56 protein-coding genes (1 of these 56 cut by a window edge) are annotated in these 55,444 nt (G+C 63.6%); 27 read left to right on the forward strand and 29 right to left on the reverse strand.

The features are described 5' to 3' along the window. Positions 1 to 84: 84 nt before the first annotated feature. Positions 85 to 1,935 carry a caspase family protein gene (locus L6637_RS34625; protein WP_237866240.1) on the reverse strand — a complete coding sequence of 617 codons (1,851 nt, stop codon included), beginning with the start codon at positions 1,933 to 1,935 and terminating at the stop codon, positions 85 to 87. A 242-nt stretch (positions 1,936 to 2,177) separates the two neighbouring features. Further along, on the reverse strand, positions 2,178 to 2,858 hold the full coding sequence (locus L6637_RS34630; RefSeq protein WP_377803204.1) for a hypothetical protein: 681 nt from the start codon (positions 2,856 to 2,858) through the stop codon (positions 2,178 to 2,180). Between the two features lie 277 nt (positions 2,859 to 3,135). On the opposite strand from L6637_RS34630, the gene L6637_RS34635 reads away from it, so the two are divergent. The 3 genes from L6637_RS34635 (at position 3,136) to L6637_RS34645 (ending at position 5,886) form a co-directional block, all read left to right on the forward strand. Then, positions 3,136 to 3,465, forward strand: a complete 330-nt coding sequence (locus L6637_RS34635) for a DUF6949 family protein (RefSeq protein ID WP_237866242.1) — start codon at positions 3,136 to 3,138, stop codon at positions 3,463 to 3,465. Positions 3,466 to 3,547: 82 nt separating this feature from the next. Further along, on the forward strand, positions 3,548 to 4,078 hold the full coding sequence (locus L6637_RS34640; RefSeq protein WP_237866243.1) for a gamma carbonic anhydrase family protein: 531 nt from the start codon (positions 3,548 to 3,550) through the stop codon (positions 4,076 to 4,078). A gap of 113 nt (positions 4,079 to 4,191) precedes the next feature. Then, positions 4,192 to 5,886, forward strand: a complete 1,695-nt coding sequence (locus L6637_RS34645; RefSeq protein WP_237866244.1) for a PAS-domain containing protein — start codon at positions 4,192 to 4,194, stop codon at positions 5,884 to 5,886. 26 nt (positions 5,887 to 5,912) lie between these two features. Here the strand turns inward: L6637_RS34645 and L6637_RS34650 are convergent, their stop codons facing one another. Further along, positions 5,913 to 6,077 carry a hypothetical protein gene (locus tag L6637_RS34650; protein ID WP_237866245.1) on the reverse strand — a complete coding sequence of 55 codons (165 nt, stop codon included), beginning with the start codon at positions 6,075 to 6,077 and terminating at the stop codon, positions 5,913 to 5,915. Beyond that, positions 6,074 to 6,304 carry a hypothetical protein gene (locus tag L6637_RS34655; protein WP_237866246.1) on the reverse strand — a complete coding sequence of 77 codons (231 nt, stop codon included), beginning with the start codon at positions 6,302 to 6,304 and terminating at the stop codon, positions 6,074 to 6,076. The genes L6637_RS34650 and L6637_RS34655 overlap by 4 nt, the downstream gene beginning before the upstream one ends. A 95-nt stretch (positions 6,305 to 6,399) precedes the next feature. Between L6637_RS34655 and L6637_RS34660 the strand changes: the two genes are divergently transcribed. Both L6637_RS34660 and L6637_RS34665 read left to right on the forward strand, forming a co-directional pair. Then, positions 6,400 to 6,708 (forward strand): hypothetical protein, encoded by a 309-nt coding sequence (locus L6637_RS34660; RefSeq protein WP_237866247.1) that lies wholly within the window; start codon positions 6,400 to 6,402, stop codon positions 6,706 to 6,708. A gap of 103 nt (positions 6,709 to 6,811) precedes the next feature. Continuing rightward, entirely contained in the window at positions 6,812 to 7,165 is a 354-nt protein-coding gene (locus tag L6637_RS34665) for a hypothetical protein (protein ID WP_237866248.1), read from the forward strand. A 217-nt stretch (positions 7,166 to 7,382) separates the two neighbouring features. Here L6637_RS34665 and L6637_RS34670 read toward each other — a convergent pair whose 3' ends face one another. From L6637_RS34670 to L6637_RS34695, 6 genes are all read right to left on the reverse strand, one after another. Further along, positions 7,383 to 7,877, reverse strand: a complete 495-nt coding sequence (locus L6637_RS34670) for a hypothetical protein (RefSeq protein WP_237866249.1) — start codon at positions 7,875 to 7,877, stop codon at positions 7,383 to 7,385. A 468-nt stretch (positions 7,878 to 8,345) separates the two neighbouring features. Beyond that, the gene (locus tag L6637_RS34675; RefSeq protein WP_237866250.1) at positions 8,346 to 9,077 is read right to left on the reverse strand and encodes an aspartate/glutamate racemase family protein; all 732 of its coding nucleotides are present in this window, start codon (positions 9,075 to 9,077) and stop codon (positions 8,346 to 8,348) included. A 5-nt stretch (positions 9,078 to 9,082) separates the two neighbouring features. Continuing rightward, the gene (locus L6637_RS34680) at positions 9,083 to 9,961 is read right to left on the reverse strand and encodes an ABC transporter permease (RefSeq protein WP_237866251.1); all 879 of its coding nucleotides are present in this window, start codon (positions 9,959 to 9,961) and stop codon (positions 9,083 to 9,085) included. A 3-nt stretch (positions 9,962 to 9,964) separates the two neighbouring features. Then, the gene (locus L6637_RS34685; protein ID WP_237866321.1) at positions 9,965 to 10,924 is read right to left on the reverse strand and encodes an ABC transporter permease; all 960 of its coding nucleotides are present in this window, start codon (positions 10,922 to 10,924) and stop codon (positions 9,965 to 9,967) included. Next, on the reverse strand, positions 10,924 to 12,213 hold the full coding sequence (locus tag L6637_RS34690) for an ABC transporter substrate-binding protein (protein ID WP_237866252.1): 1,290 nt from the start codon (positions 12,211 to 12,213) through the stop codon (positions 10,924 to 10,926). The genes L6637_RS34685 and L6637_RS34690 overlap by 1 nt, the downstream gene beginning before the upstream one ends. A gap of 43 nt (positions 12,214 to 12,256) precedes the next feature. Next, the gene (locus L6637_RS34695) at positions 12,257 to 13,243 is read right to left on the reverse strand and encodes an ABC transporter ATP-binding protein (RefSeq protein WP_237866253.1); all 987 of its coding nucleotides are present in this window, start codon (positions 13,241 to 13,243) and stop codon (positions 12,257 to 12,259) included. Between the two features lie 265 nt (positions 13,244 to 13,508). Here L6637_RS34695 and L6637_RS34700 point away from each other — a divergent pair, with 265 nt between their 5' ends. Together L6637_RS34700 and L6637_RS34705 are read left to right on the forward strand one after the other, a co-directional pair. After that, positions 13,509 to 14,216, forward strand: a complete 708-nt coding sequence (locus tag L6637_RS34700; protein ID WP_237873488.1) for a GntR family transcriptional regulator — start codon at positions 13,509 to 13,511, stop codon at positions 14,214 to 14,216. A gap of 352 nt (positions 14,217 to 14,568) precedes the next feature. Further along, a complete protein-coding gene (locus tag L6637_RS34705; protein ID WP_237866255.1) occupies positions 14,569 to 15,909 on the forward strand; it encodes a metal-dependent hydrolase family protein in 1,341 nt (446 codons plus the stop codon). A gap of 77 nt (positions 15,910 to 15,986) precedes the next feature. On the opposite strand, the gene L6637_RS34710 is transcribed toward L6637_RS34705, so the two are convergent. Both L6637_RS34710 and L6637_RS34715 read right to left on the reverse strand, forming a co-directional pair. Further along, positions 15,987 to 16,400, reverse strand: coding sequence for a hypothetical protein (locus L6637_RS34710; RefSeq protein ID WP_237866256.1), 414 nt, complete (start codon positions 16,398 to 16,400; stop codon positions 15,987 to 15,989). 2 nt (positions 16,401 to 16,402) lie between these two features. Then, positions 16,403 to 16,891, reverse strand: coding sequence for a hypothetical protein (locus tag L6637_RS34715; protein ID WP_237866257.1), 489 nt, complete (start codon positions 16,889 to 16,891; stop codon positions 16,403 to 16,405). Positions 16,892 to 17,506: 615 nt separating this feature from the next. On the opposite strand from L6637_RS34715, the gene L6637_RS34720 reads away from it, so the two are divergent. Then, positions 17,507 to 19,669: a tetratricopeptide repeat protein gene (locus tag L6637_RS34720; RefSeq protein ID WP_237873490.1), complete on the forward strand. Its 2,163-nt coding sequence runs from the start codon at positions 17,507 to 17,509 to the stop codon at positions 19,667 to 19,669. Between the two features lie 136 nt (positions 19,670 to 19,805). Here the strand turns inward: L6637_RS34720 and L6637_RS34725 are convergent, their stop codons facing one another. From L6637_RS34725 to L6637_RS34735, 3 genes are all read right to left on the reverse strand, one after another. Then, positions 19,806 to 20,432 carry a transglutaminase-like cysteine peptidase gene (locus L6637_RS34725; protein ID WP_237866259.1) on the reverse strand — a complete coding sequence of 209 codons (627 nt, stop codon included), beginning with the start codon at positions 20,430 to 20,432 and terminating at the stop codon, positions 19,806 to 19,808. A gap of 330 nt (positions 20,433 to 20,762) precedes the next feature. Then, complete coding sequence (locus L6637_RS34730) at positions 20,763 to 21,374, reverse strand: PilZ domain-containing protein (RefSeq protein WP_237866260.1); 612 nt, start codon at positions 21,372 to 21,374, stop codon at positions 20,763 to 20,765. A 193-nt stretch (positions 21,375 to 21,567) separates the two neighbouring features. Further along, positions 21,568 to 22,809 (reverse strand): MFS transporter, encoded by a 1,242-nt coding sequence (locus tag L6637_RS34735; protein ID WP_271604696.1) that lies wholly within the window; start codon positions 22,807 to 22,809, stop codon positions 21,568 to 21,570. Between the two features lie 133 nt (positions 22,810 to 22,942). Between L6637_RS34735 and L6637_RS34740 the strand changes: the two genes are divergently transcribed. From L6637_RS34740 to L6637_RS34750, 3 genes are all read left to right on the forward strand, one after another. Beyond that, positions 22,943 to 24,094, forward strand: a complete 1,152-nt coding sequence (locus L6637_RS34740; RefSeq protein WP_237866261.1) for a zinc-binding dehydrogenase — start codon at positions 22,943 to 22,945, stop codon at positions 24,092 to 24,094. A 93-nt stretch (positions 24,095 to 24,187) separates the two neighbouring features. Beyond that, positions 24,188 to 24,604 (forward strand): VOC family protein, encoded by a 417-nt coding sequence (locus L6637_RS34745; RefSeq protein WP_237866262.1) that lies wholly within the window; start codon positions 24,188 to 24,190, stop codon positions 24,602 to 24,604. Between the two features lie 109 nt (positions 24,605 to 24,713). Beyond that, positions 24,714 to 25,226 carry a hypothetical protein gene (locus tag L6637_RS34750; protein WP_237866263.1) on the forward strand — a complete coding sequence of 171 codons (513 nt, stop codon included), beginning with the start codon at positions 24,714 to 24,716 and terminating at the stop codon, positions 25,224 to 25,226. Between the two features lie 11 nt (positions 25,227 to 25,237). Here L6637_RS34750 and L6637_RS34755 read toward each other — a convergent pair whose 3' ends face one another. Then, positions 25,238 to 25,552, reverse strand: coding sequence for a cupin domain-containing protein (locus L6637_RS34755; protein ID WP_237866264.1), 315 nt, complete (start codon positions 25,550 to 25,552; stop codon positions 25,238 to 25,240). 351 nt (positions 25,553 to 25,903) lie between these two features. Between L6637_RS34755 and L6637_RS34760 the strand changes: the two genes are divergently transcribed. Then, the gene (locus L6637_RS34760) at positions 25,904 to 27,904 is read left to right on the forward strand and encodes a DEAD/DEAH box helicase (protein ID WP_237866265.1); all 2,001 of its coding nucleotides are present in this window, start codon (positions 25,904 to 25,906) and stop codon (positions 27,902 to 27,904) included. A 19-nt stretch (positions 27,905 to 27,923) separates the two neighbouring features. Here L6637_RS34760 and L6637_RS34765 read toward each other — a convergent pair whose 3' ends face one another. Continuing rightward, entirely contained in the window at positions 27,924 to 28,427 is a 504-nt protein-coding gene (locus L6637_RS34765; RefSeq protein WP_237866266.1) for a GNAT family N-acetyltransferase, read from the reverse strand. Between the two features lie 143 nt (positions 28,428 to 28,570). On the opposite strand from L6637_RS34765, the gene L6637_RS34770 reads away from it, so the two are divergent. Continuing rightward, complete coding sequence (locus L6637_RS34770; RefSeq protein ID WP_237866267.1) at positions 28,571 to 28,960, forward strand: COG4315 family predicted lipoprotein; 390 nt, start codon at positions 28,571 to 28,573, stop codon at positions 28,958 to 28,960. Positions 28,961 to 28,972: 12 nt separating this feature from the next. On the opposite strand, the gene L6637_RS34775 is transcribed toward L6637_RS34770, so the two are convergent. Next, complete coding sequence (locus L6637_RS34775; protein WP_237866268.1) at positions 28,973 to 29,527, reverse strand: PAS domain-containing protein; 555 nt, start codon at positions 29,525 to 29,527, stop codon at positions 28,973 to 28,975. A gap of 452 nt (positions 29,528 to 29,979) precedes the next feature. Between L6637_RS34775 and L6637_RS34780 the strand changes: the two genes are divergently transcribed. Together L6637_RS34780 and L6637_RS34785 are read left to right on the forward strand one after the other, a co-directional pair. Next, the gene (locus tag L6637_RS34780) at positions 29,980 to 30,789 is read left to right on the forward strand and encodes a rhomboid family intramembrane serine protease (protein WP_237866269.1); all 810 of its coding nucleotides are present in this window, start codon (positions 29,980 to 29,982) and stop codon (positions 30,787 to 30,789) included. A 188-nt stretch (positions 30,790 to 30,977) separates the two neighbouring features. Next, positions 30,978 to 31,406 carry a CBS domain-containing protein gene (locus L6637_RS34785; RefSeq protein ID WP_237866270.1) on the forward strand — a complete coding sequence of 143 codons (429 nt, stop codon included), beginning with the start codon at positions 30,978 to 30,980 and terminating at the stop codon, positions 31,404 to 31,406. Between the two features lie 7 nt (positions 31,407 to 31,413). On the opposite strand, the gene L6637_RS34790 is transcribed toward L6637_RS34785, so the two are convergent. Further along, complete coding sequence (locus L6637_RS34790) at positions 31,414 to 32,445, reverse strand: patatin-like phospholipase family protein (protein WP_237866271.1); 1,032 nt, start codon at positions 32,443 to 32,445, stop codon at positions 31,414 to 31,416. Between the two features lie 235 nt (positions 32,446 to 32,680). On the opposite strand from L6637_RS34790, the gene L6637_RS34795 reads away from it, so the two are divergent. Beyond that, positions 32,681 to 33,754: a hypothetical protein gene (locus L6637_RS34795; protein WP_237866272.1), complete on the forward strand. Its 1,074-nt coding sequence runs from the start codon at positions 32,681 to 32,683 to the stop codon at positions 33,752 to 33,754. Between the two features lie 36 nt (positions 33,755 to 33,790). Here the strand turns inward: L6637_RS34795 and L6637_RS34800 are convergent, their stop codons facing one another. Further along, positions 33,791 to 34,993 carry an MFS transporter gene (locus tag L6637_RS34800; RefSeq protein ID WP_237866273.1) on the reverse strand — a complete coding sequence of 401 codons (1,203 nt, stop codon included), beginning with the start codon at positions 34,991 to 34,993 and terminating at the stop codon, positions 33,791 to 33,793. An 89-nt stretch (positions 34,994 to 35,082) separates the two neighbouring features. Between L6637_RS34800 and L6637_RS34805 the strand changes: the two genes are divergently transcribed. Further along, complete coding sequence (locus tag L6637_RS34805) at positions 35,083 to 35,763, forward strand: TetR/AcrR family transcriptional regulator (protein WP_237866274.1); 681 nt, start codon at positions 35,083 to 35,085, stop codon at positions 35,761 to 35,763. Between the two features lie 10 nt (positions 35,764 to 35,773). Further along, the gene (locus L6637_RS34810; protein WP_237866275.1) at positions 35,774 to 36,295 is read left to right on the forward strand and encodes a DUF2231 domain-containing protein; all 522 of its coding nucleotides are present in this window, start codon (positions 35,774 to 35,776) and stop codon (positions 36,293 to 36,295) included. Between the two features lie 79 nt (positions 36,296 to 36,374). Here L6637_RS34810 and L6637_RS34815 read toward each other — a convergent pair whose 3' ends face one another. Continuing rightward, positions 36,375 to 37,268 (reverse strand): LysR family transcriptional regulator, encoded by an 894-nt coding sequence (locus L6637_RS34815; protein ID WP_237866276.1) that lies wholly within the window; start codon positions 37,266 to 37,268, stop codon positions 36,375 to 36,377. A gap of 104 nt (positions 37,269 to 37,372) precedes the next feature. Between L6637_RS34815 and L6637_RS34820 the strand changes: the two genes are divergently transcribed. Further along, complete coding sequence (locus tag L6637_RS34820) at positions 37,373 to 38,356, forward strand: aldo/keto reductase (RefSeq protein WP_237866277.1); 984 nt, start codon at positions 37,373 to 37,375, stop codon at positions 38,354 to 38,356. A gap of 305 nt (positions 38,357 to 38,661) precedes the next feature. Further along, on the forward strand, positions 38,662 to 38,856 hold the full coding sequence (locus L6637_RS34825) for a hypothetical protein (protein WP_237866278.1): 195 nt from the start codon (positions 38,662 to 38,664) through the stop codon (positions 38,854 to 38,856). A gap of 16 nt (positions 38,857 to 38,872) precedes the next feature. Here L6637_RS34825 and L6637_RS34830 read toward each other — a convergent pair whose 3' ends face one another. Continuing rightward, on the reverse strand, positions 38,873 to 39,865 hold the full coding sequence (locus L6637_RS34830; protein WP_237866279.1) for a zinc-dependent alcohol dehydrogenase family protein: 993 nt from the start codon (positions 39,863 to 39,865) through the stop codon (positions 38,873 to 38,875). Positions 39,866 to 39,971: 106 nt separating this feature from the next. On the opposite strand from L6637_RS34830, the gene L6637_RS34835 reads away from it, so the two are divergent. Both L6637_RS34835 and L6637_RS34840 read left to right on the forward strand, forming a co-directional pair. Next, positions 39,972 to 40,832, forward strand: coding sequence for a LysR family transcriptional regulator (locus L6637_RS34835; protein ID WP_237866280.1), 861 nt, complete (start codon positions 39,972 to 39,974; stop codon positions 40,830 to 40,832). Between the two features lie 305 nt (positions 40,833 to 41,137). Beyond that, positions 41,138 to 43,600 (forward strand): putative bifunctional diguanylate cyclase/phosphodiesterase, encoded by a 2,463-nt coding sequence (locus L6637_RS34840; protein WP_237866281.1) that lies wholly within the window; start codon positions 41,138 to 41,140, stop codon positions 43,598 to 43,600. 58 nt (positions 43,601 to 43,658) lie between these two features. Here L6637_RS34840 and L6637_RS34845 read toward each other — a convergent pair whose 3' ends face one another. From L6637_RS34845 to thrS, 3 genes are all read right to left on the reverse strand, one after another. Beyond that, positions 43,659 to 44,915, reverse strand: a complete 1,257-nt coding sequence (locus tag L6637_RS34845) for a serine hydrolase domain-containing protein (protein ID WP_237866282.1) — start codon at positions 44,913 to 44,915, stop codon at positions 43,659 to 43,661. Positions 44,916 to 44,978: 63 nt separating this feature from the next. Further along, positions 44,979 to 45,542 carry a nitroreductase family protein gene (locus L6637_RS34850; protein WP_237866283.1) on the reverse strand — a complete coding sequence of 188 codons (564 nt, stop codon included), beginning with the start codon at positions 45,540 to 45,542 and terminating at the stop codon, positions 44,979 to 44,981. Positions 45,543 to 45,635: 93 nt separating this feature from the next. Continuing rightward, a complete protein-coding gene (gene thrS, locus L6637_RS34855; RefSeq protein WP_237866284.1) occupies positions 45,636 to 47,678 on the reverse strand; it encodes a threonine--tRNA ligase in 2,043 nt (680 codons plus the stop codon). Between the two features lie 186 nt (positions 47,679 to 47,864). Here thrS and L6637_RS34860 point away from each other — a divergent pair, with 186 nt between their 5' ends. After that, complete coding sequence (locus tag L6637_RS34860; RefSeq protein ID WP_237866285.1) at positions 47,865 to 49,037, forward strand: MFS transporter; 1,173 nt, start codon at positions 47,865 to 47,867, stop codon at positions 49,035 to 49,037. A gap of 90 nt (positions 49,038 to 49,127) precedes the next feature. Next, complete coding sequence (locus L6637_RS34865; RefSeq protein ID WP_237866286.1) at positions 49,128 to 49,520, forward strand: hypothetical protein; 393 nt, start codon at positions 49,128 to 49,130, stop codon at positions 49,518 to 49,520. 31 nt (positions 49,521 to 49,551) lie between these two features. Here L6637_RS34865 and L6637_RS34870 read toward each other — a convergent pair whose 3' ends face one another. Together L6637_RS34870 and L6637_RS34875 are read right to left on the reverse strand one after the other, a co-directional pair. Continuing rightward, a complete protein-coding gene (locus tag L6637_RS34870; RefSeq protein WP_237866287.1) occupies positions 49,552 to 49,878 on the reverse strand; it encodes a GrlR family regulatory protein in 327 nt (108 codons plus the stop codon). A gap of 164 nt (positions 49,879 to 50,042) precedes the next feature. Next, positions 50,043 to 51,347: an alpha/beta hydrolase gene (locus L6637_RS34875; protein WP_237866288.1), complete on the reverse strand. Its 1,305-nt coding sequence runs from the start codon at positions 51,345 to 51,347 to the stop codon at positions 50,043 to 50,045. Between the two features lie 367 nt (positions 51,348 to 51,714). On the opposite strand from L6637_RS34875, the gene L6637_RS34880 reads away from it, so the two are divergent. Then, a complete protein-coding gene (locus L6637_RS34880; RefSeq protein ID WP_237866289.1) occupies positions 51,715 to 53,079 on the forward strand; it encodes an APC family permease in 1,365 nt (454 codons plus the stop codon). Positions 53,080 to 53,093: 14 nt separating this feature from the next. After that, positions 53,094 to 54,296 carry a hypothetical protein gene (locus L6637_RS34885; RefSeq protein WP_237866290.1) on the forward strand — a complete coding sequence of 401 codons (1,203 nt, stop codon included), beginning with the start codon at positions 53,094 to 53,096 and terminating at the stop codon, positions 54,294 to 54,296. Here the strand turns inward: L6637_RS34885 and L6637_RS34890 are convergent, their stop codons facing one another. Further along, on the reverse strand, positions 54,297 to 54,509 hold the full coding sequence (locus L6637_RS34890) for a hypothetical protein (protein ID WP_237873491.1): 213 nt from the start codon (positions 54,507 to 54,509) through the stop codon (positions 54,297 to 54,299). A gap of 91 nt (positions 54,510 to 54,600) precedes the next feature. Beyond that, positions 54,601 to 54,939: a membrane protein insertion efficiency factor YidD gene (gene yidD, locus L6637_RS34895; protein ID WP_237866292.1), complete on the reverse strand. Its 339-nt coding sequence runs from the start codon at positions 54,937 to 54,939 to the stop codon at positions 54,601 to 54,603. Between the two features lie 230 nt (positions 54,940 to 55,169). On the opposite strand from yidD, the gene L6637_RS34900 reads away from it, so the two are divergent. Beyond that, on the forward strand, positions 55,170 to 55,444 hold the beginning of the coding sequence (locus L6637_RS34900) for a COG3904 family protein (RefSeq protein WP_237866293.1). Its footprint extends 628 nt past the window's final position; only the first 275 of its 903 coding nucleotides appear in the window; its start codon is at positions 55,170 to 55,172; its stop codon lies off the right edge, out of view.

The following is a 55,444-nucleotide window of genomic DNA, read 5'->3' on the forward strand; positions in this document are numbered from 1 at the left end:
CCGACCTTTTGGCGTCGAGATCTGGTTCTTCGCCAGAATACCGCGCGCCGTGGCGTCAGGCAGTAATTGCCTTTCAGCCGTGCCTCAATTGCACACTTCGTATTGTTTCCCTGAGTCCATTGAATTCCTCCCGCTAACAATGCGACAGCCGGGGGTTACCGGCCGACAGCCTGTCGTATTGCAAAGGATCTGACCAGACGCCTGCGGCTTCGAGGGCGCCGATTCGACCTTCTTCCTGTTGTCGTCTCGCGTCTTGGCATCCTCGCGGGTCGCAACCGGCTTCTTGTCCTGCACCTTCTCGCACTCGTTGTCGTCGTTGATGCGATAGCCGGCGCGGCACGCGATCTTGACGCAAGCGTCGCCATCGGCCTTGAAGCCGTGATCGCACACCAGCGGGCAGATCCGGCCCGGCTTGGCCTTGATGGCATCGAGCGCGTCGGAGCTTGCAAGTTTGGCGTCGAAGTTCGTCCGGGCATATTTGTTGAACTGCGTCAGCGAGCGCTGCGACGTCGCATTCCAGTCGCCGTCGGCCGCGGCGGCCAAGCAGCCGACACGACGGAGTTCGGACTGAACCAGCTTCGCGGTCTCCTGGGGAGAGAGGCTCGACGGTGAAGAGGTCGGGGCAACGGCGGCAACTTTCTGTTCGCCCTCCTGCGATTTCGCGTCCGCCGCCTGCTTCGCAGCCAGTTCGGCAGCCGCCTTGTCACTTGCCATCTTGTCGGCGAGCGCCTTCTCGGCAGCCTGCTTGTCGGCCAGCGCTTTGGCGACGGCGGCCTCGGCATCTTTCCTGCGCTGTTCGGCTGCCGCAGCCTTCGTTTCCTCGATCTGCTTGGCTTTCTCGGCCGCGATCCGGGCGTCCTCGGCGGCTTGGGCAGCCGCAGCGGCCTTCTCCTGTTCGACCTTCTTGGCGCGTTCGGTTGCCAATCGGGCCTTCTCGTCCTCGGCCTGCCTGGCCTTTTCCGCAGCTGCAGCGCGAGCTTCCTCGGCGACTATCTTGCTCAATTGACCCTTGGCAAGGTCGGTGTAGAAGCCGCTTGGGTAGCGGTTGATGAACGAGGACCAAACGTCCCGGGTGCCAATCTGGAGCGCCAGTTCGTAGTCGCGCCGGATTTCGCTGTCCGGGTTGGCCTGTGGACCGGCTGCTGCCGGCTTGGCCGGTACCAGCGAAACGTCATCTCCACCAAGCGACCCGTACACATACGGCTCCTGCTGGTAGCCGGTGGTCTTGAGCACGTCGTCGCGAACGAATCGAAAGGCCTTGCCCAAGTCGAGGCCCGGCGTCGGCAGGCGTTCCACCAAAGCGGTGGCAAAGGGGCTGTTCTTCGCATCACCGTCCGAGGCGGTCGAGCCGGCCTTCGCCGCGAAGGCGATCATGGTGTTCGGGCTGGTCGGCTCGACCTTGGCGAGGCCGCGGCCGATCGCGCGCGCGGCGATCGTGCGCTTCATCGTCTTGGCGAACGGGTTGTCGCGGCAGGCATCCAGGATGACGAGGCGCAGCTGCTTGGCTGGTTCGACTGCGAACAGGGCCCGGTCCAGCGACAGCGTTTCATCGAGGACGTCGCTGTCGGTCTCGAGCGTCGCGTCGGTGGGGATGAGGTAGTTGGTCCCGTCCAGCTCAATGCCGTGACCGGCATAGTAGATCACCGCGACGTCGGCCTCGCGCGCTTTGCCGCCAAACTCGCGCAGCGCCTTGCGCATCGCGGCGACGTCCAGGTCGAACTTGACATCGACCGAGTCAAAACCCGCTTTCTTGAACATGTCGCCAACCAGCGCGGCATCGTTCGCTGGGTTCTTCAGTCGCCCCACGTTCTTGTAGGCCGAGTTGCCTATGACGAGCGCTACGCGCTTTTCGGCGGCCAATGCAGAGCCGGCCGGCGCTAGCCAGGTCGCAAGCCAAGTCGCAACAATTGACAAAATGAACAGCCGAAGCCGCATTCCAGCCCCCGAACGCAATAGCGTCAGATTATCCGAAGAATGGCCGAATGCAATTTAAGGCCTGTGACATCAGTCACATTCCTTGCAGCCGGGTCGTTCAGGTCGATCACCCCACGTTGCCATTGTGATCCTGTTTTGCCCGACGGGTCAAGCCGGAATTCGAAAAATACGAAACCGCGCGGCTGGCCCCCCGGCTACTGTGCATGGGGTTGTTTTCGATTTTTTGTTGCGGTGGCCAGCGCTCAGCCCTTCGGCCCGCGCAGCTGCGCCGTCAGCCTGTCCATTGCACCGGCGACATCGCGCCATTGCGACAGCCAGCTCCGCGGAAAGCGGAAGGTGAGATCGGCGCCGTCGACGCGGCGCTCGGACAGGCACATGCCGGGCGTCGATGCATCGCGCGTGCAGCGCGCGGCGAGTGCGGGCGCGCTTGCGGAATACAGATCCTCGCTGCCATAGGGCGTGTCGCTGCGGAAGGCGCGCATCGTCAATCCGTCGTCCGGCGCTGTCGCGGCCTGCTCGAGATAGCGCGGATAGATTGTCGCCGTTCGCTGCTCGGGCGAGAGCGCATCGTGATGCGCCGCGATCGACAGGAAGATGCGGTCGATCGGCTGCATCGCCGTGTCGACGGTGTCGGCGGTGACATGCGTCGGCCCGCTCGGTGCGTCAAGCGAAGGATAGAGGAAGTCGAGATCGATGCGCTCCTGCGGTCCGGAGTGCCGCTGGATCTTCATCCGGATCGCGGAGATCGGCAGATTGAACAGCGTGCCGCCGACGCTGACGGGCAGCTTGTCCGGTGCATCAGCGCCGCCCGTGCTCCAGGTCGGCCACAGCAGATAGGCAACCAGGCCGACGGCGCTCACGGCGAAGGCACAGGTGAGCGCGAGCGGGATGAGATGGGTCCGCGCACGCGCCTTTGCGCTCATCTTGGCGTTCGTCCTGGAAGAGCGAGGGGAGGTTGCCGAAAACACCGTCATGACGTCGCGCAAATGGGTCCGGGGCCGGTCGGCCGATGGCCGACGAATCACCGGCGAATATGCCACGTGGCGGCGATTTCGCGGAGGGTTCCGGGTTGCCGGGAGGGCGGGGGGCTCTGCTTGGGCCGGGCGGCGGCGTTAACCTTCGCTTAAGGATAATGTAGCGTTAGCCGGCACTATTTGTCACAGGAAGGGTCCTCGCGTTGCGTATGGGCGGACTGTTCCGATGACACCTGAAGCTCTCAACACCTTCTTCTCGATCTGCATCGGCTTCGCGCTCGCGGGTGCGCTCGCGAATGGATACCAGGCGATGTCGCAACGGCCCGCAGGTTTCGGATTGCTGCAGGAGGGCGTGGCGCCGAAGACGTTTGCGGCCGTGCCGTTCCTGGTGTTCGCGGCGCCCTTCATCATCATGCGCAATACGCTGCGCGGCATGCGGCTCGAAAGCCGCCGCTTCGAGTTCGTGATGATGGCAACCGTCATCGCCTGCTTCTGGAGCATGATGAGCGGCACCTTCTTCCTGATGACGCTGCGCGCGACCGGCGTGATCGGCTGACGCCTTGCAGGGCTGTGCGGCAGCCCTTTGCTTCCGTGTCGTCGTTTCGCTATGGCTTGGGTTGACGTGACAGGAGACCTCCATGGCGATCTACGAGCTCGACGGGCAGGCGCCCGATCTTCCCACCGACGGCAACTACTTCATCGCGGAAACCGCGACCGTGATCGGCAAGGTGCGCCTGAAGCCGGGCGCGAGCGTCTGGTTCGGCGCGGTGCTGCGCGGCGACAACGAGTGGATCGAGATCGGCGAGGGCGCCAATGTGCAGGACGGCTCGACCTGCCACACCGACCTCGGCTTTCCGCTTGTCATCGGCAAGAACTGCACCGTCGGCCACAACGTCATTCTGCACGGCTGCACCGTCGAGGAGGGCGCGCTGATCGGCATGGGCTCCATCGTCATGAATGGCGCGAAGATCGGCCGCAACAGCATCGTTGGTGCCGGCTCGGTCATCACCGAGGGAAAAGAGTTTCCCGAACGATCGCTCATCATCGGCTCGCCCGCGCGCGTCATCCGCACGCTCGACGACGCCCAGGTGCAGAAGATGGGAAGCGCGGCTAGGTTCTATGTCGCCAACGGCCCCCGCTTCAAAAAGGGCCTCAAGCGGATCGGCTGATCCGCACTCCGGTTCCATTTGCTCCTGCCGTAAAAATACCGGCAGGTATTTTAATCCTCCGCTAGCGCAATCAGGCCTATCGTGACGCTCGTTCAACCAGGGAGAGCGGCGCCATGGACGCTGCAGCGTCACAGTCGGGTCTCGAGGCCGTCATCCGGCTTTTGAAGAAATTCGTTCGCTTCGCGCGCGGCGCCGACACGCTCAGCGTCGCGGAGAAGGTCTACAGCATCGCCGGCTGCCTCGCGATCGTCACCACCTTCCTGCTCGTGATGTCGGTTCAGACCGTCCGGTTGCAGACGACCTACCGCCACATGTATGCCACCTCGGCGGAAGCCGCGATCAGCATCGGACGCATCAACGCGCTGATCTATGCCATCGTGATGGAATCGCGCGGCATCTACATGTCCGGTGATCGCAGCACGATGAAGCCGTTTGCCGAAGGGCTCGAGCGTCGCAACCGTGAGCTCGCTGACGCCGTGAAGGGATTGGAGCGGACCGCCGGTGACGACGATGCCGATCAGTTGGCCAGCTTCCGCGAGCGCATCGCGCAGTTCATCGAATTCCGCCAGGAGCTGGTGCGGCGCGGGCTCGAGATCGGTCCGGCGGCCGCGCGCGAATGGGGCGACAATGACGCCAACCGGACGCTGCGGAGCAAGCTCAACGTCGACCTCGAGACGCTCGAAAGAATTTATCGCCAACGGGCCCAGGAAGCCGACGAGCTCGCCGACACCAACCGCTACGCGGCGGCCTATCTGTTCATGCTCGGGCTCGCCGCGCTCTATCTCGCCGGCCTCAACGTCGTCGTGATGCGAAGCTCGGTGGTCGGGGCGCTGGCCGAGATCACGCGGGCGACCGACCGGATCGCCGACGGGGACGTCAAGAGCGAGGTGCCGCATCTTGGCCGTCACGACGAGATCGGGCATCTTGCGCGCGCCGTGCAGCACTTCCGCGACGCCGTTGCGCGCATCTTCGAGCTCGAGGAGCTCGAGCTCGACACCGCGCAGGCGCGCGACGCGGCGATGACCGAGCGCGACAAGTTCAACGACAAGTACCAGGCCAAGAAGTGGCAGCTCTCCGCCGCGATCAACAGCATGCCGCAGGGCCTGATCATGCTCGATGGCAAGGCGACCGTGGTCGCCATGAACGCCAATTATCGACGGATCTATAATCTGCCGGAGACGATCCAGGCCGGCTCGACGCTCGAGGAAATCCTCCAGCACCGGGTCAAAAGCGGGTTGTTCAGCGGCGACGTCGCAAAATATGTCGGGGCCGTGCTCGATCGGATCGCCAAGCGCGAGCCAACCGCCTACGAGATCGCCTTGAACGACGGCCGCATCATCAAGATCTACGAACGGCCGATGGACGGCGGCGGCTGGGTGTCGGTTCAGGAGGACGTCACCGACCAGCGCCAGCGCGAGCGCATCCTCGAGCGGATGGAGCGCTTCCTCGCCACCATCATCGAGAATGTCGCCGAGGGCATCATCGCCAAGGACGCGCGCAATCTGCGCTACGTCTTCGTCAACAGGGCCGCCGAGAAGATGATCGGGATGTCGCGCGGCGAGATCATCGGCAAGACCGCGCGGGAATTGTTCTCCGCGGATGCCGCCGCATTGATCGAGAAACGCGACCAGCAGCTCCTGGCGCAGAAGCAGCAGCTGGAGCCGATCGTCGACACCATCGACAATCCCGCCCGCGGCCGCCGCGTGATCTCGGCCCGTCGGGTCCAGATCGGCGGCGCTGGCGAGGAATCCCACATGTTCGTGACCATGGTCGAGGACCGGACCGAACAGATGGTGGCCGCTGCATAGCGGCCCGCGCGGCGTACATCGACGCGTCAGCTTCCCTCGGATTCGCGCGCTTCGATTGCGCCCGCGACCTTCTCGTGGCCGGCGGCCCACAACGCGTGCTCATCACTGCCGTCCAGGTAAGGATTGGCTTCGGCGGGGATGTTCTCGCGCGCTGCGCACTCGCCCTCTGCAAAGGGATCGCGATCGGTCATCGTGCTCTTGCCTTTCTGGTCCGGGGGCGTGGGGGCGATTTGTCTGTCGCGCCTTCGACGCGCGCGCTCTCGCGCAGGGCGTCCCTGAGGTCGATGGGAATGCCGTGCTTCTTCAGGAGGTCGGCGAAGGCTTCATCCGCAAGCTCCTGAAAGGTCGCCATCCTGTCGCGTCCCAATTGCTTCAGCTTGTCGAACGTGTCCTCGTCGAATGCGATCAATTTGCGCATGATCGTGGTTGCCTTCCTGTTTCAAGCTGATGTGACGGGATTTGTTCCGGAACCTGTCTTTGCTGCAACGGTTGATCGGGCAGGGAGATTTTCCAATGGCCCAACCGTCTGCAAGCGCTTCGATCAAGATGTTGATCGTCATCATCGGCCTCGCTGCAATGCCCGTTGTATCGTTCGGACAGACGACCGGCGGTGCGACCGGATCGACCGGCGGCGTCGCCAATGCGCCGGCGCCGCCGCCCGGCACCAACAGTCTGGGCACGGCGCAATCCTCCGGCGCGAACACTGCGGCCGGCGTCACCACCGGGGCGGCCTCGGGCACGAACCCCGACGCCGATGCTGCGGTGAGTGCCGAGAACCGGCTGCTCGACAAGAAGATGAAGAGCATCTGCCGCGGCTGCTGACGCTCGCGCGGAAGTGAGCCGGTCCGCCTATCATCAACGGTCGAGGGACATTAGCTTGCCCCGGTTTTCAAGTGTGGAGTGTTTCCACGCGGAGGGTGAGTTGATGTTGCGCAAGATGATCGTGGCCGCACTGGCCATCGCGGCGGTTGGCCTCGCAGCGCCCCAGGCGGCGCAGGCGCGAGGCGGTTTCGGTGGCGGCCATTGGGGTGGTGGTGGCCATTGGGGCGGTGGCGGGTTTGGCCATGGCTGGCACGGCGGCGGCTTCTGGCCGGGTGTCGCGATCGGCGCCGGTATTGCAGGCGCCGGCTATTACGGCGCCTATGGCTACGGCTACCCGTACTATGGCGAATACTACGGCGTCGGTTACGAGGACTATGGCGCGCAGTGCTACCCCGTGCGGCAGCGCGTGATGACGCAATGGGGCTGGCGCGTCCGCCGTGTTCAGGTCTGTGAATAGCGGCTGCCAGTAGGGTGCGACTCGATCGAGGCACCGGGATACCGCAACATTAAAAAACAAGGCCGTTGACGCAGTATACCGTCAACGACCTTGCCAGCCCCGGATATTGAAATCGGCTCACGCCATCCGGTAGAGGGCAGCATGGCGCGGAATCATACGGACGAATGTGATCCATTTCACATCTGGCGAAAATAAAGGGCCGCGGCGCGGGATCCAATCAGCCGCGAGAGCGTTTGCGGGCGCTGGCATGAACGCGGTGACGTGCCGGTTTCCTTGGAGTAACCGAGGGTGTGTCGGCCTCGGTTGACCGGACGCTGGCAAAGGATTGCCGCAACCCGTCGATGGACTCGTTCAGACTGGCGACCTGATCCGACAGGCGCTTGGTGTCGGCCTGCTGCGAGGCGAGCAGCTTCTTCATGGTCTGAAGCTGGTCCTGCACGACCTGGAGCTGGTCGATCGATTCCTGCTGGGTCGCCTCCAATCCCTTGGTCTTCTCGACCAGTTGTTCGGAGGCCTGCGCCGCGCGCACCTGAAGCTGCCGCGAGGCGACCACACGGTCGGTCTCAGGCGCAGCACCAGTATAGGCGCGCCAGATCGCGATCGAGGTGACGCCGGCGATCAGGAGCAGCAGCGCGGCAGCCGTCAACGCTATCGGCTGGGCACCGAGACGAAGGAGGGGATTGGACGGTGTGTCCTCTGCGAGATCGATCATCGCTGACAAAGCCCAAATTGAAACTTGGAGAGTGGCGAAGAACGGCAGCACAAGAACGCAGAACAAGGCGGCCGGTGCGCCCCGAAAGTGTTACTGTTCGGCAACAATTGGGACGAAAAGGTGGCCGCTTGGGGAAAAAGCTAAGGTTCCGGCGGAGCTTCGGCGCCGCTTAGTGACGGGCTGCCGTCAACGAAGGCTGGATCGTCATGCGATAGGCGATGAACGCGGTGCCGTCGAAGGTTTCCACGACCTCGTCGCAAGCCGGACAGCGATACTCGCCCGAGTTGGCGGGCGGCGTGGCAAGCTCGAGCCGTCGAAAGCCGGCTCCGCACGCTAAACAGGTGACATCGTTCTTTTTCGTGCACGGCCCCGTAGAAATACTGGTGCGGGTCTTAGCACGGCTTGAGGCAAACTGGGGTCGCTTGTGACAGACACATCAAAGTTGATCGCGCCGTCAGGCGCGGAATGTCAGGGCTGAAACGGCGCAAACGGGCCTGAATAGGTCTTCGCGCGCGGCGCTGCGTAGGGCCCGAGCCGGGATGTCGAAAGCCCGAGCCGGACCAGTCCTTCCGCCAGCGTCACCGCGGCAGCAACGCCATCGACCACGGGCAGACCATGGGTGCCGGCGAGTTCAGCTGCAAGATCGGCCATGCCGGCGCAGCCGAGCACGATGGCCTCGGCGCGGCCGCCGCGGATCGCAGCCGTGATCTCCGTGGAGATCTTGCCGAGCGCTTCAGTATTGCGGTCCTCGAGCGCGAGCACCGGGACTTCGGCGGCGCGGACGCAGGCACAGCGCTCGGCAAGGCCGTATTTCCGCAAATTATGTTCGATCGGCACGATGGAGACGCCAAGCGTCGTGACCACGGCAAAGCGCGCCGCGACCAGGCTCGCCACGTGAAAGCCGGCTTCGCCGATGCCGATGACCGGCGCTTTCGCGATGGCGCGCGCGGCATCGAGGCCGGTGTCGTCGAAGCAGGCGATGATGTGCGCATCGGCACCGTCGCGGTCGGCCTCGCGGATGCAGCCGAGCATACCGGGGACAGCGAAGGCCTCGTCGTAGAATCCCTCGATCGAAACCGGCCCCATCGCGGGCTGCCGCGCGTCGATCACCGTGTCGGGCAGCGCGATCGCGCGCGCCGCCGCGGCGATCTTCGCCGTCATCGTGGTCGTGGTGTTGGGATTGACGACGTGCAGTCGCATCGCGATCAGACGAGCCCTTTGCCGGCGTCCGAGCCCTTGGCCGCCTGGCGCTTGTTGAGCATGTGGATGGTCCCCAGCGCAAGCGTGATCACCGCGAAGGACACCGCGGAGATGATGGTGCCCAGCGCATAGATATCCGGGTTCGTCACCGTCGTGGTAAGGCCCTGAAGGTCGAGCGGCAATGTATTCACTGCCCCGATCGCCTGGCTGGAGCGCGCGAGTTCGTCCCAGGACAATGTGAAGCCGAACAGGCCGATGCCAATCACCGACGGCAGGATGATCGGCAGCACGACGTAGCGGAACGTTTGCCACGGCGTCGCGCCAAGATCGCGCGCAGCTTCCTCGAGCCTGGGATCGAAGCGGTTGAAGATCGCAAACATGATCAGCAGGCCAAACGGCAGCGTCCAGGTCAGGTGCGCACCCAGACCGGAGGTGAGCAGGCCCATCGAGGTCTCGAAATTCTCGTTCCAGTGCGCCTTGATCAAATCGTCGATGATGCGGAATTCCAGCGAGATTCCGAGCGAGGTGATGATCGAGGGCACGATCAGGCTCGCGATCGCCGAGTAGAACAGGATGCTCTGCATCTTGAACTTCCTGCGGAAGGCCATGCCGGCGGCGACCGACAGCACGACAGTGACGGCCATCACGATGACGCCGAGCAGCAGCGAGCGGCGGAAGGACGCACCGAGATCGACGATGCCGGTGCCCTGGAACAGCTTTGTCAGCCAGTAGGTCGACACGCCGTTCATCGGGAAGGTGAGGCCGCCCTGCGGTCCCTGGAACGACAGCACGTAGATCGCGATCATCGGGCCGTAGAGAAACAGCACATAGGCCGCGAAGAAGATCGCAAGCAGGTAGAATGAGCGCGGGCGTCCTTCCTTCATCGCCTACAGCTCCTTCTTGATGTCGACGATGCGCGACATCATGGTGATGATCAGGAACGTGATGACGAGCAGGATCACGGCATTCGCGGCCGCAGCCGGGAATTGTAGCGCGTTGACCCGGGTCTCGATGATCTTGCCGGCGGCGGCGATCTGCTGGCCGCCCATCACGCCGATGGTGATGAAGTCGCCCATCACGATGGTGATGACGAAGATCGAGCCGATCACGATTCCTGGCTTGGCCAGCGGAATGATGACGTTGACCAGTGTCTGAAAGCCGGAGGCGCCGGCGTCATAGGCGGCCTCGATCAGCGACTTGTCGATGCGGATCATCGAATTGAAGATCGGCACCACCATGAAGAAGGTGAAGAGGTGGACCAGCGCCAGCACCACGGAGAACTCGGAGAACAGCAGCCATTCCACCGGCTGGTTGACCAGGCCCGTCTTCATCAGGCCGGAGTTAACGAGGCCATTGCGCCCGAGCAGCGGGATCCAGGCGATCATGCGAATGACGTTGGAGGTCCAGAACGGGATCGTGCAGAGCAGCGACAGTCCCATCTGCCAGGTCTTGGACTTGACGTGGAAGGCGAGGAAATAGGCGACCCAGAAACCGATGAAGAGCGTGATGGCCCAGACCAGGAAGCAGAGCTTCAGCGTCTTCAGATAGGTTTTGCCGATCGTGCAGAGATCGGGAAGCTGCGCGATGCAGCCCTCGAACGTGTCGGTGTAGCCGCGGCCGGAAAAGGCCGGCAGCAATTGATATTCGTTGTAGTCCCAGAACGAGACGATGACGACGAAGACCAGCGGGATCAGGAAGAAGGCGAGAAACACCAGCATCATCGGCCCGGCCTGGAGCCAGGAGACCAAAGACGGCGACAGGCGCGCGGATTTCGCCGCGCGCCTCGTCTCGGATCCCCGGACGAGGTCCGGGGATGCCTGTTGCAGAATGTCTTCCGACGTATCCATCACGCGGCGATGAACTCGTTCCACTTGCGGACCATGTAGTCGTTCTCGTCCATCACGGCGTTCCAGCAGGCGACGCCGCCCATGCGGTCCTCGTAGGAGCCGCCATCACGCACCGCCCCGGCCTTCTCCAGCAGCGAGCCGTCGGGCGCCTTGATGTCCTTCTCGGCCGCCTTGCCTTCCATCCAGTAGGCCCACTCGTAGGGCTCCATGTTGGCCTTCGCGGTCGAGAGTACGGCCGAGTAGTAGCCTTGGCGGTTGAGGTAAGCGCCGGCATAGCCGGACAGGAACCAATTGACGAACTCATAGGCCCAGTCGAGCTTCGCACCCGACACGCCCTTGGAGACGCAGAAGCCGGAAGCCCAGGAACGATAGCCTTCCTTGAGCGGCTGGAAGGTGCAGGCGATGCCCATCGAGCGCACCTTCGTCACAGCGGGCGACCACATCGACTGAATGACAGTCTCACCCGACGCCATCAAGTTCACGCTCTCATTGAAGTCCTTCCAGAACGCGCGGAACTGGCCGGCCTTCTTTGCCTCGGTCATCACCTTCATGGTGAGATCGATCTCTTCCTTGGTCATGTTGCCCTTGTCGGCATATTTGTACTTGCCGGTGGCTTCCACGACCATCGCGGCATCCATGATGCCGATCGAGGGGATGTTGAGGATCGAGGCCTTGCCCTTGAATTCGGGATTGAGCAGCTCCGACCACGAGCTGATCGGTCGCTTGATCAGATCGGGGCGGATGCCGAGCGTGTCGGCGTTGTAGACAGTCGGGATCAGCGTGACGAACTCGGTCGCCGTCTTGGAGAACGTCTTGGAGTCCTTGCCTTCGAGATAGAGCACCTTCCAGGGCGCGGTGCCCTGACCGCCGATCTTCTTGCCGCCGGGCGTCTCGCCCTTGGTGAAGACGGGGGTGATGTTGTCGAATTCCTTGATCTTCTTGGCGTCGAGGGCAAGGATGTTGCCCGACGGCACCAGCTTCTTTAGCGAGAAATATTCGGTGTCCAGCACGTCGAAGGAGTTCGGCTGGGTCATCACGCGCTTGGTGACGTCGTCGGTCGTCGCGGTGATGTATTCGATCTTGATGCCGGTGTCCTTCAGGCACTGCTTGGAGATGTCGTCGCCCTCGTTCACGGCGGTGCCGAGATAGCGCAGCACCTTCGGTTCGGCCGACATCACGTAGGGAAAGCCGGTGATGGCGCCGGAGCCGGCGGCAAGGCCCGCGAGACCCGCGGTGCCCTTGAGTAGCGTGCGGCGGCTGACGCCGGTCTTTTTGGTCGTCTCGGTCATTCCAATCACTCCTCTGTGTTGCGCATTTTCTAAAATGACGGCGCTATTGCAGACGTTGCGCCTTGGCGGGATCCCAGGTGGCCAGCACGCGATCGCCCGGCCGGAACGGGTGGACGTCGAAGGTGGACTCGGGAAGATGGGAGAACAGGGCGGTGCCGTCGTCGAGCGTGAGCGAGACGGCAACATAGGAGCCCTGGTACTCGGTCTGGGTCAGCCGCGCCGGCGCGCCGAATGCGCCGTCAACGAACGGCATGATGCCGAGCTGATCGGCGCGTACGGCGATGAGGCTGCCGGCGTCGCTGAGAACGTTGTGGCCGCCGATGAAGCGCGCCACGAATTCGGTGCGGGGATGGTGGAAGATGTCGCGGGCCGTGCCCTGCTGCTCGATCTTGCCCTGGTTCATCACCACGATGTGGTCGGCAAGCGCCATCGCCTCTTCCTGGCCGTGGGTGACCTGGATGAAGCTGATGCCGAGCTCGCGCTGCAGGCGCTTCAGCTCGCCGCGCATCTTGACCCGCAGGAACGGATCGAGCGCGGACAGCGGCTCGTCGAGCAGAAGGATCTGCGGCTCGGTGATCAGCGCCCGGGCGAGCGCCACGCGCTGCTGCTGGCCGCCGGAGAGCTGGGCCGGCAGGCGGCTGGCATAGGGGCTCATCGCCACCAGCTCCAGAAGCTCGCCGGCGCGCTTGTGCCTGGTCGCGCGGTCGATGCCGCGCATTTTCAGGGCAAACGCAACATTGTCGAGCACGGTGAGGTGCGGAAACAGCGCGTAGGACTGGAACATCATGGCCGTGCCGCGCTTGGCGGGCTCGAGGTCCGTGACGTTCTGCGGGCCGAGGATGATGTCGCCCTCGCTGACCGCTTCATGACCGGCGATCATGCGTAGCGTCGAGGTTTTGCCGCAGCCGGACGGGCCGAGCAGGCAGCAATAAGTGCCGGCCGGGATCTTCAGATTGACATTGTCCACCGCCAGCGTCGTGTCATAGCGCTTGGTGACGGCAACCAGTTCGAGAGCGGCAGGAGTGGCCATGGCGTGTCCGAGAGGAGGGCGGTGCTCCGCCTCTCTCCGCAAGGTCCGTGCCAACCGCGGCAGGATTGCCGAATTCGGAAACTGTGCTGCGGAGTCAGATCGTTAGATTGAATCCAGTACGATTGTGCGGCACATGGTGCCGGCAGAGATGTGCACACAAAATGGGCGAAGATTGTATAAAGTTTCGCCTGTGATTGGATACAGCTCGTCGATTACCATCGAAGGCCGAACGCTGATCGCGCCCTCAAACCCACACTTCGAACTGATGGCCGCCAAATCCCGCCCGAAACCCGATGCGCCCGACGTGAGCGATCGCGTCAGCCGGATCAGGGAGGGCGTGACCGCGGCGATCCTCGAGCATCGCCTGTTGCCGGGCACCAAGCTTGGCGAGGATGAGATCGGCGAGATCTATGGGGCGAGCCGCACGCTGGTCCGCACCGCGCTGCAACAGCTTGCGCATGAGGGCATCGTCAATATCGAGAAGAACCGCGGCGCTTTTGTTGCGCGCCCGACGCCCGCGGATGCCCGCGAGGTGTTCGAGGCGCGCCGCCTGGTCGAGCCCACTATCGTCGATCACGCCGTTGATGCCGTTTCGCCCGCGTGGATCGAGCGCCTTCAGCAACACCTCACTGAGGAGCGGGAAGCCGAGCTGCGCGGCGACGCGCGCGCCTCGGTCCGGCTCTCCGGCGACTTTCATCGGCTCATCGCCGAGATGAGCGGCCACAGCATCTATCTCGGCTTCCTCAAGGAGCTGATCGCGCGCTCCTCGCTGATCATCCTGCTCTATCGCCGCCACGACACGCCCGCCTGCGGCACTGATCATCATGCCGAGATCGTCACCGCGATCCGCAAGCGCGACAAGCAGGCGGCGCGCACGCAGATGCTGTCGCATCTGAATGAGATCGAAGCCGAGCTGTTCCTCAAGGATCCCGCCGCGGACGAGTTGCGGCTTGCCGACGTGCTCGGCGCGTAAGCGGGCCGCATCGCTCGGCTATGGCCGCGAAGATCCTTCGTTGCGCCTGACTGTGATGGTTGCAATCTTTCGTTGATTTGTCGGTTGCTCCTATTGCTCGACTTTTGAATAGAGTTCGATGCAAGCGAGGCAGCCTCGCTTACTTATGTGCCGCAACTTCCCGATAAATGTTTCTGGAAATGCATCTCCGTTGGACTCGAATGGCTGTAATGCAGAATCGCCCTATAGTTGCAAATTGACTCTGCCTGATGGCAGGCATCAACTCTCGCTCTCCCATGACATCGGCTGGCTGACTTTTGCCTGGCGACCTGTCGCAGTGGCCGCATAGCGGCACCCCAGCGGGGAGTTGAACATGTCGGGATTGCGTAGGCGGATCGGCCTCACGGCGGTGCTCGCGACGATCGTCTGCAGCGCATCGCCTGCACCGGCTCAGCAGGACGGCGCCGTCCTGTTCCGCAACGTCAAGATCTTTGATGGCAAGAACGCAGCGCTCTCGGCGCCATCCAATGTCCTCGTCAGGGACGGCAAGATCGAGAAGATCTCGATCGCGGATATCGCGGCCACTGGCCAGGTCATCGACGGCGGCGGCCGGGTGCTGATGCCTGGACTCATCGATGCGCATTGGCACGCGATGCTGGTACGCCCGACGCCGATGGCGGCGCTTGCAGGCGATATCGGCTACAACAATCTTGTTGCTGCAAGCGAGGCGACTGCAACGCTGATGCGCGGCTTCACCACGATACGCGACATGGGTGGACCGACCTTCGGCCTCAAGCAGGCGATCGACGAGGATCTCGTCGCCGGCCCGCGCATCTATCCGTCTGGCGCCATCATCACCATCACCGGCGGCCACGGTGACTTCCGCCAGCTCTCCGACCTGCCGCGAACCATCGGCGGAATGCTCAGCCGCATGGAGCGGATCGGCGGCAGCATGGTCGCCGACAGTCCCGACGAGGTGCGCGTGCGCGCACGTGAGCAGCTGATGCAGGGCGCCTCCCAGGTCAAGCTGACTGCGGGCGGTGGCGTGGCTTCGCCGTTCAGTCCATTGGACGTCTCGACCTTCACCGAGCCCGAGCTGCGCGCCGCCGTCGAGGCCGCCGAGAACTGGGGCACTTATGTTGCCACGCACGCCTATACGCCGGTTGCGATCCAACGCTCGATTGCAGCCGGCGTGAAGTGCATCGAGCACGCCCATCTCATGGACGAAGCGAGCGCGAAGCTGATGGCCGAGAAGGGAATCTGGCTCAGCACCCAGCCGTTCCTGGACATGTCCATGGGTGCCGGGCTTGGGCCGGCGGAGCAGGACAAGCTGCGGCAGGTTGTCGCCGGCACGGACCGTGTCTATGAGCTGGCCAGGAAATACCACCTCAAGACCGCGTTTGGCACCGACGTCCTGTTCTCGCAGGCGCTAGCGGAGAAGCAGGGCTCGATGCTGGCGGCACTGACACGCTGGTACACGCCGGCCGAAGCGCTGGCCATGGCAACGTCGACCAATGCGGAACTGCTGAGTTTGTCCGGCCCGCGCAATCCATATCCGGGCAAGCTCGGCGTGGTGGAGGAAGGCGCCTTCGCCGATCTTCTGCTGGTCGACGGTAATCCGCTCGACAACATCAACTTGGTCGAGGACCCCGCGAAGAACTTCGTGGTGATCATGAAGAACGGCAAGATCTACAAGAATGTTCTGCCACGCTGAGCATCGCGCCTTGGGCGGCGTGGGATTGTGGGATTGTAAGGCCGAGAGGCGCGTGCGCCTCCCGGCCGGAGTCGCCGTCAACGCCAGCGGGCCGTCACTGTCTTTGCCGCAGCCGCAGGCTTCACTTTCGGCACGATTGCGACCTCGCCACCGCGGCCGAACACCAGGATCTCGGTGACGTCGCGATCCATCTTGATCACATAGTTATAGCCGTCGAGCAGTCGCGCCACGACCCGCGACAGTGTGCCGGAGTAGCTGCCGCTGACCTCGCTCATGAGCGGGACCGCGGACCGGACCTTCACTGCGAACAGCTTGTCGAAGCGGGCCAGAACGTCGGCAAGGCTGTCGCCACTTGTCTGCAACTGTAATGCCTGCAGATCACCGTCGACGCGAATGTCGGCTTTGGCCGGGGCAATCAGGCCGCAGGCAAGACTCATCGCGACCGCCAGAGCGGCATGGCGGTCGCGCGGGGCGGAAGGACGATCAGCCACGGCTAATGATTGCCGTTGCCTTGATCGTCATCGTCATCGCTGTGCCTGAGCTTGATGTAGATTCGCGAGCGATGGCAGATCCGCGGCTCGACATCGCCATTAGAGTAGGTATGCGTTTCCACGGCTGTCGTCACATGCGCCGCGGTCAGCGTCTTGCCGTCCTCGGAGATTATGCCCGTCGTCGGCGGGATCGCGTCGACCGTCGAGGTCTGGCCAGTCCGCGGGCCGGTCAGGTGCGTCTCGGTGTAGCTGCCCGGCACCATGGTGCTGGTCCAGGTCCCGTCCTCGTTGACGGTGTAGGTAAAAGAGAAGCTGAAATCGGCGGAGCCGGCGGCCGGCGGGAAATGCGGAAAGCCGCCGGGGCCGGGGGTGGGACGAATGGTGATGCCGACCACGGTGCCTTTCACGGTGCCGGTGCCATTGCCGTTGAACTTGCGGATGCCTTCCACTGCGAATGAGTTGGCATAGGCGTCTGTCGAGGATCCCGGCACGGCGTCATTCGGGCGCAGATTGGTCTGGAATCCCGAGTTCGGCAGTGCAACGCCCGGCGTTGGGTTGGGAAGCCCCGGGCCGTTCGGATCGCCGACATGACCCGGCGCGACCAGGCATTCGGCCGATCCCGTGAAGCCGTAGGATCCTTCAGCCTGGGACCATCGAAATCGGCTGAGGCCGGGCCGACGCCGGCGAGCAAACCAAGAACGACAAGGCTGCCGGCCAAATCAATGCGTGAATTGAATTGCATGGAGTCCTCCTCAATGAATTTTCTGAGTGCCTGAACGGAAAAACGCCTGGTGATATCGGTGCTCACGACGTCGCGGACGCGGTGCCTCTGACGATCGTGCCGGATGTTGCAGCGCTTCCAAATCCAGCCTCCCGCGCTGTCGCACATCGAGATTCGAAACAGTGCGGTAGCCGCCGTCACGGGAGCGCAAAAAAAACGTGAAACCCGGCAGGAAGGTGTGACCTATCCCACTTGCCCTCGCCGGTGGCGCTCGTAGGATCGCGTGAAAAGAGCGGATCAACCGTCGCTAGGGGGAGGAGCCGGTGTGGGTCCGCAACTGACATCGCGCAGCACCATGCGATTGCGGCTGCTTGGCCGCTTGGTCGTGACGACCATTCATGACCAGTCCTCGGCAATCGCCCTGCCGACGCGCAAGTCCGGCGTCCTGCTTGCTTATCTTGCCATGAGCCGTGACTACGCGGCGCAGCGCGAAGAGCTCGCGACGCTGTTGTGGGGGGACTGTTCGGACCAGCAGGCCCGACAAAGCCTGCGGCAGGCGCTGGCGATGCTGCGCAAGCATCTTGGTCCATCGCTCGTTATCGCCGACGCGGGAGTGGTACGGCTCGACGGCGAGCTATGGTCGATCGACGCGCGCGAATTCGAGCAGCTGTCGCGATCGACCAAGGCCGCGGAGCTTGCGCTTGCCGCGCGTCTGTTCACCGGCGACTTTCTCGCCGGTCATCACATTGATGAGGAGGGCATCGAGGAGTGGGTGGCCGGTCAGCGAACGCGGCTCCAGCTTGCAGCGGCGCATCTCTGCGCGACATTTGTCGAGCGCCCTGATCTCGTCACGGATCCCAACGATGCGATCGCAGCGGTCGAGCAACTCATCGCGCTCGATCCGCTGCGCGAGGATGTCCAGCGGCTCGCGATCGCACTTTATGCGCGCTATCACGGCCGTCATGAGGCGCTGACCCGCGCCGCCGGATTTGCCGATGTGTTGCAGCGCGAGCTCGGCGTCGGCCCCGAGAAGGCGACGCGCGAGATGCTCGACGGCTTGCGCTCCAGCGCTGTCGAAGCCGATCGCGCGGTTGCGGTCGATTGCGCAGCTGCACCAGCTATCCCGGATGCGCCGCGCTTGTCGCCGGCGGCGGTTGCGCCAAGACACAAAAAGAGCGCGCTGCGCCAAATGGTGGGAAGGGTCCTGGCAGGATCCGGTCTGGTGCTGGTCCTGACTTTGGGCGCGCTGTTCGAGCTGCGCGCGCGGCAGCATACTGATGTCGCGGAACTTGCCGCGGGGGCGTCCCCCGAGGCCGGCGATTTCTGGCGTTCGCCGTCCTCAGGCGGCGAGGTGACACTCCCGAACGGCCTCGTGCCGATCCTGGTGCTGCCCTTCACGACGCTCGGCGCCGCGGACGACCATCTCCAGCTCACCGCCGACATGCTGACCGATGATCTCACCAACACGCTGTCCCGCCTGCCGTCGTTCCGCGTGATCTCGCAGCAAACGGCACGCAGCTTCGCCGGTCAGCCGATCGATGTCGGCAGGCTCGGCCACGAGTTGAAGGTACGTTACGTGCTCGAAGGCAGCGTCCGGCGGCAGGAGGAGGGGCTGCGCGTCAATGTCGAGCTGGTCGATCCTTCGAGCCGGCTGTCGATCTGGAGCAGCCGGATCGAACGCGATGGCGCCGACCGGCAGGGCTTGCGGGACGAGATCGTCGCGCGGCTCGCCCGCGAGCTCCAGTTCGAGATGCTGCCGATCGAGAGCTCGCGCCTGTCGCAGAGCTCGGACGCCGCCGCGCTCGCCTATCGCGGCTGGGCTGCGCTGTCGGAGGTGCGTCTTGACGGCTATCGCCAGGCGCTGGCGCTGTTTGAGGGCGCGCTGGAGAAGGAGCCGCAGAATCTGCGCGCCCTCACGGGCATCGGCGCCTATCACGCCCGGATGGGGGCGCAGGTGCTGGATACCGAGTCGAGGGCGCATCGCAAGGCGGCGATCGAGATCCTGCGCAAGGTGCTGGAACGCGATCCCGACTCCAGCAACGCGCATTTCTATCTCGCGCTCGCGCTCAACACGTTGCCGACGCTGCCGGAGGCAATGGAGCATCTGGAGCGCGCGATAAGGATCGATCCCAGCGATGCCAGCGCGCATGCGCAGATCGGCAACGGGCTGATCCGTTCGGGCCGCCCCGCGGAGGGGCTCGCGCATGTGCGTTACGCGATCCGGCTTAGCCCGCGCGATCCGATCATGCCGATCTGGCTGGAGTTTGCCGGTAATGGCGAGCTTGAATTGAAGAGATATCCGGAGGCCATCGCGCTGTTCAAACGTTCGGTCGCGCTCAATCCGCGCTATCCCCGCGGCTGGGCCGGACTGACCGCGGCCTATGCGCTGACAGGGGATGTGGAGGAGTCCCACCGGATGGCGGAGCGGCTCAGGATGTTCGCGCCAACGCTGGACAACAATGGCCTCGCCTCGCAATTCGGTCGTCATCCCGGTTCGGCCTTGCGTGCCGGCTTGCAACTCGCTCTTGCCGCTCCGGCAGACCGCTAGAGCTTGGAACACAAGCCCCAAAAAGTTGCGGCCAGCCATTGGGGGATGGCTGGCCGCGCGCGAACCGGTCTGGGACGGGGAGGGGTGGGGATGTGACCGGGTCGCGTAACTCGTTTGTTTGTCTCTACTGATCGAACTACTGGTCTCTCGCGCTGGCGGTCGAGACCGCCGGCTTGGTATCGCCAAGCGAGACCCAGACGTTGGCATCGCTCTGCGACTGGCGCTTGACAAAGCGGTAGCCGGTCTCCGTCCAGGCGACGACGTTCTCGTTCTGATTGTCGAGAACGAACTCGCCCTTGTCGGTTTTCACCGTCAGCACCGCGTGTCCTTCGCCCTTCTTGTCGCGCACGACCGTGATGAGCAGGGCCTCGCGCGGCCAACCGGCGTCCATCAGCATCTTGCGCTTCAGCAGCACGTAATCTTCACAGTCGCCGTAGCCGTCGGTCGGCAGCGACCATTTCTCGACGACGCCCCAGTGCTCCTGGTCGGTCAAAGGCTTGATCGTCTCGTTGACCCAGCGATTGACCTTGGTCAGGTCGCGCCACGCGGCCTGCGACATCACGATGTCGCGCGGCTGCGTCGCTCCGCCCTGACACTGAGCGGCGTTCTCTGCACAAAACTCGACCCAGCCGATCGGCGCACGCGTCGTGTCGCCGAGGCTCGCGTAGAGCAGACGGCTTTCGCCGGCCTGCACCGCCGAGCTCATTCCGAACAGCATGGCGGCGAGCGCCAGTGCCTTTCCCTGTCCCCTGAAGTCCAACATTGCGGCCCCCGTTTCTTGTTGGGACCACATTTCGCACGGAGCTTTTGAGTTGCCGCTAAGTCGACCAAGTCAAGTCGAGACGAATGCAAGTAAAACTGGCGGCGAATTCGATCTATACTTGAATAGAATTCGACTAAAATTCGAAAATACTGCAATTGATTCAAATTTTAGGGATTAACGCGGAAACGCTGGCGGAACCGCTGGTTGGGGGCATGAACAGGCCGCGCGTTAACCCGCCCGCGGCCGCTGCAAGACGCGAGAAAGGCGGCGTCTGCATCGCAGAGGCCGCCTTCAGAGCTGGTAAAACAGGGGTTTTGGCGCTGTCGCGCTTTACCGCGCGGTAACGCTCTCTTCGAGAGTCTCGATCGGCTGCGCGTGCATGAACTCGAGCGCGAAGCCGTCCTCGAGGTTTCGCACCACGCGGCCCTGGACCCGGCCGAGCAGAACGATCGATTTCAGCGGCGGGCGGTTCTCCGCAGCAATGGCGGCACCGGACAGCGACAGGTCGATGATGCGGCAAGTCATCTTGGTGCCGTCCTCGAGCGTCAGCACCGCGATCGGGTTGCGCGGCACAATACGGTCGTGGCGGCGGTCTTCCGGCAAATTGAGGATGTCGCGGTTGGCGAGCCAGGTCAGCTGGGCCGCGAGCTTGTCGCGCTTGCGCGGCGTCGCGCCCACCGTCATCGCGAAGCCGTTGTCGATGATCCTTGTGATCTTGCCCTCGACCCTGCCGATATGGTCGAGATAGGCGACCACGCGGTCGCCGACATTGCCGATGCCGGGCGCGAGCAGCGCAAGGCCCCCCGGCGACATGTTGATCACCTGGCAGGGGAATTCACGGCGATCCGGCAGCATGTAACGGCCGAGCAGGTGCACCTTCACCCGCTGGAAACGCCGACGTTCCTCGGCGGCCGGAAGAAATTTTTTGTTCGCCAACGCCATTTTCACTACCCGACCCCCCGCCCGGGCGGAGTCCGACACGACCCTAAGGTGCATAGGGTTAACGCCGCGTTATGATTTGGCGTGGCGATGACGGACCGACACAATGCGTTCAAAAAGCCACATCAGCGGCGGGCAGTATCCCAGTGTTCCCGGACCGGAGGAGCGCAGCCGTCCCGGGCCGACGACCGGGCCCCTAGGCTTTCCTGGTCGCCCGCCCATAGAGCAGGCACAGCAGCGCCAGCAGCACTGCGGCCGAGAGTCCCAGCGACCAGTGAATCCCGATCGCAGCACCAAAGACGCCGACGGTGATGCCGCTGAACGCGCGCATGCCAAGTCCCGCCATATTATAGAGGCCGACGACACGACCGCGAATGTCGGAGGGCGCATTCAGCTGAACCAGCGCCTGGGCCATGGTGTTGAAGGAAAGCTCGAAGAAGCCGGCAAAGAACAGCAGCACGATCGCGACGGGGTAGATCCGCACCGCGGCGAAGCCGAGCAGCGCGACACTCCAGAGCATCGCGAGCGTGATCGCCGTGCGCGCCGTGCCCTTCAACCGTCCCCAGGATTCCAGCGCGATGCCGGCGAGTAGCGCGCCGGCGGCGTCGGCCGCGAGCAGCACGCTGTAGGACACGCCAGGATCGCCATGACCGAGATCGCCGGCAAAGCCCGGCATCTGCGCGTGATAGGCATTGCCAATCATGAAGGAGGTGAGGCCGGCAAGCCATGTCATCGCCATCAGCACCGGCTGGGTGCCGATCGCGCGCATCGTCAGCAGGATGTCGGCAAAGCCGCGCACGGCGTAGCGCCGCATGGCGACGCTCTTGTCTCGGACCGGTGCCCAGAACAGCCACAGCAGCATCGGCAGATAGAACAGCGTGTTGAAGATGATGCCGTGCGAAGTGCCGAGCGTCAGCATGATGAGACCGCCCACGGCCGGCCCCACCAGGATGCCGAGATAACGCGCCATTGCATTTAGCCGCACCGCGCTCGGAAGATCGGCAGGACCGACTAGATCGTAGAGCAGCAGTTGGTTCGGCGTCTGCCACAGCACGCCGGCACAGCCGTGGATCACCAGGAGCAGCATCGCGTGCCACATCTGGATCGTGTCGGTGATGAAGAAGAAGCCCCATCCCGCCGAGGCGACGATGAACAGCAACATGCCGCACTGGATGATGCGGCGCGGGTCGAACCGGTCGGCGAGCCCGCCGACCACGACCGAGAACAGCAGGAATGGCAGCCAGTGCGACAGCACGGCAAAGCCGCCCAGCGTCGGCGAGTGGAATTTCTGGAACACCACCCAATAGCTGATCACGTGCTCGATATTATCCGCCATCATCGCCAGCACATAGGCGATGAACTGCAGCCGGTACGGCACGGACTTCATCGCCGCGAACGAGCCGGACGCGGCTACGGGATTTTGGGGGATTGGGTTCAAACGATCACCTTGGCAGGATTGCGCCCGCGGCACCTATGATCGCTGCCTCGGTTGGCATCTGGCCGAACCTCACATACGCTCTGTCCGAGCCCGCGCCATCATTCAACACAAGACGGGCCGCGAGGAAACAGCCATGGATTCAATCCGCGTATGCACCCACGCCGGACCGGGCTCGGAGCCCGTGATCAAGACCGTGCCGTGGCCGAAGGTCGGTCGCAAGGGTGCGCTGATCAAGATCGGCGCGTGCGGCGTCTGTGGCACCGATTTGCATATTTTGAAAGGACACTGGCCGAAGCCGCTACCCTGGCCGTTCACGCTCGGCCACGAGCTCGGCGGCGTCATCGTCGAATGCGGCGATGAATTCACGGAAGACTTCATGAGCAAGCCGCTCAAGGTCGGCTCGAAAGTGATGATCCCGCCACTGATGCCCTGCGGCCGCTGTTATTACTGCATTCACTATCCGCAGACCGCCAACAAATGCCTGACGCCGGTTTATTACGGCCGCTACCTTGGCTTCGACAAGGCGCCGCACATGTGGGGCGGCTGGGCTGAATATGTCTATGTCGATCTCGACATGCTGCCAGGCACCAAGATCTACAAGCTGCCCGACGATATGTCGCTGCGCTTAGGTGCGCTGTCGGAGCCGCTGACATCGTGCATCCGCGCGTTCAATCGCGCGAGCCGCGCCGGCGGCTTCACCTGGGCCGACACCGTGGTGATCCAGGGTTCCGGCCCGATCGGCATTTTGGCGGTCGCAGCGGCGAAGGAGATGGGGGCAGGGCGCGTCATCTGCGTCGGCGCGCCGGAGGAGCCGCGCCTAAAACTCGCGCGCGAGTTTGGCGCGGAAGCCACCGTGAACATCGAAGAGATCGCATCGCCGCAAGAGCGCATCGCGCGCGTCCGCGAGATCGTCGGCGGTTTTGGCGCCGATCTCGTGATGGATTGCTCGGGCCACCCCTCAGCCGGTCCCGAAGGCATTGAGATGCTGCGCGACGGCGGCACCTATGTCGAGATGGGCCAGTTCACCGACGCCGGCTCGATCGAGACCTCATGGCACCGCATCTGCACCAAGGACCTCAACGTGCTCGGCTCCTGGGGATTCACGGGTAACGATCTCCCGCTCGGTGTCGACATGCTCTACCGCACCCGCGATAAATATCCCTGGCTGAAGATGCAAACGATCTATCCGTTCACGGAGGAGGGCGTCGCGCGAGCCGTGAAAGATGCGATGGCGATGAAGACGGTGAAATCGACCATCGTGCCGTGGCCGGATCTGGTGGAGTGAGATCTAGTAGCCCGGGTGGAGCGCAGGCGTAATCCGGGCTGCCGGTCCGACATTGCGCCAGGCTACGAGTCGGAATCTGGAATAAGAGCTACGATGACAAACGAACAACCAAGCCGCACCAGCTCACCCTTCAGCGCCATCCGAGCGATCGACTACACCGTCATCTTCGTGCGCGACATGGCCGCGATGCGTAGCTTCTACGAGGACGTGCTCGCTCTATCCCTGCTGCGCGAGCTATCGCCGAATTGGATCGAGTATGGGATAGGGAGCAACACGCTCGCATTGGCGCGACCGAGCCGCACGGCGACTGATGCACCGCCGCCGGCGGGGAGTGCCTCACTGCAACTGGCGTTCAAGGTCTCGGCCACCGAGGTCGACGCTTGCGCCGAGGAACTCGTGCAGCACGGCGTGGTGCTGCCGTCGCCACCGACAAACCAAGCCTTCGGGCATCGCACGCTGTTTTTCCGCGATCCCGACGGCAATCTACTGGAGGTCTACGCCGAGATCTGAGATTGATGGAACCGCATGCCCTAAAAGTTCCACAGAGAATCCGCGAATGATCCACCTGGGCGTGAAACTTAAGCGCGGGTTCCGGCTTTCAGTTCGCGGGAGAGTATCCGTGAAGCGAATCCTGAAACCCATCACCTACTTCCTGGCGGCCGTCTACTTCCTGGTGGATGCGGTGTTCGTGGCCGTGGCGCGGCCGATCTCGGCTTGGCTTGCCCGGCACTTCGAATTCAAGCGGCTGCGCGCCTGGATCAGATCGCTGCCGCCTTATCCGTCGTTGGCGCTGTTTTCCGTGCCCGTGCTCATTCTGGAGCCGATCAAGCCGGTTGCGGCGTACCTCGTTGCGACCGGTCAGTTCCTCAGCGGTATGGTGGCGTTCGTCGGCTGCGAGCTGCTCAAGCTGGTGCTGGTCGAGCGCCTGTTTCATCTGACGCGCGACAAGCTGATGCGGATCCCGGCTTTCGCCTGGGCCTACGGCAAATTCACTGAGATGAGGGCATGGCTGCAGGCGACCGAAGCCTGGCGCGCTATTCGCTCCCTAAGTCACGCGGCCAAGGACTCTGTCGCGCGGGTGAGAGCAAGGCTCGCCGAAAGCTTCAGCAGGCCCGTGACATCGAGGGATTAGAGCCGCGCTTGCTACGCGAGCTTGCGCGGCGCGGCCGTGGCCTTGTCGCCGGTGTTCGGCGTGCCGGTCGGCTCGATCAGCATCAGATGAACCTCCTCACGGGCCACCGGGCGGTGCTCGACACCTTTGGGCACCACATGGAGCTGGCCTGGGCCGAGCGTCACGGTGCGGTCCCGCAACTCGATGTCGAGCTTGCCCCTGAGTACGAGAAAGAAATCGTCAGTGTCGTCGTGCCTGTGCCAGGTGAACTCGCCCTTCACCTTCACCACCATCACGTCGCACTCTTTCGTAAGGCAGGATTTGGGGTGGCATGACTGACGTGGCATGACATGTGTCCGTCAACCTGCCGAGCGCTGCAATGGCTGTTACCTTGCGGCAAAGCAGGGCATGCATGCCTCCCTCGCACGGCCGATCGAGCCCAATTCAGGCGCGACGGCCGCAAAAGCCCGCCATTCCGGCCCGAAATCGCGCTAAAGGCAGGGCTGAGCGCCCCCGAACCTGTTCACCCTGTCGCCAATGCCATGCATCAAAGCCATGGTGATTTGGCAGCTTCTGGCGTAAAGAGCGTCCAAATCAAAATCATGATGGGTGTGACCGGGCCTTCTGCAGTGATTGCAGCGTCGAGGCCCCTCGGCTCTTTCCGCTCCGCGCCCGGACCAACCAAGGTTTTCCATTCCGTGTCTTTTCCGGCCGTGACCCCGCCGCTTGCCCGTGCTTTGGCTGAGCGCAATTACGATTCACCGACACCTGTTCAGCTCGCCGTGCTCGGCAAGGATGCCGTCGATCGCGACCTGCTGGTGTCGGCGCAAACAGGCTCGGGCAAGACCGTTGCCTACGGGCTGGCCATGGCCAGGGACCTTCTTGATGATGCCGAGCGGTTCGCGCAGGCCGCGGCGCCTCTGGCGCTGATCGTCGCGCCGACCCGCGAGCTCGCCTTGCAGGTCCAGCGCGAACTGACCTGGCTCTATGAGCATGCCGGGGCGCGCGTCGTCTCCTGCGTCGGCGGCATGGACCCGCGCCGCGAGCAGCGTGAGCTGGCCGCGGGCGCCCATATCGTCGTCGGCACGCCCGGCCGCTTGTGCGATCATCTGCGCCGCAAACGCCTCGATATCTCGGAATTGAAGGTCGTCGTGCTCGACGAGGCCGACGAGATGCTCAATCTCGGCTTTCGCGAGGACATGGAGTTCATCCTCAAGACCACGCCGGAGACGCGCCGCACCTTGTTGTTCTCGGCGACTTTCCCGCGCGGCATCGTGGCGCTTGCGAAACAGTATCAGCAGCAGGCGTTTCGAATCGAGGTCGCCGGCGACGAGGGCGGTCACGCCGATATCGAGTACCGTGCGATCCGGGTCGCTGCCGGCGATGTCGAGCATGCGGTCGTCAACGTGCTGCGCTTTTACGAGTCGCCGAGCGCACTGGTATTCTGCAATACGCGCGATGCGGTCAGGCATTTGCAGGCGGCGCTGCTGGAGCGCGGTTTTTCCGTGGTCGCTCTCTCAGGCGAATTGACGCAGAACGAGCGTACCTTGGCGCTCCAGTCGCTCCGGGACGGACGCGCCCGCATTTGCGTGGCGACAGACGTGGCCGCCCGCGGCATTGACCTGCCGAGCCTCGACCTCGTCGTTCACGCCGATCTGCCGAACGATCCGGAGGTCATGCAACATCGCTCAGGCCGCACCGGGCGCGCGGGCCGCAAGGGCGTGAGCGTTCTGCTGGTGCCGCCAATACGACGGCGGCGTGCCGATGTACTGTTAAATTTGTCCGGCATCGAGGCGAACTGGGGCACGGCGCCGCAAGCGGATGAGATTCGCAAGCTCGATCATGAACGCATGAAGGACGTGTTGTTCACCGAGGAAACGTCCGCCGACGATCTCGAGCTGGCGAAGGCCTTGCTGGCCGAGCGGTCGGCCGAGGACATCGCCGCAGCACTGGCTCGGCTCTATCGCGCGCGGCTTCCGTCGCCGGAAGACATTATCGATCCCGGTGAACGAAGCAGCCGGCCGCGCGATGATCGTCATCGCGACGATCGCGCACCGCGTGGCGACGACCGCTCCGAGCGGCCTCGCGCCAAGGCGGGGAAGTCATCGCCGAAACATGTGATGACGGAGCCTACCGTCTGGTTCCGGGCCGCCATCGGCCGCCGCAAGAATGCCGAGGCGCGCTGGCTGTTGCCGATGATCTGCCGCCGCGGCGGCATCGACAAGCGCGACATCGGAGCGATCAAGATCAGCGACACCACCACCGAGTTCGAGATTTCCGAGCGCGTCGCCGAATCCTTCGCCGCCAAGGTCAAGCGTCCGGACAAGGAAGACAGCATCCGCATCGAGCTGGTGACGGGCGCGCCGCAGGAGCAGGCTCCGGTGGAGAAGCGCGCACGCGCTCCGCAGCGCGATCAAGGCGACGACAATCAAGTCGCCCGCCGGAGCGACGATACCTGGAACGCCAAGGGGCCGAAGCCTCACGACAGGCCGCGCGGAAAGCCGGAGGGCAAGCATCAGGGCAAGCCGCACGCCAAGAGTGATTTCAAGCCTCACGACGGCGGCAAATCTGGCAAGCCGGCATTCGGGAAGAAGAACAAGAAATTCGGAGACAAATCCGGTGACGCCAAATATGCGCCGTCGGTCACCGAATGGCCAGGCGCGTCGGGTAAGAAGAACAAGAAGAAGCACCGCGGCTGAGCGGTCGCGGGGCAGGGGCCTATCGGGCGAGCTCGCGCAGCATGTAGGTCGCGCTCGCGCCGTAGGACGCGAGCTTGGCGCGCAGCGCCGCATCCGGCGTGACGGGCTGGAAGCCGAGGCGTTCCCACAGCACGCGCGTGCCATAGACCGAGACCAGCGCAAGCGTCGTGATGCCTGAAGATCGCGCGAGCTGTTCGATCTCCGCAACATATGCGCGCGCCACGCCGCCTCGGGCGTCGGGCAGCACGGCGACGTCGTGCACGTAGAGGCAGTCGGCGGCCTCAGGCAATTGGCCGAGGAAACCGTCGAGCGGCGGAATCTGTTGCTGCATCCAGGGATGTGCAAGACCGTAGCCTGCGATCCCGCTGCCCGTGGCGAGCACGCGGCAGCCATCCGGAGAGAGCCGCATCTTTTCCGCGAGCACGTCGGGCCGCTCGGGAAGATCGGGATGAATCCGCGCCGCGATCGCACTGATCGCCTCGAGATCGGTGATGTGCGCACGACGCCAATGTGGCCTGCTCATCTTCGCTATTCCGTATCATCAGCCGCAATTTATTCCGCCCCCTTGATGCGCGCAGCCAAAAATATCTTTGCCCGCTTTCGAGGAATAGTGCGGGGGCCGCGGCGTCCTACCCCGTGCAAGCCAATTGCATGACAGGAGACACCATGACGACATCCTCGATCCGCCTCGTGTTCACGCTCGCAGCGTCACTCGCACTCACCTCGGCTGCGTTCGCGGCGCCGCCGACCAAGACCGGCAAGACCGACAAGGGCAACGTGCTTACCGACGCCAAGGGCATGTCGCTCTACACGTTCGACAAGGACATGGACGGCAAATCGGCCTGCAACGGCCCGTGTGCGACTAACTGGCCGGCGCTGAAGGCCGAGGCCAGCGACGCGCCCGGCGACGGCTACACCATCATCACCCGCGACGACGGCTCCAAGCAATGGGCGCACAAGGGCAAGCCGCTCTACACCTTCGCCAAGGACACCAAGCCCGGCGACATCACCGGCGACGGCTTTCTGAATGGCGCCTGGCATCTGGCGATGCCGTGATAGGGAGGCTGCCTAGCGCAGCCCCTCATACACTATCAGCCCGCGTGCGATCTGCAGTTTGCGGATCGTGCGCGGCAGCAATTTCTCCGGCTGGTGCAGGTAGCGCCAGGAAGTGAGGGTGAACGGGCCGAGCGCGCCGCATTCGTCGTCGAACGGTGCGAGCACGCCGGTCACGCTGACAGGCGTATGCGGGCGGGCGTTGAAGGGCAGCAGCAGCAGCTCGAGATGCGCCTTGCTGCCGTCCTCGCGCTGCGCGGTGAGACCGGCGATCGCACCCAGCGTCTCGTCGGCGACGACGGTCGTGATCTCCTCGATCTCGCTGCGGCTCGCATCCGTGAACAAGGCGGCAAAGTCCCGGTCCTTGAGATCAAGGCCTGCGAGCGCGCAGACGCGGGTGCCGGCAACGCGGAACGGAAAGCCTGCCTTCGGCTCGCAGGACAGCACAAAAATGTCGCCCAGCAGCTCGCGCACCGCGGCCGGGTCGATATCGGCCCGGTCAGGAGCCCGCGCGCTACCGCGCTTTGTGTCCCAATACGCGAAGAATGCGCGGCTCGATGGATGTTTCATGATCGACGCTTACCCTCGGCGCAACCTCGTGGGACAAAGCTGTCCCGCTTCAGCGCACCTGAGATCCCTTTGATGTTGTGCAGGAGGGGAATTGCAGCGTCCATGCCGCGGAGGCGTTTTTGGCATCCGCAGGCCTGCCTTTACGGCGTTAACGTTAAATTAACTATGCGCTTTGCGTGTCCCGCGCGCCTGTTATGGTGATTCCAGTCGCAAGCCTCGCCGCTTTCTCCAGGTTCTCGGCGAGGCCTGTACACGGGCGTCAAACAGCTTGGTCACTGGCCGCGGGGAGGGGTGGGGATACACCTTATTCTCCCGTTGCGTCGGAAAGGCCGACACGGACAGGCAGGGCTTTCCCAGGGCCCTGCCTTTTCCTTTTGTGCACTTGCGCAAGGCCGGCAAACGCGACTATCTCCAGCTTTGTTGCCTCGATCGCGCCTGAAAGCGAAACCGCCTTGGATTCCCCGTCACAACCCCCGTCGAACCATCCGGTCGTCGCCGAAGAGGCCCGGCGCGAGCCGATCCTGACCTTGCCGTGGCCGCTGACGGCCTATGTCGTGCTGCTGGCGCTGATCCATCTGCGGGTGCTGCTGCCGCCGGAACTCGAGAACTGGACCATCGACGTGTTCGGCTTCATCCCGAAGCGCTACGATTCCTCCCTGGTCAATCTGCAATTCGAGGGCGGCGCCGGCGCGAAGGTCTGGACCTTCGTCACCTATTCGCTGCTGCACGCCAATCTCACCCATCTCGCCTTCAACGTGCTGTGGCTGCTGCCGTTCGGCAGCGCGCTGGCGCGACGCTTCGGCGCACTGCGCTTCTTCGTCTTCCTGGCGGTGACGGCCGCCGCCGGCGCGCTCGCCCATCTCGTCACCCACGAGCATGCGGTGGTGCCGATGATCGGCGCCTCGGCCTCAGTCTCGGGCGCAATGGCGGCGGCGATCCGGTTCGCCTTCGTGCGCGGCAGCTTCCTGTCGTTCAGTCGTTCGGACGCCGATACCGCCGCGAGAGTTCCGGCACTGCCGCTGGTCCAGGCGTTGCGCGATCGTCGGATCGTCGGTTTCCTCGGTGTGTGGTTCGCCCTCAACATCATCTTCGGCGTCGGCGCGATCGGCGTCGACAGCGAGAGCGCTGGCGTCGCCTGGGAAGCGCATATCGGCGGCTTTTTCGCCGGCCTGTTGCTGTTCGCACTGTTCGATCCCGTGCCGCGCGTGCGAAGCGATGATGCTGCGGATGCGTCATCACAGGACATTTCAAACGGTATTTGAAGCGGCGCTTGCGGCGCAGCCCGAATTCATCCATCATTCTGCGGAAGAATGTTCCGAAGCAGCAAGCTCATAGAAGCTGCACTTCGCAAAGCGCTCGAGCGTGAAACCGGCGCTGAAACTGTTAGTTGAAGACTCGCGAACAAGTCCGGACCGCGCAAAGCGGACGGAGCCGATTCAGGGAGGCGACAATGACGGTACGTTCCATTCTCAATACCAAGGGCCATCAGATCATGAGCGTCGCGCCGGACGCCAAGCTCGCCGCTGCCGTCAAGCTGCTCGGCGAGAAGAAGATCGGCGCGGTGCTGGTGATGGACCAGAGCCGGCTCGAGGGCGTCCTGTCCGAGCGCGACATCGTGCGCGTGCTCGGAGAGCGTGGCGCCGGCGTGCTGGACGAGGCGGTCTCCCAGGTCATGACGCGCAAGGTCGTGAGCTGCAAGGAGACCGACACGGTCGCCGAACTGATGGAGATGATGACGACAGGCAAGTTCCGCCATCTGCCAGTCGTCGACAACGGCAAGGTGGTCGGCCTGATCTCGATCGGCGACATCGTCAAATGGCGCGTGCGGGAATACGAGTCCGAGCAGGAAGCCCTGCGCGACTACATCAAGACGGCCTAAGCCCGTCTCATTCGACGGCTTTCGGCGCATCGCCTTGGGGCGCCGGTGCGAGCACGTGGATGGTTTCCTGGATCGACTCGAGCGCGCGCTCGGCGGCGCGCGCACCGTGCGCGATCAGATCTTCGGCACGATGAAAGTCGAACCAGCCGAATTGGCCGACCCGCGGCGTGATCAGGAGGTCCGGTGGATCGCCGGCGAGCCGCGCGCGGGTGATGCGGTCCTGCATGATGTTGAAGGCATCGATCATCACCGACGAGATGCCGGGCCGGCCGGCGCTGCCGAAGAACTCGCGCTTGACGGTCTTCTCCGGCGAGAAGATGCGCGGAAAGCGCCGCTTGGCCGGGACCTCTTCGGCGACAGGGGTGGCGACAGGCACGGGCATCGCCCCATGCGCATGGATCGTCGTCGAATGCGTGAAGATGTCGGTGGACAGATTGACCGCGATGACGATCTCGGCGCCGAGCGCCCGCGCCGCCGACACCGGCACCGGGTTGACCAGCGCGCCATCGACCAGCCAGCGGTCGCCGATCATCACCGGCGAGAAGATGCCGGGTAGCGCATAGGAGGCGCGCATCGCCTCGACCAGACGGCCGCGCGTCAGCCAGATCTCGTGGCCGGTCCGGACCTCGGTCGCGACCGAGGCATATTTCATCGGCAGGTCCTCGATCAGGGTCTGGCCGATCGATTCCTCCAGCCGGCTAGCGAGCTTCTCGCCGCCGATCAGGCCCGAGCCATTGAGGCGGATGTCGAGATAGCCGAGGATGTTGCGCACGCCTTGCAGGCTGCGGGCCCAGTCTTCCAGCGCGTCGAGCCGGTCGGCCGCATAGGCGCCGCCGACCGCAGCGCCGATCGAGGTGCCGACCACGACATCGGGCACGATGCCGTTGGCCAGCAGCGTTCTCATGATACCGATATGGGCAAAACCGCGCGCCGCACCGCCGCCGAGGGCAAGACCAATGACGGGCCGGCGGATGCTGCCGAGACCGACTTTCTCGCCATTTGCGCCGTTCACACCCCGACCTCTCAAGATATCCAGCACCGAAACTCTCCTACTCCGGGCCGTCCTCACTCCAGAGTAGGCGCCGCGCTTCCGCTTCGCCAGAAACAGGGCAAAGCATGGTTTATAGCGTTCGGGACGCAGGGGGCAGGAGTGTGGCGAGGGCCCGTTGCCTCAGAGATGTAATCACGCAGGCGTCAACCGGGTTCCATAGAACCGTAATCCATGGGATTTCAGAGGCTTGAATTTGCCGCGTTTTCGGTGAAAAGCAGGAAGCATGACTCCAGGGGGTGACGGCATCATCAGATGGCGGCGCGGCGGCAGGCTGCTGCCGGCGCTGATCGTTGCTGCGTGCCTCGTTACCTCAGGCCAAAACGCTGCGCAGGCGCAGCTTTTCTCTGATCGTCCGCCGCCGGTGCCGCCGGCCTCGGTGCCCGATCCCGGCGGCGCCGTCAGCCTGGCGCCGCCGTCCGGTCCAGGCGCCGGTCCCCTGAGCCTGCCGCCGACCCTGACCCAGCCGAATACGCCCAGCATGCCGCCGCCGGCCGTCTCGACCGTGCCGCCGTCCGCGCCGCTCAACGCGGCCGTGCCGGGCCAGGGTGTGCTGTCGCTGACCGCGAGATACGGCAAGGATTCTCCGGCGATCAACGGCGGCCTGGTCTGGCGCGTCTTTTCCGACCGTCCCGACGAGAACGGTACTTTCAAGCTGATCAAGGAGGACCGCAGCGCCACGCCCAGCATCGTGCTGCCGCCCGGCAATTACGTCGTGCACGTCGCCTTCGGTTTGGTCAGCGCGGTACGCACCGTCAGCCTGAAAGCCGAGACCGACCGCGAGTCCTTCGTGCTGCCGGCCGGGGGCCTGCGCATCGAGGGCCGCGTCGGCACCAGCCGCATCCCGCAGAACCAGATATCGTTCGCGATCTACAAGGGCAGCCAGTTCGAGTCCGGCGAGCGGGCCTCGCTGGTGCCGAACGTCGCCGCCGGCGACGTCGTGCTGCTGCCCGAGGGCACCTACTACATCATCTCCAATTACGGCGACGCCAACTCGGTGGTGCGCTCGGACATCCGCGTCCAGGCCGGCAAGCTCACCGACGTCACCATCACCCACCGCGCAGCCGTGATCACGCTCAAGCTCGTCAGCGACAAGGGCGGCGAGGCGCTCGCCAACACCGCATGGTCGGTGCTGACGCCCGGCGGCGACGTGATCAAGGAATCGATCGGCGCCTTCCCGCGCGTGGTGCTCTCCGAGGGCGAATACCGCGCCATCGCCAAGAACGAGGGCAAGGTCTACGAGCGCGGCTTCAACGTCGTCAACGGCGTCGACGGCGAGGTCGAAGTCGTGGCGCGGTAGGGCGCGAAGGTAACGCGGGCCTCGACGTAATGTGGCTTACCGCGACTCCCTTGCGAGTTGTGCCCCCTTGCGATTTGGTTCGGTAAACCAGACGCTCCCCAGCAAGACGATCGTGGCCAAGGCGGCCGTCAGGCCGAGCAAGGTCTGCCATCCGACCCGCTGGAGTAGCCAGCCGGACAATGCCGTGCTGATGGCGGTTGATAGGAAGACCGTTTGATCGTGGAATGCCTGAGCCTTGGCGCCCTCTGAAGTGCGATAGTTTTTCGTCAGCAGCGTGCTTCCGCCGACATAGAGAAAATTCCAGCCAACTCCCAAGAGAACCAGCGAAACCCAGAAGGCGTTTACGCCGGTTCCAAGAATTACGGCCGCGACAGCGCAAGCGAGCATCAAAAGCGCGCCAAGCCGGATGATCGCGGCTGCACCCGCGCGCTTGATCAATGCACCCGTCACGAACGACGGGGCGAACATTGCCAAAGCATGCCACTGGATCACGAACGCAGCGTCAGCGTATCCGTGATGGTGAGAGATCATCGCGATCGGAGCCGACGTCATCAGCATGCTCATGCCTGCATATCCGAGTGTGCTGCTGAGAACCGCCATGATGAATCCGGGCTGACGCGCGATTTGCGAAATCGGCCGACTCTCGGATTGCTCCATTTCGTCCTTGATGATCGGCAAACGCAGGCTGGCCTGGATTGCCAGGGCCACAAGCGCCAGGCAGGCCAGGAAAATGTAGGTCCCCGCGAATTGGACCGCAAAGAGGTCTTTGGTCCGCTTGGCTACCTCGGGACCCACGATTGCCCCCACGATGCCGCCGGCAAGGACCATCGAAATGGCGCGGCCAGCGAACTCTCGGCCGCTCATCTCCGCAGCAGCAAACCGATAATATTGTCCGAACGCGTTGTAGGCTCCAATCAGCAGCGTTCCGATGCACAAGATTACAAAGCTGCTCATGAACAACGCGGCGATGCAGATGAGTGCGCCTAATAGCCCGATGGCCGTCCCCACCAGAAACCCGTGTCGGCGTCCAAACCGTCTCATCCAGAGCGACGCGGGGAAGGTCATGGCTGCAGTACCGGCGATGTAGGTCGCGATAGGTAATGTTGCCAGCGACTTGTCTTCGCCGAGCAGGGCATAGCCCACCAAGCCGTTGAGGCCGATAACGACGATATTGTTTGTCAGTAGCGCTGCCTGGCAGGTCGCAAGAGGCATGACCAAGCGAAGCTGTTTGAGATCCAACGCATGCTCCTGTCGTTTGTGCGGAGTTGACAGCAAACTTCAAGGCCGATAGATAGTATGTACTCGCTATCTAATCAAGGATGTCAGAAATGGCCGCCGAAACCACCTCGTCTCTCAGCCGCGAACGCTTGCAAGCCGAAGACCGGAAGGAGCAGATCGTGCAGACGGTCTTGCGACTGGTCCACGAACGAGGTGCGGACTCGGTAAGTACGCAGCTCATTGCAGATACGATTGGTCGATCCCAAGGCGTGGTGTTTCGGCATTTCTCTACAAAAGAGGCGCTCTGGACCGAGGTTTTGGCGTGGCTGCAGGAGAGCCTGGAAGGCGTCTGGAGGCGCGCTCTACACGACCACAGCAACGAGCCGCCGCTCGCTCGCCTCGAGAAAATCCTCGTCGGTCACGTCGGGCTAATCGAGAAATTTCCCGCAATCGTTAAGGTGGTGATGTCGGACGATCTTCGGCATCGTTACCCGACGCTCAACGAACAGTTTCAAAAGCTTCATGTCCTGTACGAACGGCACGTGACCGATCTGCTGAAGGAGGCAGTCAAGGATGGTCAACTTCCGAAGGGCACAAGCATCTCCGATGCGGCAACCCTGTACTTCTGCATCATACAGGGTCTCGGTTTCCAGTCAGCGATCGCTGGTCTGCGGGCGAACAAGCTCGCGAGCCTCGCGTCCAGAATGTTTTTATTCTTCGTTACTGCGCTGGAGAATTTGCAGACGGGAGCGAAGACGCGGAAATCCGATCACGTCGAGAAAGCAAAATAGGAGTATTGCGATGCCCGAGATCGTTCCGAATTGGCATCCGATTTTTGTGCATTTCACGATCGCCCTGTACGTCGTGGCAACGGCGCTGTATGCCCTCGGTCAAATCGCGGGCGGACGCAGTTGGGCGGGCGTCGTGGTCGTCGCGGCCCGGATAAACCTCTGGACAGGAGCTGCGCTGTCGATCCTGACCGTGATTGCGGGAATCGACGCTTTCTTCACGGTCGCTCATGACGCGTCTCAAACGATCTTCATGATCGACCACCGGCGATGGGCGATCGCGACTGCCGTCGTCTGGTGGTTCATTGCCGTGTTTGAGGCGGCGAGAGCGATTCAAGGCAAGAAGGCGAATCTGGTAGTCGCGTTCGCGCTGGTTGTGGCTATCGGGCCGCTTGCCGTCACGGGTTGGAAAGGTGGCGAGTTGGTCTATCGAAATCGAATCGGCATCGTCGCAACGCGAATGAGTCCCGTCGATGGAATTGGCGAGCGCGGAGCGCATCCTTTGTCGGCGCCAGATCGAGGCGGCCGGAGTTAGCTCTGCCCTGACAGCCTTCGGAATTCGCCGCAAGCGGTATGACGAGCGCATCGCAGTTTGTCGCATTGTGCGCTGACCCTCACTTCCGATAGCGCAGCGCCTCCACTAGCACGGCGAAGGCCGGCGTCGGCTGTCGCCGGCTCGGGTAATAGAGATGATAGCCCGCGAACGGCGCGCACCACTCGGCGAGCACACGGATCAGGCGGCCATTGGCGATCTCGCGTTTCACCAGATCTTCTGGGATGTAGGCCAAGCCAAACCCGGCCAGCACAGCATTCATCCTGAGCAGGCCGGTGTTGAATACGAGCTGGCCGTCGACGCGAACCTTCACGACGCGGCCGCGCTTCTCGAACTCCCAGGCATAGATTCCGCCATAGGTCGGCAGGCGCAGGTTGATGCAATTGTGCTCGGTGAGATCCTGCGGCTGTTTCGGCTTGCTGCGCGCCGCAAAATAGGCGGGCGCGCCGACCACGGCCATCCGCATCTCCGGTCCGATCCGTACGGCGATCATGTCCTTGGCGACCTGCTCGCCGAGACGGACGCCGGCGTCGTAGCGTTCAGTGACGATATCGGTGAGGCCGTAGTCGATGATGAGCTCGACCTTGATGTCAGGATAGCGCGGTAGGAGCTTTGCGAGCGCCGGCCACAGGATCGCCTGTGCCGCGTGTTCGCCGGTGGTGATGCGGACCGTGCCCGCTGGCGTGGCACGCAGCGCGGTGAGCGCCGACAGCTCGGCGTCGATCTCGTCGAAACGCGGCCCGATCGTGCGCAGCAGCCGCTCGCCGGCCTCGGTCGGCGCCACGCTGCGGGTGGTGCGGGTCAGGAGCCGCAGGCCAAGCCGTTCCTCCAGCGCGCGCACGGTGTGGCTGAGCGCCGATTGCGACACCCCGAGCTGTGCGGCAGCGCGGGTAAAACTGCGCTCGCGCGCGACGGCGAGAAAGGCGAGCAGGTCGTTGGTGTTGGTGCGAGCCATTCATGAATCCAGATTATGAGTACATGCCGGTTTTATCATCTAATTGCAGGCTCGCGCGCGGCCTAAGTTCGCCGCCGGATATCAATCTGCAAGGAGAGCTTGACATGCAGACACGCAAACTCGGCAAAAGTGGCCTGGAGGTCTCGGCCCTCGGTCTCGGCTGCATGGGACTGAGTTACGGCTATGGCCCCGCGACCGAGACGTCGCAGGCGATCGCGCTGATCCGGACCGCGTTCGAGCGCGGCGTCAACTTCTTCGACACCGCGGAAGCCTATGGCCCCTTCGTCAACGAGGAACTGGTGGGTGAGGCGCTGGCGCCCTTCCGCGACAAGGTGGTGATCGCCACCAAGTTCGGCTTCAAGGGCGGCAAGGTCGAAGCCGGGCTCGACAGCTCCCCCGCCAACGTCAAGGCGGTGGCGGAGGCCGGATTGAAGCGGCTGAAGACCGACCGCATCGATCTATTCTATCAGCATCGCGTCGATCCCGCGGTGCCGATCGAGGACACTGCCGGCGCGGTGAAGGAATTGATCCGCGAGGGTAAGGTGCTGCATTTCGGCCTGTCGGAGGCGGGCGCCTCGAGCATTCGCCGCGCGCATGCGGTCCAGCCCGTCACCGCATTGCAAAGCGAATATTCGCTGTGGTGGCGCGAGCCGGAGCAGGAGATCTTGCCTGTTTTGGAAGAGCTGGGTATCGGCTTCGTGCCCTTCAGCCCGCTCGGCAAAGGCTTTCTCACCGGCGCGATCAACGAGAGCACGACGTTCGACAGCAGCGACTTCCGCAACATCGTACCGCGCTTCTCATCCAACGCACGCAAGGCCAATCAGGCATTGGTCGATCTGCTCGCCGAGATCGCTGCGTCCCGGAAAGTGACGCCGGCGCAGATCGCGCTGGCCTGGCTGCTGGCGCAAAAGCCCTGGATCGTGCCGATTCCCGGCACCACCAAGCTGCACCGGCTCGAGGAAAATCTCGGCGCGGCTGCAGTAACGCTGTCGCAAGCCGATCTTGCGGCCATTGCAGACGTGCTCGCCACGGTCGCGGTGCAAGGCGAGCGCTATCCTGCGCACCTCCAGGCACGGGTTGGCCGCTAACATTTGTTGTGAAGGCTCGGTGAGCGTTCGCTTACCGGGCATTCCCACTGTGTTTCGCTTTGAATACTGCAGTAAGCGCGACCAAGCCGCCAGCGAAGGAGATAGAGAACACCGGCGACATCGGCTTATTCCGGCCTCACCTCGACTTCGCTATTACCTTTGCAAGATACGCATTTCCGATAATCAATTTCATTCGCTTTCCATCCTGCTGGGTTATATGTCGGGCATCCGTCCAATGGGGGACGCCGGCGCAGCCTTGGCGGCTCGCGTAGCCGGCAAGGGGCAGGGGACCAAAGCGCGTCGGCATGTTCGAAGTGATCCTTACCAGGCGCAAACGGTTCGGTTGGCGGTGGCAGGTCTCCGACCAGTCCGGCAAGATCTTTGCCGACGGCTTCGAACGCACGCGGCCGTCAGCCAAATATCACGGCGAGCGCGCACTATTTTTCCTATTGTCGCAGGCCTATTTGCGCAACCGCTCGGCGGCGTCGAGCGAGGATTAGCGGCAGTTCTGCGCCGTCAGATATCGACCACCAATTTGCCCTTGGCGGCGTGATCGCGGATCAGCGCATAGGCCTCGCCAACGCTCTCCATCGAAAAGCGCCTGGCATCCAGCAACGGCACGAGCTTGCCGGCCTCAGCGAGGCGCGTGGCCTCTGCCATGATCTCCCCGTGATGCGCACGGCCTTCGCCTGACAGCAGCGGCAGCAGCGTGAACACGCCGGAATAGGTGGCGGCGCGGAACGACAGCGGGGCCAGCGCATGCGTGCCCCAGCCGAGCGCGCTGACGACATGGCCGAAGTGGCGCACCGCCGCAAAGGAGGCATCGAGCACCTTGCCGCCGACGGTGTCGTAGACGATGTCGAAGCCGCGGCCGCCGGTATGTTCGGCGACATAGGCCTCGACCGAACTGTCGCGGTCGATGAATACAGCACCAAAACCTTCGATAGTCGCGCGCTGTGAGGCCGAGCCCGTTGCGTACACCTCCGCGCCGAACGCGCGCGCGATCTGGATCGCGACATGGCCGACGCCGCCCGCGCCGCCATGGATCAATACCTTCTGTCCGGCCTTCAGGGCGGCACGGTCGATCAGGCCTTCCCACGCGGTGGTGAAAATGAGGGGCAGGGCGGCAGCCTCGCGCATGCTGAGATTGGCTGGCTTCAGCGCCAGCAGGTCGGCATCGACGGCGGCGAACTCGGCGAGCGATCCCTGCACGCCACCGACTCCGCCGGTCATGCCATAGACCTCATCGCCAACCTTGAAGCGCGAGACCTCGCGCCCGGTCTGCTCGACCACGCCGGCGAGATCGATGCCGGGGATCGCCGGCAGCGGCTGGCGCGCATGCGCGGCCGCGCCGGCATGGATCTTGGTGTCGAGCGGATTGACGCCGCTGGCGCGGATACGCACCAGCACCTCGCGCGGGCCGATCTCGGGCGTGGAGATGGTTGAGATGCGCAAGGGGGCGTTGTGGGTCTCCAGCACGCCTGCTCGCATCGTCGATGGTCTGGTCATGGCCGTCTTGCTCCCGTTGTCGGCCTCCAATATGCCCATGATTTTTTGCATGAGAAGAAACAATAGCGTACGATATTCGTGCATTTTTGAATGGGCGGGGGATCCGATGGAATGGAGCGATCTGCGCATCTTCCTGGCGATTGCGCGCGAGGGTACGTTAGGGGCTGCCGCGCGAAAAATCGGGCAGACCCAGCCGACGATGGGACGGCGGCTGCGTGTGCTGGAGCATGCGCTCGGGCAAACGCTATTCCAGCGCACGGCCGACGGTTTTGTCCTCACCGACGAAGGCATGGCTGTGCTCGCCCATGCGGAGCGGATCGAGGAGGAGGCGCTCGCGCTGCAGCGGCAGGCGACAGGTGCCGAGACGCAGCTCGACGGGACCTTGCGTCTGTCCTCGTCGGACTGGTTCGGCACGCTGATGCTGTCGCCGGTCATCGCGGCCTTCGGCAAGCGCCATCCCAAGGTGATTGTCGAGCTCCTGACCGATGCCCGGCTCTACAGCCTGCCGCGGCGCGAAGCCGATCTCGTCTTTCGCATCAAGCCGTTCAGCGAGCCCGAGGTCATTTCCAGGAAACTGCTGCACATTCCCTATGCGCTCTACGGCAAGAAAGGCTGCAAGCCGCCGCGCGCCGGCGACGGCAGCGGTGTCCGCGTCGTGACCATGAACGCCGAATTCGCCGAGATGCCCGACGCCGTCTGGCTGAAGCGCAATTTGCCGAAGGCGGAGATCGCCGCGCGCAGCAACAACAGGCAGGTGCAGGCCGAGCTTTGCGCCGCAGGTGGCGGCCTCGCAGTGCTGCCGCGTCCGCTCGGTGATCGCGACCGCCGCCTGGTCGCGCTCCACATCGGCGTGAGCCCGCCGGGCCGTGACACCTATGTCGGCTATCACCGCGATCTCCGGCGGCTCGCGCGCCTGCGCGCGCTGCTGGATCTCGTGATTGAGCGATTGGCCGGGGAGGCGTCGTAGCCGCGAGGATGCGAAGGTGTGTCTGCTTTGCTCCGTCATTGCGAGCGTAGCGAAGCAATCCAGAATGCGTCTGCGGAAAGACCCTGGATTGCTTCGCTACGCTCGCAATGACGACGTGGATGCAGCTGTTCGCAAAAGAGACACCCCGCATTTCAAGCAACCGTCACAGTCTCTAACGCCCACTAACCAACGCGCGACTTAAAACTGTCATAATCACTGATCCGGAACCTGCGTCTGCGTCCTTTTTACACGCCATTAAGCGAGCCAGCCCTTGGATGCGCACGGAAAGTGCGTTGGGGACTGCAATGAGTGCCGCGAAGAAGATGCCGGGCAAACCGGCCACCGAAATGTTCGACGACATCCCGGTGCTTCAGCGCAAATGGCGTGCCGCATTGAGGCCGGGTGACCGGCTGCCGCGATATGAAGACGTGATGCTCGGCAGCCTTGGACGGATGGCCGATCACATCGCGCTGCTCAAGGGTGAGGGCACGCTCGAACTGTCGCGCAGCGGACGCTACGTGCAGAAATGGCTCGGCGACGAGCGCTGGGACATTCCGGTCGAGGAGCTGGCGCCGGATTGCGCCACAGCGCTGTCGGAAGCGGTGTCAAGCGCGCTCAAGAACGGACGGCCGCACCAAGCCAGCGCCCATTGCGTGCGCGACGGCATGGTCAGGACCTACGATCTGCTGGCGCTCCCGACTGCCTCGCGCTGGGGCGCGACGCTGGTCGGCGCCTATGTCAACGAGCGCGGTGCGCAGTACAATCTGCTGGATGCGATCTTTTCCGCGACCGACGATGCCGTGGTCTCGCTGGCGACGCTGCGCGATGCCAATGGTCAGCCGTCCGATTTCCAAATCGTGCATCACAACAAGAGCGCGGAGCTGCTGCTTGATGTCGCGAGCGGCGGCCTGCTGTGGCGTAAGATCGGCCATGGCACCACACTGCTTGCCGCGGCCGAAATCTTGGAGTTCCTGCTGAAAGCGGTTTTGGGCGGCCGCGGTGAGCAGCTCGAGATCGAGAGCGACGGCCGTCATCTGCGCATGAGCGCGACGGCCTTCGCCGACGTCATTTCGCTGACCATCTCCGATGTCACTGCGATGAAGCGGCGCGACGCCTCGTTCCGCCTGCTGTTCGACAACAACCCGATGCCGATGTGGGTGTTCGACGCCGAGACCAGGCAGTTCCTCAGCGTCAATGACGCCGCTGTCCAGCATTACGGCTATAGTCGCGCCGCCTTCCTGCGCATGAAGCTGCACCAGATCTGGCCCGAGGACGAGTGGGAAAGCCACACCGAGGCGCTCGAGCGCGTCGGAGAAACCTATCACTCCCAGCGCAATTGGCGGCACCTGCGCGCCGACGGCAGCGAGATCGAAGTGCTCACCTTTGGCCGCCGCGTCCCCTTCAACGACCGTGACGGTTATCTGGTCGCAGTGGCCGACATCACCGAGCGGCGGAAGGCGGAAGCGCGGATCGCCTATATGGCGCACCACGACGGGCTCACCGACCTGCCCAACCGGGAACATTTCCAGGAGCGCTTGAAGCAGGCGCTCGACCAGGCTGCGGGAAAACGGGTCGGCGTGCTCTATATCGACCTCGACCTGTTCAAGAACATCAACGATTCCTTCGGGCATCCCTCAGGCGATCGCCTGTTGAAAGAAGTTGCCGAACGCCTCACCACCGCGGTTCGCGGCGCCAATCTCGCAGCGCGGCTCGGTGGCGACGAGTTCGCCGTGATCCTCGCCGCGGACGTTTCGCCGAACGAGGCGAGCGCCTGCGCGACGCTGCTGATCGAGATACTGAAGGCGCCTTACGACATCGACGGTCAGGAAATGGTCATCGGCGCGAGCATCGGCATCGCGCTGTCGCCGGGCGACGGCACCACGTCCGAGGAACTGATGCGCAACGCCGACATGGCGCTGTACCGGGCGAAGTCCGACGGCGGCGGCGTGCACCATTTCTTCGAGCGCGAGATGGACCTGCAGGCGCAGAAGCGCCGCGACATGGAGGTCGATCTGCGCCGCGCCTTTGCCAATGGCGAGTTCGAGCTGCACTACCAGCCGCTGGTGTCGATCGCCTCCGACCGCATCTCCGGTTTCGAGTCGCTGTTGCGCTGGCGTCACCCCGACAAGGGCATGGTCTCGCCGGCGGAATTCATTCCGGTCGCGGAAGACATCGGCCTGATCACCCAGCTCGGCGAATGGGTGCTGCGCGAGGCCTGCCATGAAGCGGTGAAGTGGCCGTCAGACGTCAAGGTCGCGGTCAATCTGTCGCCGGCGCAATTCCGCAGCCGCAATCTGGTTCAGGTCGTGATCTCGGCGCTGGCGCAATCCGGCCTGTCGCCGAAGCGGCTCGAGCTGGAAATCACCGAATCGATCTTCCTCGCCGAGACCGACGCCAATTTGGCGATCCTGCATCAATTGCGCGAGCTGGGTGTCGGCATTTCCATGGATGATTTCGGCACGGGCTATTCGAGCCTCAGCTACTTGCGCAGCTTCCCGTTCGACAAGATCAAGATCGACCGCTCCTTCGTGAAGGATCTGGCGCAGCGGCCCGATTGCGTCGCGATCGTGCGTGCGATCTCCGGGCTTGGCCGCAGCCTCAACATCACCACGACCGCGGAGGGCGTCGAGACCGAGGATCAGCTCGACTGGCTCCGCGCCGAAGGCTGCAACGAGGTGCAGGGTTTTCTGTTCAGCGCGGCGCGCCCGGCTGGCGAGATCGCAAAGCTGCTGGCCGAGTTCGGTCAGCGCACCTCACGGGCGGCATGAGCATGATCCGGAAAAGTGCGCAGCGGTTTTCCGAAAAGATCATGCTCGAACAAACGACTCATGCGGGCGAAAAGCTGCCGTAGACCAGTTCCTTGAACGCGGGCGTGATGCGGCCGCGTTCGTTCTGGGTCTGCTCCATCAGGATGTAGACCATGTCGAGTTTGGGGTCGACGCCGAAATAGGTGCCGCTGCCTGAGTCCCATTTCAATTCGCCGATCGAGCCCGCCGGCGGCGGCTTGGCGTTGCCGGGATCGGTTCGGACCGCAATTCCGTAGCCATAGCCGAAGCCATCGCCGGGGTAATAGAAATAGTCGCGTTCGACGCCGGAGCCGGGCCCGATCTGATCGCTCGTCATGGCCTTGAAGGCGGTCGGGCTGAGGTAACGCTTGCCGTCGAGCTCGCCGCCGCTGAGCAGCATTTGCGCGAAGCGTCGATAGTCAGTGATGGTCGAGAGCAGGCCGCCGCCGCCGGATTGCCATTCCGGATGGTCGAGACGTTCGCGCTCGCCATCGAGCAGGATCTGGTCGCTCGGCAGCGGTCGCGCCATCCGTTCGATCTCGTCCGGTGTCGACAGCACGAATTTGGTGCTGGTCATGCCGAGCGGATCGAAGATGCGCTGCTTCAGCGCATCGTAGAGCGACTGCTGGGTGATGATCTCGATGACGCTTCCGAGCACATCGGTGGAATGACCATAGCGCCACAGCGTCCCCGGCTCGCGCGCGAGCGGGAGCCTCGCGATACGGTCGGCGAATTCCCGGTTGTTGAAGGGGCCTTCGAAGATATGCGCAGCCCTGTAGGCAAGCTCGACCCACCTTCCGCCGATATAGTCGTAGGTGATGCCCGAGGTGTGCCGCATCAAATCCCTGATGGTCACCGGATGAACAGGCGGCACCATCTCGAGCGCCATCGAGCCGTCGGGCTTGGTGATTTCCATTCCCACCTTTGTAGCGGCAAAGAGGGGAATGTATTTCGACACGGGATCGGTAAGCGCAAGCTTGCCCTCGTCGATCAGCATCATGGCCGCGAGGCTGGTGATCGGCTTGGTCATGGAATGGAGGGCGAAGATCGTGTCCGGCGTCATGGACAGGCGGGTCCTGACATCCCGTACGCCGAACATCTTGAAATAAACAGGCTTGCCGTGCTGCTGGACCAGAACGATCGCGCCCGGCAAACGGCCGGTGGTCACCTCGTTTTCGAAGAACGCGGTGATGCCTCGCAGCTTGTCGGGTGCGGGAGCGGGGATGTCGCCAGCGCGGCTCCGCGCCATCGTGCCGGCCAGCATCGCTGCCCCGACCAGAAATTCACGACGCTTCATGCGGGCTTCCTCACTCGCCGGGAGCAAAGCCGCAAGACATCAGAAGCGTCAACAAAACTTCGATCAAAAACGGGTCACGATTTCGGAAAGCACCGGTCGCGGACGATCCTCGCTCGGCTTGGTCGGCTTGCCGATGTGCACGAGGCCTGCGAGTTTCTCGTCGGCCTTGAGGCCGAGGCCATCAAGCACGTCGCGATCGAAGGCGAACCAGCCGGTCAGCCAGGCCGCGCCGTAGCCGAGCGCGGTGGCGGCCGTGACGATGTTCATGGCGCTGGCGCCGGCCGACAGCTCCTGCTCCCACGCCGGCACCTTGGGATGCGGCTTGGTGAAGCTGACGATGCCGATCACCAGCGGCGCATCGGTGAGGCGCTTGCGTTCGGTCTCGATATCGGCGGCGGGGGCGCCGGGATTCTTCCGGGCAAAGACTCTTGCAATCACCTCGCCGGCGCGCTGGCGCGCATCGCCCTCGAAAATGATGAAGCGCCACGGGGCGAGCTTGCCGTGATCGGGCACGCGCGCGCCGATGGTGAGAATGGTCTCGAGCTCAGCCGGCGAGGGGCCGGGGCCGGTCATCTCGCGCGGCTTGACCGAGCGGCGGGTTTTCAGGAGTTCGATGGCATCTGGCATTGCGATGGCCTCTTCGGCTGGTCGGCGGGCGTGCCATGCCGAGATAGGCATGCACGCCCGCAACCGAAAGCGAGTTTAGATCGATTTCAGGGATCAGGCCGCGCCGCGCGCCCGCCGGACGTCAGGCGGGGTCGCCTCGTCGACCAGGGCGGCGATAGCCTCCCCGGTCGTCATCACCTTCTGGCCGTCGCTACCGAGTCGGCGAACCGAGACCGAATGCGTCTCGGCCTCTTTCTTGCCGACCACGAGCAGCGCCGGGATCTTGGCCAGCGAGTGCTCGCGGACCTTGTAGTTGATCTTTTCGTTGCGCAGGTCGATCTCGACCCGAAGACCCGCGCGCCGCGCCTGTTCCAGCACCACCTTGGCGTATTCGTCGCCCTCCGAGGTGATGGTGGTGACGACTGCCTGCACCGGCGAAAGCCAGAGCGGGAAGTTGCCGGCATAGTGCTCGATCAGGATGCCGATATAGCGCTCCATCGAACCGCAGATCGCACGGTGCACCATCACAGGCGGTTTCTTGCCGCCGTCATGGTCGATGTAGAACGCACCGAACCGTTCCGGCAGGTTGAAGTCAACCTGCGTGGTGCCGCACTGCCAGTCGCGGCCGATGGCATCGCGTAGCACATATTCGAACTTTGGCCCATAGAACGCGCCTTCGCCCGGGTTGATCTCGGTCTTGATGTGGTTGTTCTGCGCCTGGATCTCGCGCAGCACCGTCGCCATCACGCGCTCGGCGTGATCCCACATCGCATCCGTGCCTACGCGTTTTTCCGGCCGCGTCGACAGCTTCACGGTGAGATCGCCGGTGAAGCCGAAATCGGCATAGGTCGACAGGATGAGATCGTTGATCTTCAGGCATTCCTCGGCGAGCTGGTCCTCGGTGCAGAAGATATGCGCGTCATCCTGGGTGAAGCCGCGCACGCGCATCAGGCCGTGCATGGCGCCCGATGGCTCGTAGCGATGCACCACGCCGAACTCGGCGAGGCGCAGCGGCAGGTCGCGGTAGCTCTTCAGGCCGTGCTTGAAGATTTGCACGTGACCGGGGCAGTTCATCGGCTTCAGCGCAAACCAGCGCTTGTCCTCGGCCTCGTCGCCGGCCGACTGCGCCGCGAACATGTTTTCGCGGTACCAGCCCCAATGGCCCGAGGTCTCCCACAGCACCTTGTCGAGGATCTGCGGCGCGTTGACCTCGCTGTAATCGCCGGTCAGGCGGCGGCGCATATAGGCGATCAGCTGCTGGAAAATCGTCCAGCCCTTCGGGTGCCAGAACACGACGCCGGGACCTTCCTCCTGGAAATGGAAGAGGTCGAGCTCACGTCCGAGCTTGCGATGGTCGCGCTTCTCGGCTTCCTCGATCTGCTTGAGGTAAGCGTCGAGGTCCTCCTGCTTGGCGAAGGCGGTGCCGTAGATGCGGGTCAGCATCGGGTTGTTGCTGTCGCCGCGCCAATAGGCGCCGGCCACCTTCATCAATTTGAATGCGTTGCCGACCTTGCCGGTCGAGGTCATGTGCGGGCCGCGGCAAAGATCGAACCAGTCGCCCTGGTAGTAGATCTTGATCGGCTCGTTGCCCGGAATGGCGTCGACCAGCTCGACCTTGAACGCCTCGCCCTTGTCGCGGAACACCTGCTTGGTCTTTTCGCGGTCCCAGACTTCCTTCGTGAAAGGCTTGTCGCGCGCGATGATCTCGCGCATCTTTTTCTCGATCGCGGCAAAGTCTTCCGGCGTGAACGGCTCGTTGCGGAAGAAGTCGTAATAGAAGCCGTTCTCGATCACCGGGCCGATGGTGACCTGGGTGCCCGGCCACAGCGTCTGCACGGCTTCCGCGAGCACGTGGGCGCAGTCGTGGCGGATCAGTTCGAGCGCCTCCGGTTCGTCGCGCGAGATCAGCCTGAGCTTGGCGTCGGCCTCGATGGGATCGTTGAGATCGGTGAGCACGTCATCAAGCGTCATCGCCACGGTGCGCTTGGCGAGCGAGGGCGAGATGCCCTTGGCGATCTCGAGGCCGGTGATGCTCTTCTCGTATTCGCGCCGGGCGCCGTCGGGGAAGGTGAGGGTGACTTTGGCGGCTGGGGTCACGGGCTTCAGGTTGCTGAGGGAATATTGAAAGCCGGATTCGGATTTGGGCTGGTCGGACATTGCTTTTCTCCTGAGGCTCACTCCTGCGAACGAGCGCAGGTAAGCGGGAACGAGCGATATATCAGGCGATTCGGCCTGTGCAATCCGGCATTTCCAAGAAAGTGGCGCGCAAAAGCCGGGGCAGTGCGCCAACTATTTCGGACGACACCCTTTAACTGGCCATACGCCTGCTCTACATGCAGTTGCATGGAAAATACCCGCGCCGGCCGCCTCACGCCGACAGCCCTGATGCTTGGCAATCTCGTCACTGGCTGCTCGGTGTTGGCGCCGGCGGGGATGCTGCCGGAGTTGTCGACCGGGCTCGGCATCAGCATCCGTGCGGCCGGGCTGCTCATCACCTTTGGCGCGATCACGCTGTGTATCGGCTCGCCGCTGACGGCGTGGCTGACCAGCCGCATCGAGCGGCGGATGTTGCTCACGACCACGCTCGCGGTGCTTGCCCTTGGCAATCTCGCCTCCGCCTTTGCACCGGACTACGCAAGCCTCCTCGTCATCCGTCTGGCGATGCTCGCGGTCGGCGCGCTCTATACGCCGCAGGCGGCCGGCACCGCGGCGCTGATCGTGCCGGCGGAGCGGCGCGGCAGCACGATCGCGTATATCTTCCTTGGCTGGTCACTCGCGGCCGCGGTCGGCCTTCCGCTGATCACCTTCATCGCCAGCCGCTATGGCTGGCGCGCCGCCTATGGCATGATCGGTGCGCTCGGGTGTGTGAGCGTCCTGTTGCTGCTGGTGCGCTTGCCCGCCGGCCTGAAGGGCACCCCGGTCGACCTGAAGACCTGGAGCGAGGTCGGCCGTAGCAGGGCGATCCTGTTGCTGCTCGCGATCACGATGCTGCAGATGTCCGGCCAGTTTGCGGTGTTCACCTTCATGGGCCCGCTGCTCAAGAAGCTGACGGATGCGAGTCCGGACGCAATCGGCCTCGTGTTCGGTATCTATGGCGTGTGCGGCTTCCTCGGCGTTGTCGTGGCGAGCCGCATCGTCGACACGTGGGGGCCATATCGGACGTCGCTGCTGTTCACGTGCCTGTTACTGGCGGGCATTGCGGGGTGGGCAGTTGGCGCGGGCAGCCTCGTGTTGATGGCGACAGGCGTTGCGATCTGGGGACTGGGCTTTGCCTCGACCAATTCGATGCAACAGGTGCGGCTGGTCGCGGCCGCCCCGGCGCTCGCGCCCGCAACCGTCGCGCTCAATACGTCGGTCCTCTATATCGGCCAAGCCATTGGCTCTGCCGTCGGAGGGCTGTTGTTTGCCCGCGACCTGCTGCACAGCACAGGCTTCGTGGCGGTCGGCTTCGTCGTCCTGGCGCTGGTCCTGCTGGTCGTGAGCCGGCCCCGGCCGGCGGCTGCCGTCCTGGTCTGATGGCTGTCCTTGCCCGGCGCAAGGCGCTTGGCAAACGGCGCGGGAGAGCGCTAGAAGGCCAGACATGGGGACCAAAGAGAGTTGACTGAAATGAGGATGATTCTGGCGGTTGCCGCGGTGCTCTATTCAGCCTCCGCGTTTGCGCAAACCGACAAGCCACCGATGGTGGGGGACAAACCGCTGGTGCAGGTCAAGCCCAAAGGGACCAAGGCCGGTGCAAAGGAGGCGGCTGCCAAGCCGGCCGCCGCGGCGCCGAAGGGCAAGCCGCAGTCGATCGCGGCACGGCTCCAGGCCTGCCTTGACCTCGACGATGGCACCAAGGACCGGCTCAACTGCTACGACGCTATTATCCCGCCCGCGCCAAAGCCGAAGCCGGCGAAGGCCAAGGGCTACGCCGACTGCAAATTCTTCAAGGAAGAGGACGAGCGACTGGCCTGCTTCAACGGCTTCGCCGAAAGCATTCCGAAGCTGCCCAAAACCTGAAGCTCGAGAGGCTGATCTCAGAGCCGGCGGCCTAATCGCTGAGCCGGCTCAGCACGGCGCGGAAGGCAACGCCCGGCAGTTGCAGTGCGGTGCCCTCGAACTCGGCCGTGTCGCCATCCTCGCGGCCGGCGAGCGTCAGCATGATCCGGTCGATGCCGAACAAGGCCTTGAACGACGGGTCGTCGTTGTAGCGCTCGGTTGAGATCTTGACCTTGATGCTGTCGCCTTGGCCTGTATAGGTTCCGATGAAGGCGAAAGCCGAATTGCCGCCGCGCATCTTGCCTTCAGTCACGTACACGACACCGCAGCCGGTCCCGTGAACCGTGTGGAAGTCGACCTTGTACAGTCCTTGACGCACTGCCTGTCCCCGCAGAGCTCGAACTCAACTTGGCCGGCAAATTATGGTCGTGGCCAGCGGAAACAATCCGGTGGCTGCCGGGGATCGTGGGCCATCAACATCACATCTTGATCATGCGCTGAGAGAACTGCAGGCAGCGCGCCGAAATGCCGGCATGCGCAATATTAGCGGCTCGATGCTGATGAGCTGGTAGCTGCGACGCGCGTCAGCGCCAGCGCCGGCGTTGCCGACATCTTCACCAGAACATCCTTGAGCGGGTATTGCGTCCACGCGCGGTTGACGTAGTCGCGATGGGTGATGCCCTCACCGGTCTCGACGAACACCACGCTGCCGGGACGCAAGGGGCCGTCCATGTCCTCGGAGACACCGATGCCCTTTTGCCTGAGCGCGCTCATCAGCTCGCGGTCGCGCCGCGCCGTGTAGTGCGTGTAGGAGCTGACGAAGAAGCCGGAGCGGTGGCTCTCGATCCAGGACGCGAACTTGTCCATCTCGCCGTAGACCGCATCGAGCAGCACGACGCCGCGGACGCGATCGCTGATGCCGCCGACCTCGAGGCTCCAGGCGGTCGGGAGGAAGCCGCCGCTATAGCCGACGATCACGATCGGCATGTTGGCAAAGGCGCGCGCGCTGTTGGGATCACCGGTCAGCTGCGCAAGGTGGTTCGCCGATTCCTCCATGAAGCGTTTGAGGCCGCCGGGCTGCCAGAATTTTCCGGCGCTGGAATCGGCGGCGTCGACGGCCATCTGCGGCGCGAGCAGCACGGCGTTGGCGCCGGAATCGGTGATCTGCTGCGGCACCAGCTGCCGGTCGCGTACGTCGCGTTCGAGCGTCGCGCCATTACCGTGGAAGAACACCACGATCACGCCAGGCTTGCGCACGTCGAAATGTTCGGGGACGTGCACCAGCACGCGGCTGTCGTTATAGGTTTCGTCCTGCCAGAACACGCGTCCCGAATAGCTTCGATGGCCGCGGCGGTCGCCCTTGGAGATGTTGAGGAACGGCGCGTCGGAGGCGGGGTTGTTGCCGAAATAGGGGAAGGCCGAGGACTTCATGCTGACGAGTGTCGTCAGATCCTGGCGCGGTGGACGCTGATATGGGACCTGCGGCGCGAGCGAGGCAACCTTGTAGGGCGCCTGCTCCGGCTGCTGCTGCACGGCGCGCTTGGGCGAGAAGTCCGACATCTGTCGCTGCAGGAAGCTCTCGCTCGCCGAAGGAAAGCGCTCCTTGAACTGCGGGGCAGGGAAGCGATCCTCGAACGTGTCGCCGCTTGCGACCTGTCGAGTGGCAGCCTGCGGGTTGGTCTTCGCAACGACCTGGACATTGGCCTGCGAGCTTGCGGCGAGTGCTGTCGGGTTCGGCGACTGGCCGCATTGAACCAAGGTGAGCGACAGTGGCACCAAGCCTGAGATCAGGGCGATCCGAAGCGCACGACCGCGCGCCCCGGACGCCTTGGTCCGGTCAGCGCGCATGTCTGCTTTCAATTTCGGAACGGCCCCGACCATCCACCCATGACCCCAAGCATGACCCCAAGTCACGAACCATCGGCAATCATTAAGACAATTGAGCCGACTGGCGTTTAGGCGACGTTAAGTGTCCGGAGAAACTTCCCCACATCCGGAATGACCGAGAAAGACCACGCAATCGTGTCGCGATTGTGGGAGAGGCGGGCGCGTTTGCGCGGGCGACCACGGGTTTATTGGCTCAAAAGGGGCAAAGAAGGTGGCCAATTACCTATTTTGGCCGCCTCATTTAACCCTTGTTAACCCTGCTTGAATTGACTGAGCCAATCTGCACGATGCCTCTCACGGGGCTCGACGCCTGAGGTTAGGGACCCAGATGACGGCATCAGATGCGGGAACTGCGCCCTGGACGGGGCGACTGACCGGCGGCTCCGGGGTTTCCGTTCTGGTCGCGACCGCGATCGTCGTTGCCGACATGATCGGGGTCGGTGTGTTCACCAGCCTCGGCTTCCAGGTCAAGGATATCCCCTCGGGCTTCTCCATCCTCGCGCTCTGGACGGTCGGCGGCATCGTCGCACTGTGCGGGGTATTCTCCTACAGCGAGCTCGGCGCGATGTTTCCGCGCTCGAGCGGCGAGTACAATTTCCTCGGTCGCGCCTATCACCCGGCCTTCGGTTTTCTCGCCGGCTGGGTTTCGGCGACGGTCGGCTTTGCGGCGCCGGTGGCGCTTGCGGCCATGGCCTTCGGCGAATACGCCAAGTCGGTGATACCCGACTTACCGCCGATCCCGCTTGCCATCGGCGTGGTCTGGCTGGTCTCGATCGTGCAATTGACCGGCGTGAGGCATTCGTCGACCTTTCAGTTGATCTCGACCATCCTCAAGGTCGTGCTGATTGTCGCTTTCCTGATAGCCGGCTTCGTCGTCGGGACTCCGCAGCCGATCTCCTTTGCACCGCACGCGGGCGATCTCGCCCATATCGGGAGCGCGCCTTTCGCGATCGGGCTCGTCTTCGTGATGTACTCGTTCTCCGGCTGGAATGCCGCGACCTACATCATCGGCGAGATGAACACGCCGCAGCAGAGTCTGCCGCGCGCGCTGCTTGCCGGCACGCTGATCGTTCTGGTGCTGTATGTCGCGCTCAACGCCGTGTTCCTCTACGCGACACCAATCAGCGCGCTGGCCGGCCAGCTCGATGTCGCAAGCGTCGCCGGCAGCGCCATCTTCGGCGCGCTGGGCGGCCGGATCGTCGGCGCGATGATCTGCGTCGGCTTGATCTCCTCGATCAGTGCGATGATGTGGATCGGCCCGCGCGTGATGATGACGATGGGGGAGGACATTCCGGCGCTGCGCGTGTTCTCGAAGCGATCGGTGAGAGGTGCGCCGGCCTACGCCATCTTGTTTCAGCTCGCGGTCGCCAACCTGCTGCTGTTCACGCGCAGCTTCGAGGCGGTGCTCGACTTCATCCAGTTTGCACTTCTATTCTGCTCGTTCTTCACGGTGGCCGGCGTCATCAAGCTGCGCATCACCGCCCCTGATTTGCCGCGGCCCTACCGCGCCTGGGGATACCCGTTCACGCCGCTCGTTTTCCTGCTCGTGACCGCGTTCATGATGTACTACCTCTTGACCGAGCGGCCCGTGCAGTCGCTGTCGGGCATGCTCGTCATGCTCGCGGGCTTGTTGATTTATGCTGTTTTCCGCAGGCGGCCGGTCGCCGCTGCTACGTCACACAATCGCGAATAGACATGTTTCGACCCATGAGACTTGCGGCCGTCGCCCTTGCCCTTATGGCTGCGGCCATCTCGTCCACGCGTGCGGCCGAGGTGACTTTCGACGACACCGCGCGCTTCCTCGCGGGCATGCAGCCTTCGGCGGATTCGCCGCTGACGGCGTTGACCAAGGACCCGTCCTGGCAGCATCACGCAAAATTCTTCGACGGCGCCTTCGCCCAGCTCGAGCAGCGGCAGTTATCGAAAATCCGGAGCTGGTCCGACGTCAATCTCGCCGCGCCGCGGCCGACGATGTTCTATTTGTTCAGTGGCCCGGATTTCCTCTACGCCAACGCCTTCTATTCCAAGGCCAGCACCTATGTGCTCGGCGCGCTCGAGCCGGTCGGCGCGGTGCCTGATTTGACCAGGCTGTCGCGAGGCTCCGTCGATGCCGCGCTGTACAATGTCGAGCGCTCGCTCGGTTCGATCCTGAGCTTTTCCTTCTTCATCACTAAGCAGATGAAAGTCGACCTGCACACCAATCAGGTCAACGGCACCTTGCCGATCCTCTACGTCTTCCTGGCGCGCTCCGGCAAAACCATCCGCAACGTCGAGATGGTCGCGCTCGACGACAAAGGCGGGGTGCACACAGGCAATGACAATCCTGGGCCGAACGCCACGCGCGGCGTCCGCATCACCTTCGCGGGGGCGGACAGTGAGGCACGCACGCTGTATTATTTCTCGACGGATCTCTCCAATCCTGGTGCTCGCGCCGCAGGCTTCCTGAAATTCTGCGAGACGCTCGGCCCGGGCAACAGCCTTATCAAGAGCGCGTCCTATCTGCTGCACTCCGGCAATTTCACTGTCGCGCGTGACTGGCTGCTCGCCAACAGCGCGACCATCATCCAGGATGATTCCGGCATTCCTCTCGCCAGTTACAATCCGCGGCAATGGCGCTTCTTCCCGTTCGGCCGCTATCTCGGTCCGATCAACGAATTCCCCGGCCGCTATCAGGAGCGTTACGCCGAATTGTTCTCGCGCGCCCAGCCCATCGATTTCGGCGTCGGCTATCGCTGGCGCATGAACGAGTCGAATTTGCTGCTGTCGGTGAAGGTCGCGGGGAGCGATGCGCTGCCTGCCGCGGAGGCGTCCTCGTCCGCCGAGCCGCCGCCGAAGCCGCCGCGTCCGAAGCGGCCGCGTCCCCCCGAGCCAATCCCGCCGCCATCGGGACGATTCTTCTGGTTCCGCTAGCTACCAGTGCACGCTCTGACTCGGCACGATGAATGCTGTCGTGCTTGGCGGCGTTGCAAGGCTCGTTGCCAGATACCAGCCGGAGCCGACGACCAGCACGAGCAAAGCGACCATGGCGATCACGTCGACGGTACGTGGATCGTGATCCCTGGGATTGAAGCCAAGATGTAAACCAAGCCCGAAATGGAAATGATGGCTGATTTTCCAGCGCATTGTTGTTTCCTCCCGTGGGAGCAACACAACAACGCGAGGTGAAAGTTCCGGTTCCACTCAGGGCAGCAATGCGTAAAGCACCGCAGCATACCTACGAAGCGTTGACGCCGCGCCAACGGCCGTAGCGCCATGGTAAATACCAGCGCGCGCTTTGCGGCGCAGTGAGAGGCACGTTGTCGATGCCTGACGTACCGAAGGGATTGCAGCGCAACAGCCGGGCGACTGTCATCCAGCCACCGGCCCAGAGTCCGAAGCGCTCGATGGCTTCGTCGCCGTACACGGAGCAGGTCGGCAGATGTCGGCAGTTGTAGCCGACCAGCGGCGACAGTGTATGCCGGTAGAGCCAAATCAGCGCGCGACCGAATCTGCGCGGCAGCCGCAGTACTTGGGCAGCGGGTACGGAACAATGCTCGCAGGCTGAGTGCTTCATGTGCGATGTGCCGACATCCTGTGCGCGTTAATGCACGGTTCCAGCGCAGGGAACAGGAAGCTGTTGTATGCGCGCCATATTTTGCCTGCTTTCAGGGAGCAGTGCAGCAAGTACCTATGGACGATCTGTATTCCCCCGGATACCATTTTTGTGACGTCCATGTGTAGACTCAATGGAACGTTGGAACGGGGCTTGCCTGATTGCTTTTGGGGCTTGGGGAAGGAACCAGTTTGAGAGTTCTGAAGTCGCTCAACCTTCGTGGTTGGTTGCTGGTGGGAACCGCCGCTTGCGGCATCGTGTTGGCGGGGGCCATCGCGACCTTTGGCTCGCCGGCCAGCGCTGGCGCCTCGCTCGAAGAGCGCAAGCTGCCGATGAAGTTTGGCTGGGTTGCCTGCGAGCCCAATTGCCGCGGCTGGGTCAGCGCGGTCGGTATTATCACTGCAGACACACCAAAGGACTTTGACGACTTCGCCCGCGGCCGGCAGCTCGGGGGCGCCACAGTGGT

The sequence above is a fragment of the Bradyrhizobium zhengyangense genome (assembly GCF_022012435.1).
Classification (GTDB): domain Bacteria; phylum Pseudomonadota; class Alphaproteobacteria; order Rhizobiales; family Xanthobacteraceae; genus Bradyrhizobium; species Bradyrhizobium zhengyangense.

Excerpts from the sequence above, each read along its gene's own strand:
- L6637_RS34680 (WP_237866251.1), bottom strand. The coding sequence starts at position 9,961 with ATGAAGGAAGGACGCCCGCGCTCATTCTACCTGCTTGCGATCTTCTTC.
- L6637_RS34880 (WP_237866289.1), top strand. The coding sequence starts at position 51,715 with ATGACGGCATCAGATGCGGGAACTGCGCCCTGGACGGGGCGACTGACC.
- L6637_RS34840 (WP_237866281.1), top strand. The coding sequence starts at position 41,138 with ATGAGTGCCGCGAAGAAGATGCCGGGCAAACCGGCCACCGAAATGTTC.
- L6637_RS34805 (WP_237866274.1), top strand. The coding sequence starts at position 35,083 with ATGGCCGCCGAAACCACCTCGTCTCTCAGCCGCGAACGCTTGCAAGCC.
- L6637_RS34825 (WP_237866278.1), top strand. The coding sequence starts at position 38,662 with ATGTTCGAAGTGATCCTTACCAGGCGCAAACGGTTCGGTTGGCGGTGG.
- yidD (WP_237866292.1), bottom strand. The coding sequence starts at position 54,939 with ATGAAGCACTCAGCCTGCGAGCATTGTTCCGTACCCGCTGCCCAAGTA.
- L6637_RS34885 (WP_237866290.1), top strand. The coding sequence starts at position 53,094 with ATGAGACTTGCGGCCGTCGCCCTTGCCCTTATGGCTGCGGCCATCTCG.
- L6637_RS34625 (WP_237866240.1), bottom strand. The coding sequence starts at position 1,935 with ATGCGGCTTCGGCTGTTCATTTTGTCAATTGTTGCGACTTGGCTTGCG.
- L6637_RS34815 (WP_237866276.1), bottom strand. The coding sequence starts at position 37,268 with ATGGCTCGCACCAACACCAACGACCTGCTCGCCTTTCTCGCCGTCGCG.
- L6637_RS34865 (WP_237866286.1), top strand. The coding sequence starts at position 49,128 with ATGAGGATGATTCTGGCGGTTGCCGCGGTGCTCTATTCAGCCTCCGCG.
- L6637_RS34730 (WP_237866260.1), bottom strand. The coding sequence starts at position 21,374 with ATGGCGTTGGCGAACAAAAAATTTCTTCCGGCCGCCGAGGAACGTCGG.
- thrS (WP_237866284.1), bottom strand. The coding sequence starts at position 47,678 with ATGTCCGACCAGCCCAAATCCGAATCCGGCTTTCAATATTCCCTCAGC.
- L6637_RS34640 (WP_237866243.1), top strand. The coding sequence starts at position 3,548 with ATGGCGATCTACGAGCTCGACGGGCAGGCGCCCGATCTTCCCACCGAC.
- L6637_RS34775 (WP_237866268.1), bottom strand. The coding sequence starts at position 29,527 with ATGAAACATCCATCGAGCCGCGCATTCTTCGCGTATTGGGACACAAAG.
- L6637_RS34765 (WP_237866266.1), bottom strand. The coding sequence starts at position 28,427 with ATGAGCAGGCCACATTGGCGTCGTGCGCACATCACCGATCTCGAGGCG.
- L6637_RS34740 (WP_237866261.1), top strand. The coding sequence starts at position 22,943 with ATGGATTCAATCCGCGTATGCACCCACGCCGGACCGGGCTCGGAGCCC.
- L6637_RS34770 (WP_237866267.1), top strand. The coding sequence starts at position 28,571 with ATGACGACATCCTCGATCCGCCTCGTGTTCACGCTCGCAGCGTCACTC.
- L6637_RS34705 (WP_237866255.1), top strand. The coding sequence starts at position 14,569 with ATGTCGGGATTGCGTAGGCGGATCGGCCTCACGGCGGTGCTCGCGACG.
- L6637_RS34630 (WP_377803204.1), bottom strand. The coding sequence starts at position 2,858 with ATGAGCGCAAAGGCGCGTGCGCGGACCCATCTCATCCCGCTCGCGCTC.
- L6637_RS34830 (WP_237866279.1), bottom strand. The coding sequence starts at position 39,865 with ATGACCAGACCATCGACGATGCGAGCAGGCGTGCTGGAGACCCACAAC.
- L6637_RS34875 (WP_237866288.1), bottom strand. The coding sequence starts at position 51,347 with ATGCGCGCTGACCGGACCAAGGCGTCCGGGGCGCGCGGTCGTGCGCTT.
- L6637_RS34845 (WP_237866282.1), bottom strand. The coding sequence starts at position 44,915 with ATGAAGCGTCGTGAATTTCTGGTCGGGGCAGCGATGCTGGCCGGCACG.
- L6637_RS34850 (WP_237866283.1), bottom strand. The coding sequence starts at position 45,542 with ATGCCAGATGCCATCGAACTCCTGAAAACCCGCCGCTCGGTCAAGCCG.
- L6637_RS34835 (WP_237866280.1), top strand. The coding sequence starts at position 39,972 with ATGGAATGGAGCGATCTGCGCATCTTCCTGGCGATTGCGCGCGAGGGT.
- L6637_RS34650 (WP_237866245.1), bottom strand. The coding sequence starts at position 6,077 with ATGACCGATCGCGATCCCTTTGCAGAGGGCGAGTGCGCAGCGCGCGAG.
- L6637_RS34785 (WP_237866270.1), top strand. The coding sequence starts at position 30,978 with ATGACGGTACGTTCCATTCTCAATACCAAGGGCCATCAGATCATGAGC.
- L6637_RS34635 (WP_237866242.1), top strand. The coding sequence starts at position 3,136 with ATGACACCTGAAGCTCTCAACACCTTCTTCTCGATCTGCATCGGCTTC.
- L6637_RS34820 (WP_237866277.1), top strand. The coding sequence starts at position 37,373 with ATGCAGACACGCAAACTCGGCAAAAGTGGCCTGGAGGTCTCGGCCCTC.
- L6637_RS34795 (WP_237866272.1), top strand. The coding sequence starts at position 32,681 with ATGACTCCAGGGGGTGACGGCATCATCAGATGGCGGCGCGGCGGCAGG.
- L6637_RS34675 (WP_237866250.1), bottom strand. The coding sequence starts at position 9,077 with ATGCGACTGCACGTCGTCAATCCCAACACCACGACCACGATGACGGCG.
- L6637_RS34810 (WP_237866275.1), top strand. The coding sequence starts at position 35,774 with ATGCCCGAGATCGTTCCGAATTGGCATCCGATTTTTGTGCATTTCACG.
- L6637_RS34690 (WP_237866252.1), bottom strand. The coding sequence starts at position 12,213 with ATGACCGAGACGACCAAAAAGACCGGCGTCAGCCGCCGCACGCTACTC.
- L6637_RS34755 (WP_237866264.1), bottom strand. The coding sequence starts at position 25,552 with ATGCCACGTCAGTCATGCCACCCCAAATCCTGCCTTACGAAAGAGTGC.
- L6637_RS34665 (WP_237866248.1), top strand. The coding sequence starts at position 6,812 with ATGTTGCGCAAGATGATCGTGGCCGCACTGGCCATCGCGGCGGTTGGC.
- L6637_RS34670 (WP_237866249.1), bottom strand. The coding sequence starts at position 7,877 with ATGATCGATCTCGCAGAGGACACACCGTCCAATCCCCTCCTTCGTCTC.
- L6637_RS34685 (WP_237866321.1), bottom strand. The coding sequence starts at position 10,924 with ATGGATACGTCGGAAGACATTCTGCAACAGGCATCCCCGGACCTCGTC.
- L6637_RS34655 (WP_237866246.1), bottom strand. The coding sequence starts at position 6,304 with ATGCGCAAATTGATCGCATTCGACGAGGACACGTTCGACAAGCTGAAG.
- L6637_RS34695 (WP_237866253.1), bottom strand. The coding sequence starts at position 13,243 with ATGGCCACTCCTGCCGCTCTCGAACTGGTTGCCGTCACCAAGCGCTAT.
- L6637_RS34660 (WP_237866247.1), top strand. The coding sequence starts at position 6,400 with ATGGCCCAACCGTCTGCAAGCGCTTCGATCAAGATGTTGATCGTCATC.
- L6637_RS34645 (WP_237866244.1), top strand. The coding sequence starts at position 4,192 with ATGGACGCTGCAGCGTCACAGTCGGGTCTCGAGGCCGTCATCCGGCTT.
- L6637_RS34890 (WP_237873491.1), bottom strand. The coding sequence starts at position 54,509 with ATGCGCTGGAAAATCAGCCATCATTTCCATTTCGGGCTTGGTTTACAT.
- L6637_RS34860 (WP_237866285.1), top strand. The coding sequence starts at position 47,865 with ATGGAAAATACCCGCGCCGGCCGCCTCACGCCGACAGCCCTGATGCTT.
- L6637_RS34700 (WP_237873488.1), top strand. The coding sequence starts at position 13,509 with ATGGCCGCCAAATCCCGCCCGAAACCCGATGCGCCCGACGTGAGCGAT.
- L6637_RS34745 (WP_237866262.1), top strand. The coding sequence starts at position 24,188 with ATGACAAACGAACAACCAAGCCGCACCAGCTCACCCTTCAGCGCCATC.
- L6637_RS34725 (WP_237866259.1), bottom strand. The coding sequence starts at position 20,432 with ATGTTGGACTTCAGGGGACAGGGAAAGGCACTGGCGCTCGCCGCCATG.